This window comes from Streptomyces sp. NPDC048196 (assembly GCF_040652715.1).
Taxonomy (GTDB): domain Bacteria; phylum Actinomycetota; class Actinomycetes; order Streptomycetales; family Streptomycetaceae; genus Streptomyces; species Streptomyces siderophoricus.
The window spans coordinates 115,343-173,013 of the sequence record NZ_JBEZMM010000010.1; the positions used below are offsets into that span (position 1 = coordinate 115,343).

Sequence of the window (57,671 nt, forward strand, 5' to 3'; positions counted from 1 at the left end):
GCGCCCCCGACCGGCTCACGCCGGCGCTTGCCGCCGCGGCCCTGGGGATCAGCGACCAGCGGGCCGAGGACCTGCTGGAGGAGCTGGCGGAGAGCTACCTGTTGCGCGCGCAGCAGCCGTGCGTGAACGGCCGGTTCACCTACGAATGGGAGCCGGGGATACGCCCGTTCGTCACGCGGTCGAGCAGTGCGCCGGTCATGTGCTCCGCCTGACGGTCACCGCTCCCGTACCACCTTGCCCGAACCCGTCCCGCAGCCGATCCTTGGAGAATCGTCATGCCGCAGCGCCCGAAACTCGTCCTCGCCGGCCAGTTGTCCGTGTTCCCTTGGGTGTTCGATGCCGCCGAGCGTGCCGGTATCGACCTGATCCTCATCCCCAGGGGCGACGACTCGGTGGAGTCCGCCGGGCGGGCCAACGCGGTGGTCGAACTGCTGCCGCTGGACATCGACGGAAACCCGGACGGTGCGCTCTCCGCGCTCGCCGACCGCTACCGGCGGGAGCCCTTCGACGGCATCATGTCGGGCAACGAAAGGGCCATTCCGTTCGTGGCGCGCGCTGCTCGGGAGCTGGGTCTCACCGGGCTGACCGAGGAGGCGGCGGCCGTGGTGCGCGACAAGCGCAGCATGCGCCAACGTCTGCTGGAAGCGGGTCTGGGCGTGCCCGGTTTCGTGGTCGTCAAGGATCCGGACAGCTGGACCGACGCGCTGACCTTGCGGTTCCCCGTCGTGGTCAAACCGGCGAACGGCCACTCCAGCTTCGGTGTGATCCGTGCGGATGACCGGGACAGCCTTGAGCAGGCGGTGGCCCGTACCTGGGAGCTCGTGGAAACCCATCTGGGCGCTGCCTACGGATCGGACCCGGACACCGGTGTGCTGGTCGAGGAGTACCTGGACGGGCCGGAGATCTCCGCCGAATCCCTCGTGTACCACGGGCGGGTACGGGTCTGTGCCGTCAGCTGGAAGGGACAGCTGACGGGGCCCTACTTCGAGGAGACCACGTTGCGGGCCCCCGCCCAACTGCCGGCAGAGATACTCGCTGCGATCGAGGCGGAGGTGATCGGTGCCCACCGCGCCTTCGGCGTCACGGACGGCACCACGCACACCGAACTGCGGTTGGTCGGCGGGGTGCGGCCGGTACTGCTGGAGATGACTGCGCGCCTCGGTGGCGGGGGCAACATGCACCACCTCGCCCACGTCAGCAGCGGGATCGACCTGGCCGCCGAGGCACTGCGCATCCACCTCGGCCAGGAGCCGCTCTGCTGGCGTGCGGAGCCGGTACCGGCCGGCCACGCGGCGGCGTACCTGGTGCCGATCGGCAGCGGCGGACGGGTCAAGCGGATACGTGGCCTGGAGGCGGTGCGCACCGACCCGCAGGTGGACTACGTGGTGCAGACCGCGGGCCCCGGCGCAGTGCTGCGGCCCTACCCGGACTGGTCCGGAAACCCGGCGGTCGTGCTCTCCCACCACGCGTCGGACGCGGAGGCCGAGGCTTACCTCGCCCACCTCGCCCGCACGCTGCACGTCGAGTACGAGGAGCAGGAGTGAGCACCCGCCACGACACATCACGCCTCCGGCGGTCTGCGCCGAACCTGACTTCCCGGCACGGCCCGCTCCGAGGGCCTGGTCCGGACCCGAGCCGGCCCATTCGGTGACCGTCGTCACCGGGCGCGACCGGATCCTCGGTCGCACCCGACATCAACCGCACCCGGCCCGGCCGGAAACGCCAGCCCCTCCGGGGCACCCGCACAAAGGGGAAACACCATGACCGACAGCACCATCACCACGCCGGCCACCGGACAACAGCTCCGTGACGGCGTGCCGGCCTTCACGGAGGAGGTCCGCCGCACCGGCTTCGTCGTCATGCGCAAGCAGGAGCTCGCCGGGCTGATCAGCGACGCCGACCTCGAGGAACTCCGCGGCGCCTGGGAGAACCTGCCGGTCGACACCCAGGTCGACGGCGTCGGCGTCTACCGCGAGCGGCGCTACAGCCGGCTGCGTGTCGACGTCGACGGCGACAACGTCACCTTCGAGGTCCTGCCCCACGCCGTGTTCCGCCAGGACTCCATCCCGCTCTGGAAGGGCAAGGACCGGCTCTTCGAGCCGATCGCCGAGAACGTCCTGCTCAGCGCCGGCATGCGCACCTTGGTCAGTTTCAACGCCCGGATGGCCACCGCGGTGGGCGGCAACACCTCGTGGACGGCCGGGGTCCACCTGGTCCGCGTCGTCGCCCGCGCCGACGCCGAGGGCCTGCCCACCCCCGAGGGCCGCCACCGCGACGGCCACTCCTACGTCGGCCTGTACCTGATGCGCCGCGACGGCGTCACCGGCGGGCTCTCCACCGTCCACCCCAACGACGGCGGCGCCATCGTGCAGATCACCCTGCTCCAGCCGCTCGACTCCATGTTCATCGATGACAACATGGTCACCCACGAGGTCTCGCCGATCGTCCCCGAGGGTGCCTGGGGCGTGCGCGACATGCTCATGATCGACATGAACCCGGTGGTCTGAGCCCACGAACGGGCCGGGCGGAGGAGGCGGAGCTGCTGCTCGTCGTCGCGGGCCGGCCCGCGGTGCGGCATCAAGATCCCGTAGGAGCGCTCCACGACCCACCGCTCGGCCGGGGAACGAACCCGGTCCACGCGGGGTTGCACCCCCGCGACCGCGACCTCGACGCCCGCCTTCTCCCCGTGCCACCAGGACATCAACGGCCGGGCCGCGCTTGCGGCCCGGTACTTTTTGCCGTATCACGCCCGGTGGACCGCGGAAGACACCCCGGCCGCCGCGTGCGTGCTTCGGGCGTCGAGCACCACCGGCTCTGGCCCGGGCATAGCTTCCCGCCAGGGCGGGTCAGGTTTGCGGTCTTGGCAATTCCTCGTCCCACGACGGCAGTTGGCCTCAGCAGTACGGCTCCCAGAGCTCGTACTGCAGGGCTTCGGAAACCGCGGGCGAGGAGTCGCGCAGGCGGGCGAGCAGGGCGCGGTTGTGCTCGCGGATCTCCTCGTCGTACCCGGCCAGCGGGCTGTCCTCGGACAGGTCCAGCAGCCACAGCGGCCGGAGTTTCGCGCCGCGCAGTGCCTTGCCTTCCGCGGTCTCGGTGCCCGCGTGAATCCGGCGCACTCCCGGGAGCCGCGCCGCCATGTAGTAGGTGATGTTGAAGTACTCGGCGGCAGAGGCGAGTCGGTCGTGGTCGAGGCCGAGCCCCCGCAGGTGCACGGTGTCGCCGCAACGGTAGTACAGGCAGAAGCCGACGGGCGGTTCCCCGGGGCGCGAGCACAGCACCACTTCGGCGCGCGAACCGGCGAGTTCCCCTTGCTTGCGGAAGGACTCGGCCATCGGGGCCAGGTCGACAGTTGTGCCGTAGCGCAGCAGCGAACGGGCCAGCAGCCGGGCGACGTCCTGCCAGCACTCGGAGAGCGTCCGGTGTTCCAGCTTGTATCCGACCTTCTCGAACTTCCGTATCTCGCTGCGGATACGGCGGGCCCGGTGCGCCGACAGTGATTCCAGCCAGGCCGGGTAGCCGCCGGGCGGGATGTCGATCCAGGCGTCGGTCTTCAGCGCGACCGGGGCGGTCCGCACCCCCGCCGCGCGCAGCGCCCCCACGTCCTCGGTGGTGAGGTACATCGCCACGCGGGCGATCCTCGACTCCTCGTGCAGGGGAGAGCGCAGCGCGCGGACCGCGTCGAGCACCGCGGCCGCGGCCTCGGTCCGATCGGTTCCCTCGCCGGTCAGCAGGTGTGCCAGGTAGCCGCGGCGCTGGCCGATGAGCAGGCCGCCCGGCTCGGGCGCCGGCAGGCCGCGCGCGGCCAGCATGTCGTGCCACCGCAGGTCCGGGGTGGGCTCGTCGGTCACCGCCGCCACCGGAATCGCGGCCCGGCCGCCGCCCGGGGTCTCCACGTGCAGTCCGCCGGAGACCGATCCGGGGTCGAGGGCGCACACCCGCAGCCACAGTGCCGACGAGTAGAACCTGCCGTCGGCGAGCCGGTCCCACTCGGCGTCCCCGAGCCCGCCGATGGCGTCGGTGAAAGTGTCCGTCGTGGCGGTCATGGCGCCTCCCGTGGTTTCTGCCTGACCGTGCCGCGAGTTCGCTGCGAGGTCGGACGCTGAGTGTGCCGAACATCGTGCTTAGGTGATAACTGACCGTGTGCAGCGTGCGGTTGACCGGTGTCAGGGACGCCGCTGAACCCGCAGGCGACGGGCCTGCCGCCGTCGCGGGCCCGTTGCACGCCGAAGGTGCGCAGTCGCAGCGGCGGTGCGATGCACTCCTGTGGTACGAGGCCGGGCGGTGCCGGCTGTCATGCCGTCATGCCGTCACCGTCTCGACGTTCTCCGAGAACGGCACGTCCAGGGCGAGCAGCGGCTCGGTCTCCCGGCACACCACGTGGGCGGGACGGGCCTGGCCGGACGGTTGCGGCAGATTGGCCACGTCGTTGTAGGTGGCGATGAGCAGCCTGCGGGTGAAAGGGGACATGTTGGGCGCCGAACCGTGCACGATCTCCGGGGAGAAGAACACTATGGAGCCGGCGGGGCCCTTGGGGCTGGACATTCCGTGGCGGCCGACGAGCTGGGCGAGCTGCCGTGGGGTCAGCGAGATGTCGTCGGGGTCCAGGTGCTGGTCCGACTTGGCGGAGTCCTCCCGGCCCTCGCGGACGAGCCCATCGCGGTGGGATCCGGGCAGGAAGATGACCGGCCCGTTGAACTCGGTCACGTCGTCCAGGAAGACACCGACGTTGATCTGCCGGGGGGCGGGCAGGCCGTCCGCGAGGCGCCAGGCGAGGTAGTCCTGGTGCCAGGCCCACTTGTCGCCGCCGAAGGCGGACTTGGCGTTGATCTTGAACTGGTAGATGTAGACGTCGTCGCTGAGCAGTTGCTGGACGGGGCGCAGAATGCGCGGGTCGCGGATGAGCCCGGCGTACTCCGGTTGCCGCTGGTGTGAGGAGTACACCGCGCGGACCTCCGTCCCGCCTTCCTCGGTGATGACCTGTGGGCCGGGGATCATACTGTCACGCTCGAAGGCGGAGCGCAGTGCTTCCACTTCTCGCTGGTCCAGCAGGGATTCCAGCAGCAAGAATCCGTTGGAGCGGTATTCGTCGAATTGGATTTGGTTCAGTCGCATGCTGATGCTACTCCTGAAAGTGAGGGAGGAGTTGACGGATCATTCTTCAGCTCGTGAAGTGGCCGCCGCCGATGCGTTCGGGCATTCTAGTGTTAACACAGATCGTCCGTGCCCACAGAGGCCGTTCATCGGCAATTGAGTCGCAATTGAGTCGCGCCGAGGGCCGGGGTGAAACAATGCAGCCTGCGGGCCGAGGGGCCCAGTCACGATCGAGCAGGAGCGGAGACTTCATGTCGGCGGAGCGGGTAACAGCCCAGTACAACGAGGAGTTCCGCACACCGGGCAGCGACTTGCCCACGGTCGCCCAGCACGTGAAGAACTTCCCGACGCTCGCACCTTGGCATGGCGAGTATTTGGCCAGGCCCCTCTTCGTCGCCGAGCGTGAGGTTCGCGATTTCGGCGATGACCTGCAACACCTCCTCAACATGCTCCTCTCTTTGCCGGACCGGATGTTCGGCGGCGATCTGGAAGCATTTCGCTCGGTGCTGGGCATCAGCGACAGCCACTGGAAAGCGATACGGCTTTTCGGTGACGTACTGCCACCCCAGTATGGCCGGGCCGACATGTATCACGACGGCACCTCATTCAAACTCCTCGAGTTCAATCTGGGGAGCGAGGCCGGCGGCTGGGGCCTCGCGGGTGAAATCTCCCGGGCGACGATGGAGGTCGACGCCTTCGCCGCCTTCGCGCGCCGGAACCGGCTTGGTTACGTGCATCCCGCTCGCGCCGCGGCGGAGGCGCTGCGCCGCTTCGGCGCCAAGGTGGCGCCCGGGCGCGAGCCGGTGGTGGCCCTGCTGGAATGGCGTGGCGGTCTGGCGGACTACGGCGCCGCGTGGCTCAACGACCTGTCGGCGCTGCGCTGGGCGGGCCTCGACATCCGGATGGCCGAGGTCTCCGACGTGTGCGAACGCGGCGGGGCGCTCTACCTCGGGGACACGAAGATCGACGTGGTCTACCGCGGCTTCGTCCCGGACCAGATCGCCGAGGCACCCGACGGCTGGGACCTGGTCGCACCCCTGCTGCGTGCGCACCGAGCGGGCGGGACGCTGCTGTGGACGCCGCTGTCCAGCAACATGCTCGCCAACAAGGCATGTATGGCGCTGCTTTCGGACCCGGCGTGGCGACGCAATTTCAGCGAGGACGAGTGCCGGCTCATCGACCGGGTGCTGCCCTGGACCCGGCTGGTCAACACTGACGCGCTCAAGACCGACACCGACCTCGTCGACGAATGCCTGGAGCGGCGTGATCAGTTGATCCTGAAGGTCAACGCGCGCGGCGGTGGAGTCGGCGCCGTGGTGGGCTGGGAAGCGGACGACGCCTCTTGGCGGCGGGCTCTGGAGGACTCCGCCGCCGAAGGATGTGTCGTACAGCAGAGAGTGGTCCCCCGTCCTGAGCTTGTGGTGGACCCGGTATCCGGGGAAACCGAGGAATGGCATGCGGCCTATGGCATGTTCTACACTCCGCAAGGTTGTGCAGGAGTGTTCGGCAAGTTGGTGCCGGCCGGCTCGGGCGGCATCATCTCCGTCCTGTCGCATGCCCGGGCGCGTAGCGCGGCCGTCTTCCAGCAGAGCGAGCTGCCCGCCGGGGGCGAAGCGCCTGCCGCGGGCGAATTGCCCACCAGTGCAGCGAAGTAAAGAGAAGCCATGATGCCGCAGCATTCCCCCACGCCTTCGGCGTGGCGGCGCGTTCAGACGGCCTGGGGTCTGCCGGACCTCGCGGGAAAGGGCCGATTCGTCACGGCCAACCTGATCGACAGCCTGGGAAACGGGCTGGTGATGGCGTTCACCGTCGTTTTCTTCGTGAAGACGACGTCACTGTCACTGGTCGCCGTCGGCACCGCACTGACCATCGGCCAGCTGCTCGTCCTGCCCTTTCCGCTTTTTATCGGGCGCCTGTTGGACACATACGGTCCGCGCACCGTGGTCGCCGTGGGCAACTGGATCTCGGCGGCCGGCTTCATCGGATTCCTGTTCTCGCACGCGGCCTGGCAGATCGTGCTGTGGCAGTTCGTGGCGCAACTGGGTTCCACCGCCTTCTGGATGGGCAACAGTCCGCTCACCGTGCAGGTCGCCCAAGGCGTCGAACGGGCCCGCTGGTTCGGCTTCGTCCGTGCCCTGCGCAATGTCGGTGTCGGTTTCGGCGGCGCCGCGTCCGCGGTGGCCCTGAGCATCGGAACCGTCGGCGGGCTGCGGGCGGTCATGGTGCTCAACGTGGTCACCTTCGCCGTCGCAGGCTGGCTCGTGCTCACCTTGCGGGACGCAGACACGGGTGGGGCGGCCGGCGCCGGGTCCGCGGAGCCGAAGCCCGCCGAGCCGGAGCAGGCGGTGGTCGAAACCACCGGACAGCCCGCGGGCGGCTACCGCACCGTGCTGAAGGACACCCGGTATCTGCGGCTGGTCGCGACGAACATCTCCTTCGTCTTCGCCTCCACGGTGATCTCGGTGCTGCTCGCCGTCTACGCGGTGGACTACCTCGATGTCGGCGCCTGGCTCGTCGGCGCGGTCGTGGTGCTCAACGCGGCCATGGTCGCGCTGCTCCAGACGCTCGCCAGCCGGTGGATCGAGGCCCGCAGCCCGGTGACGGTGCTGGTGTTGGCCCTGGTGTTCAACGCGGCGGCGTTCGTCGTCTTCGGCACGCTGCTCGTGCTGCCCGGCTGGGCGGTGATCGCCGGGCTGCTGATCGCCATGGTGCTCTACACCGTGGCCGAGATCCTCGGCTCACCGCCGACCAGCGAACTGAGCGTGGTGATGGCGCCCGAGCATCTGCGGGGCCGCTATCTGGGCGTCTACCAGCTGTCCTGGTCGGTCGGCGGCGCCGTCGCCCCGGCGCTGCTCACCGCGCTGTTGGCGGGCGGTGCGGCGCTGCCCTGGGTGTTCCTCGCCGCGATCAGCGTGCTGGCCGTACCGCTCGTGCTCGGGCTCGACCGGCGGCCCGCAGCCGCCGGCGGGGCCGCACCGGCCGGGGACGCCGCCCCCGTGGAGCGGCTCGACGGTGACCCCGTCGGCTGAGCCTGCCCGCACCTGTTGAGCGCGCACCGCGCGCACCGCGTTCAACGCCGACCGCCGCCCGGCAGCACACCGGGCGGCGGTCGGCGTTCCCCGTGTTCGCCATTCGTCAGCCCGCGGGCCCGCGGACCCAAGCCGTCCCTGCCGGCACCAGCGCGCCGCCCGCGAAGCAGTCGCCCCGCGCAGCCCCGCCGCCTTGCCTTCGCCGTGCTCGGTACGCGGTCGACGGAGGCAGCCGCGGTGCAGGAACGCCTACGCCGGCCCGTGACTCAACGGACCGGCGTCGACCAGGACGACGCTGTGCTGTCCTTGCCGCTCATCGCTGTGTGTCCGCCTCCAGGGCCTCGGCGAGGCCCGCGACGGTGGGGTTTCTGAAGACCAGGGCCGGCGAGACCCGGCGCCCGAGTCGCTCGCCGAGCCGGCCCGCGACCGTGGTGATGGTCAACGAGGTGCCGCCGACGTCGAAGAAGTCGTCCTGCGGCCCGAAGTCGTCCTCGACGCCCAGGCACTCCCGCCACACTTCGGCGACGAGGAGCTGCTGCTTGGTGACGGCCCGGCGGGTGGCGGGGGCCGGTGCGGACACCGGGCGTGGGTCGGGCAGTGCGCCCCGGTCGACCTTGCCGTTCGGCGTGAGGGGGATCGCGTCGATCACGGTGTAGCTCTGCGGCAGCATGTACGGCGGCAGTTGCTCCGCCAGGTGGGCGCGCAGTTCCGCCGGGTCCGGGGCGGGCCGGTCAGGGTGCTCGGGGATCAGGTACGCCGCCAGCTGGTCCACACCGGCGCGGGTGCGGCGCACGGCCACCACGCAGTCGGCCAAGGTGGGGTGGCTGTGCAGTGCGGATTCGATCTCGCCGAGCTCGATGCGGAAGCCGCGCACCTTGACCTGGTGGTCGTTGCGGCCGAGGAAGACCAGATTTCCGTCGGGCAGCAGCCGGACCACGTCGCCCGTGGCGTACATACGGGCGCCGGGCTCCGCGGCGTACGGGTCGGGCAGGTACGCCGCGGCCGTGCGGGCCGGCCTGCCGAGATAGCCGCGGCCGACCGCGCTGCCGCCGACGTACAGCTCGCCGCGGCAGCCCGGGGCGACCGGGCGCAGCTGCGGGTCGAGCACGTAGAGGTGCGCGTTGTCGGTCGCCCGGCCGAACGGGACGCTCGGGAGATGGCCGTGCCGGTCGAGCAGCTCCTCGGTGATCGGGCAGAACGCCGAGGTGACGGTTGCTTCGGTGGGCCCGTACTCGTTGAAGACCTGGCATCCCGGCGCGGTGGAGGACAGGATGCGGCGGGCCACCTCGTGCGGCACGGCCTCGGCGCCGGTGAACACCAGGCGTACGGAGGCGAGTCGCACAGCGGGATCCGTACCGGACTCCAGCAGCACCCGCATCTGCGAGGGCGTCGCGTTGAGCGTGGTGATGCCGCGCTCGGCGACCTCTCGCAGGAACTCCTCGGGGTCGTAGGCGGCAGTGGGGCTCGCCAGGTGCAGTTCGGCGCCGGACACCAGGCACTGGAAGATCTCCCAGACCGAGTTGTCGAACGCCACCGAGTGGTTGAGCAGGGCCCGGTCCCGTCCGGTGAGCCGGCACAGCCGCTGGTTCCACTCCAGGAACCCGGTGATGTTGGCGTGGGTGATCGCGACGCCCTTGGGGTTGCCGGTCGAGCCGGACGTGTAGATCACGTAGGCGAGGTGGTGCGGTTGCACCTCCTCGGCCGGCCCGGGGTCCGGCCCGGGCTCCTGGTCCACCGCCACGAGCCGCACATCGTCGCCGAACAGGGCCGAGGTGGGGTGCCCGGGGTCGGCGACGACCAGGCGTACGCCCGAGTCGGCCAGCAGGTACTGCAGCCGGTCCGTCGGATAGCCGGGGTCGAGCGGGACGTAGGCGCCGCCCGCCTTCAGCACGCCCAGCAGGGCGACCACCAGCTCCACCGAGCGTTCCAGGCAGACGCCGACCAGGCTTTCGGGGCGCACGCCCCCGGCCCGCAGCTCCCGTGCCAGGGCCGAGGCCCGCGCGTCGATCTCGGCGAACGTCAGCGACCGGCCGTCGCCCACCACGCAGATCGCGTCCGGGGTGGTCCGCACCTGGCGGTCCCACAGGCGGACCAGGGTGGTCGGCTCGGGCAGCGACTCGGCCCGGTTGCCGAGGGAGAGGGCACGCAGCTCATCGGCCGGGACGAGCTCCAGCTCGGACAGTCGGACCGTGGCGTCGGTCACCATCTGCTCGATCACCCGCAGGAAGTGCCGGCCGAGACCCCGGACGAAGTCCGCGTCGAACAGGTCGGTGGCGTACTCGACGGAGATGCTGAAGTCACCGACCCCGACGGCGTGGTCCGTCACGTCGAAGGCGAGGTCGAAGCGGGCGGTGCCGAGCCGTCCCTCCAGCTCCTTCCGGTCGTACAGCTCGGTGAGGTGACCGGCGCTCGGCTCCTCGTGCAGCGCGAACAGCACCTGGAAGAGCGGGTTGCGGCTCAGATCGCGCTCCGGGCTCAGCTCCGCCACCAGCTTCTCGAAGGGCAGCTCCTGGTGCGCGTACGCCTGCCGCGCGACCTCGCGGACCCGGCCCAGCAGCTCGCGCCAGGTCGGATCGCCGGACAGGTCGGTGCGCAGGACGAGGGTGTTCACGAAGTAGCCGACCACCTCGTCCAGTTTGGGGTGCGGCCGGCCGCCTACCAGGGTGCCGACGGCGACATCGCTCTCGTCGGCGTACCGGCCGAGCAGCACCTGCAACGGGGCCAGCAGGCCCATGAACAGGGTGACGCCCTCGGACCGGCACAGCATGCGCAGCCGGTGTGCCAAGTCGGCCGGGACACGGAGCAGTTCGCGGCGACCGCGGTGGCTCGCGACGGCCGGCCGCGGGCGGCTGGTCGGCAGCTCCAGGACGGGCACGCCGGACAGCCGGGTGCGCCAGTGGTCGAGCAGCCGCTCCAGCGCGGCGCCGGTGAGACGCTCGCGCTGCCAGGCCGCGTAGTCGGCGTACGTCACCGGCAGCGGTGCCGGGGCGGGGCGACGGCCGGCGGCGAGCTCCGTGTAGCGCTCGCCCAGTTCCCGCACCATCAGGTCGACCGAGGCGCCGTCGCAGGCGAGGTGATGGATCGTCAGTAACGTGAGGTCGCGGCTCGGGGTGCGCAGCACGTCCGCGCGCAGCAGCGGTGCGTGGTCGAGGGCGAAGGGGGCGCGGATCCGCTCGGTCAGCAGCGCGTCCAGATCCTCCTCGGCGACCTCGGTGCGGCGCAGCGGCACCGGTCCCGGCTCGCGCAGTTCGGGGCGGCACCGGCCGGCGACGGCGACGAGGGCCGTGCGCAACGCCGGGTGCCGTCGCACCAGCGCGGACAGGCAGTCCTGCAGCAGCGTCAGGTCGACGCGCCCGCCGGGCATGCCCAGGGCGACCGGCAGGTGGTAGGCGGGCACGGAGCCGTTGAGCTGCTCGAAGAACCAGATTCGCTCCTGGCCGAAGGAGAGCTCGGCGGTCGCGGCCGCGGGGATCGGCTCGTCGTCCGAGGGCGCCACGCCGTCCAGGGCGGCGGCGAGCCTGGCGGGTGTCGGATGGGCGAAGACCGACTGGACGTCGACCGGCACGCCGAGCTCCGCACGCAGCCGGGCCACGACCCGGACCGCGGTGAGCGACTGGCCGCCCAGGCCGAAGAAGTCGTCGTACGGGGACACGTCGTCGAGCCCGAGCACCTCGGCCCAGACCCGGCGCACCGCGGCGGTGTGCGGCGGCAGCGGGGCGTCGTCGGGCAGCGGCCCGCTCGCCCGGACCGGGCTGTGCGGGATGCGCCGCACAGCGTCGCGGTCGGCCTTGCCCGCGGGGGTGCGGGGCAGGGCGTCGAGCACTGCGTAGCCCTGGGCCACCATGTGGGCGGGCAGCCGCTGCGCGAGGTGGTCACGGACCTGACGGGGCAGGTCCTCGGTTACGCTCCGCGCGTTGTGCGCGGGCACGAGGTAGGCCACCAACTGGTCGCCGCCGGCTGCCTCGCGGTCGACGAGGACCACCACGTCCGTGACGAGGGGGTGGCTGCGCACACTGGCCTCGATCTCGCCGAGCTCGATGCGGAAGCCGCGCACCTTGACCTGGTGGTCGTTACGTCCCAGCACCTCCAGCATGCCGTCGGCGGACCATCGGGCGAGGTCGCCGGTCCGGTACAGGCGCCCGGAGGCGTCCCCGAACGGGTCGGGCACGAAGCGGTCGGCGGTCAGCGCTGGCCGGTTGAGGTAGCCGCGCGCGACGCCCGCGCCGCCGATCCACAGCTCGCCGGTGACTCCTGGGCCGGCCTCCCGCCCCTCCTCGTCGACGACGTGCAGCCGGGTGTGGGACAGGGCTGTGCCGACGGTGACCCGGTCGGCCACGGCGTCGATCCGGGCGGCGGTGGCCCACACCGTCGCCTCGGTCGGCCCGTACAGGTTCCACAGGGTGCCGCCGGTGGCGAGCAGGTCGCGGGCCAGCTGCGGATCGAGCGGCTCACCGCCCGACAGCAGTACCCGGCCGTGCCCGTCCGCCCAGCCGGACGCCAGCAGCATCCGCCAGGTGGTGGGGGTCGCCTGGACGACGCTCACACCCGCCGCCGCGATGGTGGCGGCCAGCAGCTCGGGGTCGGTGTTGGCGGCGCGCGGGGCCATCACCACCGTCGCTCCCCGGGTCAGCGGCAGGAACAGCTCCAGTATCGAGATGTCGAACGACAGCGGGGTCAGCGCGAGGACCCGGTCGTCCGCCCTGAGGCCGGGGCGTTCGGCCACACTCCGCAGGAACGCGGCGACCGCCGCGTGGTCGACGGCCACACCCTTGGGCAGGCCGGTCGAACCGGAGGTGTAGATGACGTACGCCAGATGGTGCGGGTGTACCACCGGGGCCACCGGTGCGGCCGGTTCCGCGGGGAGGTCCTCGACCAGCAGGACGTCCGCCACGCCGGACGCCAGGGCCTGTGCGCGGTGGTCCGCGTCGCACAGCCACAGCCCGGCCCCGGAGTCGGTGGTCATGTGCCGCAGCCGGTCGGCCGGGTAGCTCGGGTCGAGGGGCAGGTACGCGGCCCCCGACTTCAGGATGCCGAGCAGGGCCACGACCATCTCGACCGAGCGGCCGAGGCAGACGCCGACCAGGTCCTCCGGTCCGATGCCGCGTGCCTGCAGCTCGGCGGCGAGTGCCGTGGCCCGGCGGTCCACGTCGGCGTAGGTGGCGCGATGCGCTCCCGCGACGACGGCGACCGCGTCAGGTGTCGCAGCGGCCTGCTGCTCCCACAGTGCGACCAGGGTGGTCGGCGCCATGAACGATCCTTTCTCAGCCCCGTGCGGGGAACGTGCGGGCGATCGTCTCCGCCAGCTGCCGTTCCGCGCCACGGACATACAGGTGGGGGGCGCCCGGGAACAGGTGCAGTGCGAAGTCGGCCGAGGTGTGCTTGTGCCAGTCGGCGAGTTCCGTCGCGTCGACGCTGTCGTCGTCCGAGCCGGCCAGAACGGTCAGGGGGCAGGGCAGGGGGGCCTCGGCCCGGTGCGTGTACGTCTCGCAGAGCGTCAGGTCCGCGCGCAGCAGCGGCAGCAGCAGATCCTGCAACTCAGCGTCCACGCCGCCGAATTCGGCGGTGGCGAGCAGCTTGTCGTCGGACAGCGTGTGCCGCGGGTCGCGGTCCGGCAGGCCGGGGGCGCGCATGCCCGACAGGAACAGTCGGTCAGGTAGGCACATGCCGAGTGCCCGAAGCCGCCGGGCCGTCTCGAAGGCGATCAGGGAGCCCATGCTGTGCCCGAAGAAGGCGTACGGCAGGTCCGTGTGGTCCGCGATGTGCGGCGCGAGTGCGGCCACGGCCTCGTCCAGGGACGTCAGGGGCGGTTCGGCGAACCGGGTCTCCCGGCCGGGCAACTGGACCGTACAGACTTCGACGGTGTCCGGCAGGTAGGGCGCGAACCGGTAGGCGGAGGCGCCGGCTCCGGCGTGCGGGAAGACGAACAGGCGCCGCTGCGCGGTGCGTTCACGGCTGCCGAGCCCGCGCAGCCAGACCGCTGCGAGGCCGGCGGCCGTCATCGTGACGCTCGCACGGAGCGCGGGGTCAGGTCGGTCCACACCTGCTCGATGTGGTCCAGGCACTCCTGGCGGGTGCCCTGTGCGCCGGTGGCGGTCCAGCCGGCGGGCAGGGCTCGGTCGGCGAACCAGACCGAGTACTGCTCCTCGTGGTTCACCACGACGACGTATCGGTCCCCGGTGGGGCGCGGGGCGGGTGAGGCGCTCATGCGTCAGACCCCACCCCGGTGAAGAAGTCGCTCTCGCGGCGGCCCCGGCCCGCGGCGACGACCCGGTCGTGCACCCACTTGCCGACGGCGAGGTCGAGTACGCCGAGTCCGAACGGCGAGAAGATCGCCGGGCGTCCGCGGTCCCGGCGCAGCCGCCCGCGCAGCAGGTCGCCGAGGGTGCCGTCGACGAAGTCCCGGTTGCCGGTGCGCTGTTCGGTCAGGTGCAGCGAGGTGTGCTCGCGGACGGCGTGGTCGACGTCGTCGGTAACGTTCTGAGCGGCGAGGATCATCTCGGGGGCGAGGTCGCGCAGGGACAGGTGCAGAACCACCGGGTTGTGGGCCAGCAGCCGGGGGTCGTGCAGGTGCGGTTCGCCGGCCACGGTGGTCAGCACCACCAGGTCGCAGTCGGTGAACGCGTCCTCCACCGTGTCGGCGACCACGAGCTCGGCCTCGGTGTGCTCGGCCATGACGGCGCCGAAGCGGCCCGCTGCCGCCGGGTCGAGGTCGAAGAGCCGGAAGCCGTCGATCTCCCAGTCGAGATCACGCAGGAACCGCCATACGTGCTGGGCGATCAGACCCGTGCCCACGATGCCGACCCGGCGGGCACGGCGCGCGCCGAGCAGCGTCTGCGCGCCGAGCACCGCGGAGGCCGCGGTCCGCGTCGCCGAGACGATCGAGGACTCCATGCAGGCGAACGGGTAGCCGGTGACGCAGTCGTTGAGGATCAGCGTGGCCGAGGCGCGGGGGATTCCGTGCCGCGTGTTGTCCGGAAAGCTGGCGATCCACTTGTTGCCGGCGACCTCGAACTCGCCGCCCAGATAGGCGGGCAGGGAAATGATGCGCGACCGGTTCTGGTGCGGGAAACGCAGGAACGAGCTGTGCGGGTTCGAGCTCTGTCCGGCGTCGTGCGCGAGGTAGGCGGCACGGACGACCTCGATGAGCTCGGGACGGTGACGGTCCGTCTCGGCGGCGACGTCGCCCGCGCCGATCACGGTCATCGGCGGTGGGGCCAGGGTGGACACGTGCTGGTTCTCCTTCAGTTGACGGCCAGGGCTTCGACGCCGGCGGGCGGAACCGCTTCCGCGCGCAGCTGCTGGACCCACGTGGGGTCGTAGACGGTCCGGGCGTAGGCATGGCCGCGGTCGGCGGCGATGAAGGCGACCCGGGGACGGTGTGCGCCGGGACGGTGACGGGCGAAGTAGTCCTGGACGGCGGCATAGCTGCTGCCGGTCGAACCTCCCGCGTACAAGCCGTACTTGGCGACCAGCGCGCCGCAGGCTTCGACGGCGCGCGCTTCGGAGACGATCTCGACCTGGTCGATCAGCGCCTGACCGCACAGCGGCGGCACGATGCTGGAGCCGATGCCGGGGATCCGCCGCTTCTTCGGCGAGCCTCCGAAGATCACCGAGCCTTCGGTGTCGACAGCGACGACCACGCAGCCCGGGTACGTTTCCTTGATCCGGTGGGAGAGTCCGGCGATCGTGCCGCCCGTGCCCACACCGACGAAGAGGTAGTCGAGCGGGCCAGCCTGCGCGATCAATTCGCCCGCGGTGAAGCGGTAATGCGCGTCGCGGGCATCTGGATTGGCGTACTGGTTGGGCCAATAGGCCGAGTCGAGTTCGACCAGCAGTTCCTGCACCCGGGACAGCCGGGTCTTCAGGTAGCTGCCCGCCGCATCACGGATGGATACCTTCTCCACCCGCCCGCAAAGCAGCCGGAGTTGGGCCTCGGTGGCCTCGTTGCAGTGCGGATCGATGACCGGAACGAACGAGATGCCGAGCAGGTGGCAGTAGAAAGCCAGGGCCAGCGCGAAATTGCCGGACGACGACTCGACCACCGTGGTGTCGTGCACTATCTCCCCGCGACCGATTGCCTGTTCCAGAATCCACAGTGCCGAACGGTCTTTGGTACTTCCGGCGGGATTGCAGAATTCCAGCTTGGCGACGATCTCGCACTGCTCGTCCGCCAGGGGAATCAGCGGGGTCCCCGTGAGGCCCCTGCGAATTTGCTTGGTCCGTTCGATCAGCAATTGATCAGCACGCCTGTGGAGCATGGGCCGAGTGTGGCACGGGGCCGGTCGAGGCGGCTCAACCGCGACTCAAGTGCGGTGCGGCAAAAGCCTGTCGGGATGGGGGAGGGGCTCTTCATCGTGATGGGTTCTAGCTGTCTGGCACTCTCGTCCTGGCCCATCGTGCCATGGCATAGGGGAACCAACCCGAGCAGGTGGCGCCACTACAGGAGGGTGGAGCAGGATGCCGTCGACGAAGCCGCCCACCCACCCCGAGCACCGGGCCCGGCAACTGGATACTCGCCGGTTGCGCCATGCCGCCCCTGGCCTCACCCATCGTGGTGGCCATCGCTCGTCTCCACCCCTGTTGGCGGCGTGCGGGAAGATGCCGCAGCCGCAGGTTCCCCTCCCGAGCCCACCACCCGGCCCAACCATGGCCGCATCCTGAGGTCACGCCGTGTCCTCAGCGTCCTTTCCGGACTAAGGGGTCGTCCTGACGATTCCAGGCCCACCGGGGCGGTGCTGCGCGGGGATCCTCAGCGAAGGCTGCGTGGCGCCAGTGCCGATCGGAACCGAGGGTTGATACTCGCTCAATGTGACACTTTGGGCATATTGGGACGCCTGGCGCAGGAGGAGAGTGCGGTGGAGCTGAATCTCGCGGACAAGGTCGCCGTTGTCACCGGAGGGAGCAAGGGCATCTGCCTGGCCATCACCGAGGCACTCGGCCGTGAGGGCGCGCGCGTGGTGGTTGGCAGCCGCATGGAAACATCAGAACTGTCCGCCCTGCGTGAGCAGTACGACGTTGCCTTCCACGCGGTCGATCTGGCCGACACCGACGGGGCCGACACTCTGGTCCAGGCGGCAGCAGACCGGCATGGCCGGCTGGATGTGCTGATCAACAACGTCGGTGCCACCAGCCCACGTTCCAGCTTCCTCGATGTCAGTGATGCAGCATGGCTGCATGCCCTCAACATGACATTTCTGAGCGCGGTGCGCGCCAGCCGTGCGTCGTTGCCGCACTTGCTGGCTCACGGTGAGGGAGCGATCGTCAACATCAGCTCAGTCAACGCCCGCCTGCCCTTCCCCATGGTGGTGGACTATTCAGCGGCCAAAGCCGCCCTGAGCAATCTGACCAAAGCTCTGTCGGAGGAGTTCGCCCCCCGTGGAGTGCGCGTCAACGCCGTCGCTCCCGGCCCTGTACGGACGCCGTTCTGGACTGCCCCCGGCGCCTTCGCGGACACCGTCGCGGCCGCTGCAGGCGGCACGGCACAGGAGGCCCTGGACGAGGTCGTACCCCAGCAGATGGGCATCTCCACCGGACGCATCACCGAACCCCAGGAGGTGGCCAACCTCGTTGCCTTCCTGGCTTCCCCGCGGGCCGGCAACATCACCGGTGCCGAATTCGTCATCGACGGCGGCCAGATCAAGACCACCTGACACGGGCTGGAGGAACGGGCCGGGCGCACCGGGGCCGCCGGCCCACCCGCTGAAACAACACCCATAATCCATCCGAATCCAACGCTCCCATCAATGGTCATCACGACGACCAGCCCAGTGATCAGGCCAGTTGAGACGTGCTCTCACTTGCTCCTCGTCGTGGTGTGGTCCAGTCGCTGAGTAGCGGTGTGTTCTGCAGGCGGCGGTGGACGGTCCGATGCAGACCGGCCGGTCGTGCGCCATGGGGACGTAACTGCTGGCCGTCTTACCCTCGCCCGGTGCGGGTGAGGCCTTCCATATGTCGCACACTCCAGGGCATCGTGCGAATGATCCGTGTCGCGACCGGCCGGACCGGGCCGTATTTCAAGAGTCGGTCGCGAAGGGCTGCATGCGGGCGATGAGCACGGCGACATCGTCCGGGTCGGCGGGGAGCCGGAGTTCGTGAAGGAGCCGGTCGCAGGTCTCTTCCAGGGTGGGGTCGGGCGTGTCAAGCAGGCGCAGGAGGGTGTTGAGGCGTTCGTCGATGGGGTGATGACGGACTTCGACGAGGCCGTCGGTGTACAGGACCAGCCGATCACCAGGGCCGACGGGGAAGGTTGTGGTCACGAAGGGGACGCCGCCGACTCCGAGGGGGGTGCCGGTCGGCAGGTCGAGCAGTTCCGGGTGCTGCCCGCTGCGGACCAGGACGGGGGGCAGGTGGCCGGCGGTGGCGAGGTGGCACTCCGCGCGGTGGGGATCGTAGACGGCGTAGACGCAGGTGGCTATGTACTGCTCGAGTCCTGAGGTGATCTTGTCGAGGTGTTGGAGGACCTTGGCCGGGTCGAGATCGAGGTCGGCGAAGTCGCTGGTGCCGGTGCGCAGGCGGCCCATGGTGACGGCGGCGTCGATGCCGCTGCCCATGACGTCGCCCACGACCAGTGCGGTCTTGTCGCCGTCGAGCGGGAGGACGTCGTACCAGTCGCCGCCGACCTCGTAGGCGGCTTGTGCGGGCCGGTAGCGGGAGGCGACGTCCAAGCCGGGGAGGTGGGGCGGGTGGTCCGGGAGCAGGCTGCGCTGAAGGGTCTCGGAGGCGTTGCGCACCGTCTGGTGCGAGCGGGCGTTGTCGATGCACACAGCGGCGCGGGAGGCCAGCTCACCGGCGAGGGCGAGGTCGTCCTCGCTGAACGGCTGCGGGTTGCGGGCGCGGCTCAGCCCCAGGAAGCCGAGGATCTGACCGCGGGCGGTGAGTGGGAGCAGCATGTAGGAGTGCACGCCGGCGCGGGCCAGCAGCGTGGCGGCGCGGTCGTCGCGGGCGATGCGGGCCAGGGCGGCGTCGTCGATGTGGGAGATCAGGATCGGTCGGCCGGTGCGTACGCATTCGGTGGGGAGCCGGTCGGCGTCGTAGGAAGCGATCTGGCCAGGCGGGTCGGTGGCCTGGACGGCTTCGGTGACGTAGGCGGCGTGCACCGCGAGGGCGCGGAAGACCGCGGGGCCCTCGCCCAGGGGCGGGCGATGCTCATCGAGGACGGAGTCGAGGACGTCGACCGTGGCCATGTCGGCGAGCTCGGGAACGGTGACACCGGCCAGCTCGCGGGCGGTCTGTTCCACCTCCAGGGTGGTGCCGATGCGCGCGGAGCCGTCGGCGATGAGCGCCAGACGCCGGCGGGCCTCGGCGGCCTCCGTGGCCGCCTGATAGCGGTCGGTGACATCCACCACCAGGTCGGCCACGCCGAGAACCCGTCCCTGGGGATCGTCCAGCCGGTACAGCGAGATCGACCAGGCGTGCACGTGTGGGTCAGCGGGAGTGTGGCCGACGATGGTGTACTCGTCGACCAGGGGAGCCCCGGTCTTGAGGACCTGCCGCATCCCGGCCTCCGGCCCCTCGAACTTCGCCGAGGTCATGATCTCGCGGTAGTGCCGGCCCAGATGATCTTCCGCGGGAATCCCGTGCATCCGCTCCAGAGCGGGGTTGACGGCCACGTACCGCAGATCGGCGTCGAGGATCGCCAGTCCGATGGGGGACTGGGAGATCAGCCGGGTGGACAGGGCGAGGTCCCGTTCGACCTCCCGAAGCCTTGACCTGTCGGTGGCCAGGCCAAGGGCGTAGAAGTCGCCGAGGTCGTCCAGCAACCGCATGTTGCGGAACTCCACCAAGCGAGTGCTGCCGTCCTTGTGCCGGACGGGGAACGCCCCCGCCCACCGCTCCCCGGTACCCATGACCTCGTCGAACACCTTGATCATCAGATCCCAGTGCTGCTCGTGAACGAGCAGCGGCGCAGCGTACTGCCCGAGCGCCTCCTCAGCGGTATAGCCGAACAATTCCTCGGCTTCCGGACTCCACAAGACGATCCGCCCCTCGGCATCCAGCAGCACCGCAGCTACGCCGAGAAGGTCCATCAGCCCACTCGGCAGCGAGGATCGCCCCTCCGGCTGACCGGTGCCAGCCGGACGCCCATCGGCTGTGCTCACACGGGCACTCCTTCCATACGCCGGACCACAAGGGCCTCTGCTCCCGCCGGCCCGCGGCCCTGCTCCGTACCTATGGAGTGCGTTGGCTTCCATGGTCCACCTTGGAGCGGCCGCGCGCTCACGCACTGGAGCAGGGTGGCCCCACCTCTTTCCCAACTTGATCATTCGTGTGAGCACTGCCTGGAGTCAGCGCCACCTGGTAGGTCGCGGTTTGGCTTTGGGAGTCCTTATGCGCGGATGGCGGCGTTGTCGCCCGTTGCGTCGGCATGCGGCGGAGATGTGGTCGACGCGGCAGCGCTCGGGCCCCGGCTTACGGAGCCCGCACGACACGCGGTGATCAGTACGAGAAAGACAGCGGGGGGCCACGGCGGACGACCACGTACCGGACCACCGCCAGGTGCAGTGGTCCGCACGCCACGGGCCGCCGGCAACGCCGGGGCCCGCCAGCCGGCACGGGCACCGTGACACCCATGACGAGGAGGCGCCGTGCCCTGCGCGGCGCACGCGGCTTCCCGGAGAGCGCCTCGCGCGCCTGCCCGCTGGGCGGTCGCGCTTGTCCCCACGGCCCTCCGGATTCCTCCTGCCCTCACGTGCGGTCGGCGCTGACCGGCCGCGCGGTACGACGAAAGACGCACCGCAATGACGCACGCCCCGAGCCTGTCCGAAGGCAGCTCCGAAGACAGCTCCGAGGACAGACCGGACCGCACGCCGGAGCCCGAGCCGGACGGCGGCAGCGACCGCGTACGGCCCTCCCGCAATCAGCTGTACAAGACCCTGTGGCGCTGGCACTTCTACGCCGGTCTACTGGCACCCCGCTGCTGGTGCTGCTCGCCGTCACCGGCGGTATCTACCTGTTCAAGCCCGCCTACGAAAACTGGGTCTACAAGGACCTGCGCACCGTCCACGCCGTGCAGAGCGCCAAGCCGGTGCCCCTGGCCGAGCAGGTGGACGCCGTACGCAAGGCCAAGCCCGAGGCGACCATCCAGTCCGTGACGCCGCCGAGCGACCGCGAACACAGCACGATGGTCACCCTCGCCGCCGGTGGCGGCGGCCCCTGGGCGCCGACCGTGTCGGTGTACGTGAACCCGTACGACGGCAAGGTGCTGGGATCGGTCGACAACGCCAAGACCTTCATGCGGAACGTCCGCGAGCTCCACGGCAACCTGCTCAGCGGAGACGTCGGCGACCGCCTCATGGAGCTGACCGCTTCCTGGGCGGCGATCCTGACCTTCACCGGGCTGTACCTGTGGTGGCGGGCCCGCGCCCGCCGCGGCCGGACCGGACGGCGCGAGACCTGCCCGCTGGCACGCCACCGTCGGCGCCGCCGTCTCCGTCCTCCTGCTCCTGCTCATCGCCACCGGCCTGCCGTGGACCGGCATCTGGGGCCAGCAGCTGCAGAAGGTCATCACCGCCACGAAGCAGGGAACGCCGAGCGCGGAGGACTACAAGGTCTCCTCGAAGGTCCCTACCACCGCCGACCACCTCACCTCCAACCCCGACACCTCCGTGCCCTGGGCGGCGGAAAAGGTCCAGGTCCCCACCTCGAACACCGGTCACGGACATGAGGGGCATGAGGGGCACGCTGGTCACATGGGTGGCATGGGTGGCATGGGTGGAAGCGGCGCCGCGCCCGCCGGCCTGTCCATCGAGCGGGCCGTCGCCCTCGCCCACCAGGCGCGCGTGCCCGGCACCTTCACCGTCACCCTGCCGCAGGGCCCGAAGGGCGTCTACACGATCTCCGGCAAGTCCGAGGCGGACCCCGCCCAGCAGCGCCCGTTCTTCCTCGACCAGTACTCCGGCAAGGTGCTCGCCTCCTACGGCTGGCCGCAGTACGGCCTGCTGTCCAAGCTCGTTGAGGAAGGCATCGCACTCCACCAGGGCGAGCGCTTCGGCCTGCCCAACCTCCTGGTCGCTCTCGGCACGTGCCTGGCCGTCATCGGCATGGCCATCAGCGGCGTGGTGATGTGGTGGCGGCGCCGCCCGACCGGCAAGGGCCTGGGCGCACCCCGCCGCGCCCAGGACGCCCGCGTGACCCGCGGCGTCGCGCTGATCATGCTGGTCCTCGGGGTGGCCATGCCCCTCGCCGGGATTTCCATGCTGCTGATCCTGATGCTGGACCGGCTGGTGATCCGCCGGCTCGCTCCGCTGCGCCGCTTCTTCGGCTGAGCAACCGAGACGGGGTGGGGAGCACGCGCCGACCGAGCGGCGCGTGCTCCCCGCCCCGAGCGGAGGCGAACGCAGGTTGTGCGCACGAGGCAAAGCCATGAGCGGCGCCTCTCGCAGTGACGCGAAGGTCCTCGTTGTGTCAGGCCGGCGATGCCGATCCGGCGACCCGTGGGCTGATCTTCTGGTACGGGACGGCGACCGGCATCTCGCACTGTGCCTCGGCGAGGAGCCGTTGCGCCCGGCCTGGGAATGGACCAGGGAGGGCCGGTGGGCAGGCTGTCGGCAACCGGTGCCGGGCTGGAGCCGGGGCCGGGCGTGGTTGTTGCTGGCTCTCGCTGACGACGCGGGCCGTGGAGGAGCGGCTGGATGACTGTGTCACCGTCCAGATGGACGCGCTGGGCTAAGCCAAGGCGTTCCGGGGCCCGGCTCCCGGCCTCATCGTTCACCCGCTCCACCAAGTGGGAAGTCGAGCAGACCCTGGGGAATTTCGGGAGTTCGGGATTCTGGCGGCGGTTGCGTGATGGCTACGGTCCCCTGTGGATCTGTCACGCAGCTGTACTGGCGGCACCTCTTTGGATCATGTCCGGGCCGGCACGTGGGAAGGGCGACCGGCAGGTGGGCTCAGATGGACGTCGACTTGGCCCGTGGGGGAGTGCGTGAGGTCCCCCACGGGGCCGTGGGCGGTACCTTTCAGTAGCCGATGGTGAAGCGCCGCTGCACGAAGCGCGGCAGCTCCGCCTCATCGATCAAGGCGATGGCCGCGTCCTCCACCGAGATGCGGCTGCGGCCTTCAGCGTCCAGGACCGGCTGGTCGCCGCCGATCCGGAAGCGGCCGGTGCGCTCGCCGGGGCCGATCTCCTCTGCGGGGCTGAAGTAGGTCCACAGCCGGTTCGAGGTCCGCAGGACGGCCAGGGCATCGCGGTGACCGCGTACCGCTGCGGCGTATTCGCGGGGCAGCCCCAGCTGGTCGAGTGCGGCGTGCAGCAGCTCGTCGGAGTCTGCTCGCACCACCCCCGGTTCGATTTCGAGGCTGCCGGCGCCGCCGATCACGATGAGCCGGGTCTGTGGGCGGCTCTCCAGGGCCTTCAGCAGGGCTCGCGCCGCTGTCGCGTAGACGGTGGGGTCGGCGATCGAGCGCCGGACGGTGTCCGCGAAGTCCTTTGCGGCATTGCCCGGCTGGAAGCCGCTGATCAGGACGTCGAGTCCGGAAAGGGCGCCGGCGACGCTCTTCGCGTCCAAGACGTCGACGCTCGCCCAAGTGATGTCGTCCCGACGCTCCTCGCGCTGCGCCTGAGCGGCGTCCCGGCTGAACGCCTTGACGGTGTGGCCGCGGTGGAGGGCCTCGGTGACGACGCGGCTGCCGATTGTGCCCGTGGCACCGATAACTCCGATGTGCATGGTTCTCCCCTGTGCATGCAGAAGTGGGACGCCCCTAACGGTGACGCCGTGCACAAACTATACGCCGTGAAGTATCTGCACGAAACGAAGTAAGTCGACGCTGTAGAGTGCCTGTTATGGCAGTCACGGGAAGCAGCGGAAGGCGCGAGCGGCTACGGGCCGAAACCACCGCCGAAATCAAAAAGGTGGCACTGGCGTTGATGGCCTCGGGCGGGCCGGACGCCATCACCCTGCGAGCCATCGCCCGCGAGATGGGCATGACCGCCAACGCCATCTACGGGTACTTCCCGACCAGGGACGACCTTGTCACCACGTTGATCAACGACGTGTACACCGCCTTGGCCGACGCTGTGGACACGGCCTGGGAAGCCACGCCCTCCGCCGAACCCGCCGTCCGGATCGAGGCGTGGGCCAACGCCTTCCGGACCTGGGCCCTGGTCAACCCCCAGGGATTCCGCCTCATCTACGGTGACCCCGTGCCCGGCTACCAGGCCCCCGAGGGAGGCCCCGCCCCCGATGCCGCACATCGGGTCTGTACCGGGCTCACCGCCCTCGCGGCAGCCGCCTGGCCCCACGCCCAGCACCTCTACCAGGGCAGCGCCTTCGACTGGTCCGACTTCGACTCCGGGCTCCTAGCGAAGGTGCGTCCCGCCTTCCCCGACTTGCCGCCCGCAGCCGTCGCCCTCGCCCTACGCATTTGGGGGCACCTGCATGGACTGGTGTCACTGGAGGTCTACGGCCACATGCGCAACCAGACCACCAGCCCGGAGAAGCTCTTCAGGGAGGAACTCGCCCACCTCATACAGACGTTGGGCATCCCGCGTCGGCGCTGAGCATCCCAAGCGTCGACAGGCTCTTTCAACTGTGGAACTGCGCATGCCCACAGCGTGAGGACGGAGACGTTCGAGGCTCTGTCCGCAGTTTCCATCCGTCGCGGCTTCGGCCTTCCTTCCCGCCTAGGACTTGTCCGACCGATCATGTGACGATTCCCAATCGTGTCGTTGATGTGGGCATGGGCGGGTGATCTGACGGATGCCGAGTGGGAACGGCTGCAGCCGTTCCTGCCGGTCAGCAACAGGCGTTGTGGCCGGTGGCGGGATCACCGGCAGGTGATCGAGGGGATTCTGCACCGGATGCGGACCGGCGTTCAGTGGCGTGACCTGCCTGAATGGTTCGGCCCATGGAAGACCGTCTATGAACGCCATCGCCCGTGGTCGGCCGACGGAACTTGGGAACGCCTGCTCCAGCAGGTTCAAGCCGAGGCGGACGCGGACGGGGAGGCCGACTGGGACACCTCGGTCGCCTCCACCATCGTGCGGGCACATCAGCACGCGGCCGGCGCCCGCACCGAACCACCGCCGGCGCCCACCTCAAAGGGGGGCCGCAGCGGCAGAACACCAGGACGAAACGCCGTGGCAGAGCCTGCTCACCCCTGGTGGAGGTGGTGCAGGAGACGACGTCGAGGACGACACTCAGGCGGCCGACCGCACGGCCATCGGCAAGCGCGTCTTGGACGACACGATGCACAAGGTGGCCGATAAACCAGCCCGCCCTTGCAGCGTCACCCAAGGATGGCTCGGCCGCGGCACCATGCACAGTCTTGCCGGCCGGGCAGACCAGACGGCGGAAGCCGATGAGTCCGTGGGCCGACACCCCGAGTACACCGATGTGCGCCAGGACCGCCACGAGACACGAGAGCGAGCGGTGATCATGGCCACCGTCCGCCGCGTGCCTGAAGCGAGAGCGAGCACTTAACCACCCGAGAGTCTCCTGCGGGCCGTTACCCGGGGATGTACTGATCGGCCCAGGCGCTGATGATGCGGGCGGCTCGCTGTGCCTGTCCCCGGGCGGTCAGGAGGTGGTCTGCTCCTTCGAGCGAGACGAAGCTTCGCGGGTGTCGTGCCTCGCGGAAGATCTCGCCGGCGTTGTCGATGTCGACGGTGTTGTCGGTCGGCGAATGCAGGACGAGTAGCGGCAGGTCCAACTCGCCGATCCGGTCCCGCAGATGAGCACGGCGGACGTCTTCGACGAAGGCACGCTTGAGGACCAGGGTCCTCCCGCCGACGAACCACTCGTGCGACCCATCACTGAGCACGCGATCCACGACCGCGTCGTACTGTCGCTCGACGTGGCTGGGATCGACCGGCGCCCCGATCGTGGCGACCGCGCGGACGCCGGTCGCCTCGGCCGCCGCGGCGAGGACGGCGGCGCCTCCCCATGAGTGCCCCACGAGCAGGTCCGCCGGGGTCCCTCGCTCCGCCATCATGGCTGCGGCACGGACCGTGTCCTGGACCTTGACGGTGAAGGAACCGTCCCCCCAGTCGCCGTCGGAGTCCCCGATCCCGAGGTTGTCGAAGCGCAGCATGCCGATCCCCTCGCGTGCCAGCTGCTTGCTGACACGCGACGCGGCCGGCGAGTCCTTGCCGAGCGTGAATCCGTGCACGAAGATCCCCCAGCCGCGGATCTCGCCGTCCGGCAGGTCGATCACTCCGGCCAGTTCAGGGCCGACGACGCTCGGGAATCGCACTTTTTCGCTCATGTTGTGATCACCTAGGCAGGGGCTGTTCGTGGAGCAGGGAAGACAAGGGTGCCACCGGCCGGCGCCACGTGCGCGCTCAGGGCAGGGGAGCAGCGGGCGCGGTGCCTGCCGTGATCGGCACGTCAGGTGGTCGGCTTCTGGTCGGAGGACTGCCCGGCGGTGAGCAGTGCGGTGATCTCCTCGGCGAGGTGCGGGCCGAGCTCGCCCCAGCCGTCCTTGTAGCCGTAGACGCCGGCCAGGGTGCGCGCCTCGTAGTCGCCGTTCATGATCTCGATGTCCGTGGCCGTGATGAGCGCCGGATGGGCGACGCCGACGGCCGCCGAGACCTTCAGCAGCTCCTTGCGGAGGGTGCGCAGGTAGACGGCGGCCCGGGTGGCTTTCGAGGCCGGGTCGAGGCCGCGGGCCAGCCACGGGCTCTGGGTGGCGATGCCGGTGGGGCACTTGTCGGTGTGGCACTTCTGGGCCTGGATGCAGCCGATCGACAGCATGGCCTCACGGGCCACGTTGATCATGTCGGCACCCAGAGCGAAGGCGACCGCGGCGTTCTCGGGCAGGCCGAGCTTGCCGGAGGCGATGAAGGTCAGGTCGTCGGTCAGCCCCCGCTCGGCGAAGACGCCGTAGACCCGGGAGAAGCCCATCCGGAAGGGCAGCGACACCGAGTCGGAGAAGGTGAGCGGCGCCGCCCCGGTGCCGCCCTCGCCGCCGTCGATGGTCACGAAGTCGACACCACGGTCACCACGCGCCATCAGCGTGGCCAGCTCCTGCCAGAACTCCATCTCTCCGACCGCGCTCTTGATCCCGACCGGCAGGCCGGTCTCGGCGGCGAGCAGCTCGACGAAGTCGAGCATCGAGTCGACGTCGCCGAACGCGGTGTGCCGCGACGGGGAAGCGCAGTCCTCGCCGAGCGGGATGCCGCGGATCTCGGCGATTTCCGGGGTCACCTTCGCGCCCGGCAGCATTCCCCCCAGCCCGGGCTTGGCACCCTGGGAGAGCTTGATCTCTATCGCCTTGACCGGGGCGCCGGCGACCACATCCTTGAGCTTGCCGATGCTGAAGCTGCCGTCCTCGTTGCGGCAGCCGAAGTAGGACGTACCGATCTGAAGGACGAGATCGCCGCCGTTGCGGTGGTACGGCGAGAGACCGCCCTCGCCCGTGTTGTGCAGGGTGCCCGCCAGCGCCGCCCCCTTGTTGAGCGCCGTGATCGCCGCGCCGGAGAGCGATCCGAAGCTCATCGCCGAGATGTTCACCACGCTCGCCGGTCGGAACGCCTTGGCGCGCCCGCGCGGCCCGCCCAGCACCTTGGCCGACGGCAGTGGGGCCTGCGGGTCGTGCACGTCGGGCAGCGTGCCGGCAAACGTGCGCTGCTTCAGGTAGGCGTGCCCCTGCGTGTGCTCGACGTCGTTGTCGGTTCCGAACCCGAAGTAATTGTTCTCCCCCTTCGCCGACGCGTAGATCCAGGTGCGCTGGTCACGACTGAACGGGCGCTCCTCGTCGTTGGAGGTCACTATGTACTGCCGCAGCTCCGGCCCGATCGTCTCCAACAAGTACCGGGCGTGCCCGAGCACGGGGAAGTTCCGGAGCAATGCGTGCTTCTTCTGGACAAGGTCACGAACAGCCACCAGCGCCAATGCTGTTGCGGTGGCCGTGGCGATGCTCCGGACGCGCATGAACTTTCCTCTCCTCGATGCTCGACTCCATGCCATGCGGTGGAGTCGTCGTGCCGGGCGTTGGGCGGCGGGCACGATCCAGCGGGCGTCAGCGTCCGTCGGAGAACGCCCGATGGTATTAGGGCTCGCCCGGACAGGTACGGGGGTCAGGGTCGCGGGTGGGGTGGTTTTCCCAGTGGTGGGTCCGGATTCCCGGTGACCGAGCCGTTGCCCGTCACATTCCGTGGCGGGAAAACGCGCGCCGCCGACGCCGAAATCCCGCCGCACCGGGTGAGGTGGAGGAGGCACTGGCCCGCGGTGCCGACTTCGAGCAGTGGCGCCGCTCCGAGCTCTTCCAGGTGCTCGTTGACTTCCAGGTCACCTGTCTCCCGCCAGACCGCTTGGTTGAGCGCGCGTCCGTAGGCGCGGGCGGGGTTCTCCAAGGCCGCGTCATAGAGCAGGGCGACGCCGCGATCCGCCGTCCAGAGTTTGGTCATGACGGTCTGCGCCGTGGTCATCCAGCCGTCCTCGTCGGCGCCCCGGGGTTCCGGGCGGGTGCAGGCGACTCGCTCAGCGTCTCGGACACACGCAAGGAAGTCCTTGATCGCTTGCACCTGCTCGGCCCGGCGCAACTCGGTGGTCGCTATCGACTGGCGCCGCTCCTCGGCTCGATCCGCCGACCGCTGGGCAGCATGCTGGGTGAACCCCGTCAGAACACCGCCGAGCACCACACCCGCGAGCGAGAAGGCCGATGCATAGTTTCCCTGCCACGCCAACTCTCCCTCTTTGACGAATCCTTGTGCATCAGCATCAGCATCGTCTCGTACCGGTCGATCGAGCTGGCCACGCCCAGGCATGCCTCCCACAACCCGGTCGCGTCGTCGGCCCCAAGTCCTGGGGCCGCCACGGCCACTGGGGTCACGGTCACTGGCCATGCTGCCGGGCAAGCCGGGGAGCCTGGTAGCTCTCGCCTGCCTCCCACGCTGCGCGGCGGGCTTCTGCCCACGGCCCATCACGGTGTTGAGATCTCCGAGCTCCCGGACTGCCTGTGGTGGGGTGGTCCGGGCCGAGTACCCGCTGCATCTTCTCCAGCAGGTCGGTAAACGATTCGGTCACTGTGGCGGTATCAACTGTGTGGGCTTGCCAGCGGGTAAGGGCGCTGTAGCTGAGCAGCGTACTGGGGTGTTCCGCGCCCAGGCCCTGCGTCCGGTCCGCCAACAGTGCGGTCAAAGTGGTCACGGCGCCAGTCACATCTCCCGCTTCGCCTGGAGGTTGGGGAGGTTACTGCGGGTGATCTGTGTGTGGTGGTGTTCGCGGCCGAGTGCTCGCTGCATGTCGGGCAGCAGCTGGGCGAGTGCTCTGACGGCACCAGCGATGTCTCCGCTCGCCTTTCTCTGCTGAGGGCCATAATGTCGCCTCTGGGCGCACGCTACGGCTCCTGCTTCCAATTCGGTGGCGGCTTTCTCGTCCTTTTCCTCCCGGTCGGCGTCGGCGCTTGGCTCCAGTTCGGTGGAGGCTGGGACCCGGACTGCTTCGCTGCTTCGTCGAGGGCGACGCACCAGGTACGAAAGAAGACGGCCGATGCGCCGAAAAAGAGGAAGATTGTGAGAAAACTGGCAGCGGTGAAGGCGCTGTCCGGTGCTTTCCTCTCAGTGGCGATCTGAATTCCGAGCCGGATGATCAGGTAGTTTCCGAGCACGAGCGCTCCCCAGAACAGTACGCGGGTGAGGTGCGCTCCGATCGAGTGCAGTGGTCTGAGCAGCAGTAGCCGTCGTAGCGTCACGGCCTTCCGCTCCTGGCGGATTGCGGCTGCTTCCTGCGCCGACGTGAAGGAGCGCTCCAGGTACTCCCGGACCTTTTGGCCGGCTTCCTCCTCCAGCGAGCCGAGCAGTTGCCTGGCCGTCACCCAGTCATGGAGGAACTGCACCTGCAAGTGGGCCTTCTCCATCACTTGCCTGGTTCGGTGGTCGACACTTCGGCGCACCCGATAGTCCTTGATGACCAGTCCGGCGCCACCGACGATTCCCGTGATGACCGGAACCAGCAGTGCGGGGAGGTACGGCACGATGTCGGTGCGGGCCATGTTTCCAGGTCACCTACCTTCCGCAGATTCTCGCAGGGAGCCTAGGAGCTGCTGTCCTATCCGGTGGCGTACGGCTTCGCGTGGTCACACCAATGGCGCACGTCCGGTCATGCCGTGGACATCCACAGCGGCAGGCGGCGCCACCCGACCCGGTGCGCCCTCGTGCACGGTGCGGTCGGTTCGCGGTGTGATCGTCAGCACCTGGCCCACCCGGCGTCGCGGTGTGCGGGGGTCATGCGGGCCGTATCCCAGGCGGAGGAGTATGTGCACGTAATTCCGCGAACCCTGGCGGTGTCCGTTCGATCCGTCCTACCGGCTCTGACACGACCCGTGGGGAACACCCTTCCGTGCGGCGCTCGTACGCAGGTCAGCGTGCAGGTGGTGGGGGAGTTGGGCGAGCAGGTCTGTCCGCCCGCCCATAGCCAGGGGTGGGGAATTCAGCCAGCCGCCCCGGGGGCACTGTGCCGGTTGGTTATGCAGGGTGCGGCAGTTGTGGGCAGGCTGCCGGCAAGGGGCATCCGCAGCAGTCTGTGAGGAGCTGGTGGTGATGTGGCAGCGCGAGGCGATCGGGGTGTCGGCTCCGAGGTACATCGCTGCGCTCAGTCCTCTTGGTCCGTCAATTCGCCGTAGCTTCGGGAGGACAGGGCCGGTTCGGGGGCATCCGTCGTGCACCGGGTGGCCGCCCTGATCGGCCAGCCGGCGCTGTGCCGCATCTGAACGAAGTGGCCTGCGGCCGCGGGCCGAAGGCTGGGAGGCGGATGTGGCTGGCGGCCGGGTTCTCGCCCGCCGAGCCGCGCTTTAGACTGCGACCGCTCCGAAATCTGGCGATCTTCTGGAGGGTGTGCAGGATGAGCCGAGCTCTCATGACCGCATTGGCTGCAGCGGCGCTGGTCGTGTCCGGGGGCAGCACCACCGCCTCCGCTTCCGATGACCCGCCGCGAACCACGCACGGTCCTTGCCAGTACACCCAGACCCCGGACGAGCCGGCGGCGCGGTGGGTTCCCCTGCCGCCCGATCCGCGGCACACCCCCAGTCACGGCACGGTCGGTATGGCTGTTCGGACCAGCCAGGGCTCGCTCCCGCTGCGTCTGGACCGGGCGAAGGCGCCGTGCACGGTCCAGAGCTTCGTGCACCTGGCGCGGCACCGGTTCTACGACCGTACGGTGTGCCATCGGCTGACGGCGTATCCAACGCTGAAGGTCTTGCAGTGTGGCGACCCGACCAGCACTGGTGAGGGTGGGCCGGGGTACAAGTACAAAGACGAGCTGCCAGTGGACCTGCCGCCGGCACCGAGCGATCCGACCGGCGTCCGTCGCCTTTACGGGCGCGGCTTGCTGGCGATGGCCAACGCCGGGCCGAACACGAACGGTTCGCAATTCTTCGTCGTCTACGGCGACTCCGCGCTGCGACCGAACTACACGGTGTTCGGCACGGTCGGTGCCACCGGCCTGGAGACTCTCGACAAGATCGCTGCTGGCGGTATCGAACCAACTGCGCAGGATCCGGCGCCTGTCGACGGCACGCCCGTGCTGCGGACTGAGCTGCTCAGCGTCCGGCCGTCCTGCCGATCCTGACGAATTGTGGCACGGTCAGCGCGGTCAGCTACACGACTGGCCGCGCCATGATGATGCCAGTCACGGCGATGACGGTGTCGTCGGCGTAGGGCAACGGGCCGCGCTGGATGAAGCGAGCGCGAGGTGCCCCTACGTTTTTGGTCTAGGGAAACGGGGGCTTTGGGTCGGGGTGGGCCGAGCAGCATGGCGGGGTGGCTTCGCGCCCTGTCCTGTCCGTGACGGCGGTCTATCTCGCCTCCGCGCACATGGTCCCCGCCCCGCTCGCCCTGGACGTGGTCACCACCGCCCCGTCGACGAGCAGACCAGGGCCGCAGTGCGACTGCGGGCCCCTGGTCGCTCATCACGCACGATGCCGTCCCTCTGCGCGCGGCGGAAGCCGATGGCGACCAACTCGCCGCACTCGTCGAGGCCGGGGGGTGTATCGGACCGGAACCCGTCATGCTCGGCGGCCTCCTCGCTGCTCAGCCCAATGGCCGGCTCGACCCGACGTCCGGTTTCCTGCTCAGATCCGCCCTCGACGCCGCGGGCAAGCGGTACTGGATGCTGCAGCCAGCCAGCCAGCCAGCCAGCCAGCCAGCCAGCCAGCCAGCCACGTACGGCGACGACCACGCCGGCGGACGCGTGCTCCAGGGATATGCCGCAGCTGGCGTTCGCCTGGTGGACGCCCCCGCCTGTGCTCCCGGCCTCGGGGCCGCGGCCCAACTCGCGCAGCGCACTGGAAGGATCGCCACGAGCGAGGCCGGCCGGTCCGGTGGGTTCCATGGAGTCTGTGTCCTGGATTTCACCCCTCCGCCGGAAGAGCCGCCCGAGGAGCGCACAGCGCCGGCAGGGGCACGCAGGCCGCTCGAGTTCGGCACGTGGCGGCGGGCGCACCGGAAGCCCGGCGTGCGGATCGGGATCCGCGACAGCGACGGACGACTTGTCGGTCCGGTCTCCAAGGACGGCGCCGTGGAGGGCACGACATTCACTCGTGAGCGCCGGTTCTTCCCTCGCACCCGGATCCACCGCGACCCCCCCGCTGGCCCCGACCGGCCCCGACCACAGCCGTGTACGAACCCTCGAACTCGGCTGCACCGCGTGGTTGTTAGGTCCCATCCGGTGCAGGCCGTCCGCGCGCTGCCTCGGTGGGGACGAGCCCGTCTCCACGACGATGTCCTGGATGTTGGGCCATGCCCACTTCCGCACCCCGGGTGGCCTACTTGGCGGCCCAGCGGCCCAAGTTGTTCCGGTTCTCCTCTGCCGCCCGGCGTGGCGCGTCCGGCGATCCCAGCAGACCGTACGGCAGATACCCCGACCGGACACCGAGTTCCCACCCATGGACCTGGACGGCGAGGCAGGCCAGGGCAAGGATGCCGAGGGGGAGGAGGGACCGGGGCGCAGGATCACCGGCATCGGCCTCGACGCTCTTCCGGTACGCGACCAGCCGGGCGACGAGGGCGTCCTCGAAGGCGTGCTGGTCGTCGTCGAGGAGTACGCGGAGCAGCCGCTGGTCCGCGCTCAGCGCGTCGCCCACCTCGTCGAGCCGCCGGGCGGCCTCCGCGCGCTCCCCGGCGTCCGGCTTGCGCAGCGGAACCGTAGGCCAGTCGCGGGGCAGATGCCCGGACGCCTCGGTGAGATAGGGGCACAGGGCGTCCATGGCGGCGAGGTCGGCGGGGTCGGAGACGGAGGTGTACCGGTTGTAGGGCACGCCGTCACGGATGGCGGGCGCGTAGTCGCCGCGCAGCAGCAGCCCGGTGACCCGCTCCCAGTCCCACACATGGCCGCTGACGACACATATCTCGAACATGTCGAGCCAGGTCCGCGCGGTGGGCGCCTCGTTGACGACGTTCCCGAAGGTGAGGGGACCGTCCCCGAACTCGTCGTCGTCCGGGTCGGTGCTGATCCGCTCCCCGACGAGGGGGAACCGGAGTTCCTGGTCCCCGTCCGGGAAGCACATGATGCTCAGCACTCCGTGCACACACTCCGCGGCGGTGACGGCGACCGTGCCGGCCGCAGCGTCGAGCCCCGGCTCCGTCACTGTTCGCGCGGCGACATGGTCGAGCAGTTCGTCCGCCATGGCCCGGATCAGCGTCGGCGAGATGTTGCCGTACCGCAGCGAGTGCCACCGCGTGTAGGCCCGCCCGTCGATGTTGTCGAGCGCCTCTGCCAACCGCTGCTCGCTGACATGATGGCATGCCACATTCCCCACGTACCCGTCCCTTCATGAACTCCACGACTGGACGAAGCACGTTATCAACGGGCACTGACAGCACTGGTGCTCCAGTCAGGAATCGTTGCCTGAGCTGGTACTTCTTCGGTAGTGGCAGTGCCGGGCGGTGGCTTGGTGGTGTCTGCGCCAGTGGGACCAGTTCGGTGCGTGGGCGATGGGTCATCGTGGGGTCATCGTCGGGTCTGGGGCGGGGAAGGAGAACGTCCAGGAGTCGCCGGACCTCTGCCTGTGCTGGGGACCGGCCCCCGCCGCCCTCAGGCACTCGTGGCCGTGCCGCTCACGCAACTCCGCCTGGCGGTTGCGCGACCCGACGAACCGTCCCCGGTGTCCGTGCAGGGCACCGCAGGCTTTCGGCGTGGTTGCCCCGCTCGCACCCCGTCGCGGCCGCTTTCCACCAGGTCTCTTGGACCGAGGCGTCACGCCGGACCCCGTCGAGAGAACGCCCTGAGCGCCTGGCCGGCCGCCGCAGACGTCGCCCTGCGGCACCACCACGGCACCGCCACTCAGCCAGTCGCCGCATCAGCCTCCTGGTTCGGCGATGAGCTCAGCGTCCCGCCCAGTTCCCCGGCCCGGCGCACGAATGTCTCCCGCAGGTCACGCGCCGCCCGCGGCACGGACTGGGCTCTGCGTCCTTGCAGCATCAGCAGCACCCGGGGCGCGGCGCCTGCCAGTGGCCGGTAGGTGATGGCGCCGAGTCGTTCCAGCGGATCCCCGATGATGCTGAAGTCCGGCAGTACAGTGGCCCCGAGCCCCTCCGCGACCATCAGCTTGCCCATTTCCGCTCCGTCGGTGGAGTACGCCAGGGACGGGGTGCGGCCGTTCAGGAGCCGGTGCACATAGCGGTTCATGACGTAACCGGAGCGCATGGCGATCAGGGGCTGGGTCAGCAGGTCGTCCACGCTCACCGCGGCCCGGGGTGCGAGCGGGCTGTCGGGCCGCAGGCACACCACCGGCTGCCCGTGCAGCAGTTGTGTCGACTCCAGGGCGGGCGGCACGTCGTCGCCCTCCAGGTGGTTCACCAGGCCGAGGTCGAAACCGCCCTCGGTCAGGGCCCGGTGTATGTCCGTCTGCTGCGCGGCGACCACCTCCACCTGGGTGACGGGGTGCGCGGCACGGAAGGCGCGCACCACCGGGATGAGCAGCGGCACGGTGGCCGCGTTGACCGTACCCACCCGCACCATGCGGCTGATGCGGTGCTGCTCGCCCGCCGCGGCCCGCAGCCGGTCCACCGCCTCCAGTACGCCGGCGATGTGCGGCAGCAGCTCCCGGCCCTCCGCGCTCATCGTCGCCCCGGTGCGTTTGCGTTCCAGCAGATCGACTCCCAGTTCGCGTTCCAGGTTTCTGACGGTTTCGCTCAATGCCGGCTGGGACAGGCGGAGTTCCTCCGCGGCCCGGCGCAGCGAGCCGAGACGCGTCACTGCGGCGATGTATTCCAGTTGTTCTGTCCGCACGGCAGCAGAATTCCTACGCCCCGGGACCGGTTCAAGGGTTTCCCTGTCACAGCTTCGTGAAATCCGGTGGTCCGCGATATGGAACCGGTCGGATTTCCCTTGACTGTCCCGAGCGGCCACTGCCACGATCGACGGCATGAAGATGCGACTGGACCTCACGCGGCGACGCCATGTCGACCTCGCGCGCGTCTTCAGCGCCTCCTGTTGCTCAGCGGCCTGATCCTCGCGATCTGCCGCCCCTTGGTCATGCCACGGCTGTCGCCGCACATACCGCTGCCGCGTTTTCACCGCGCCATTTGAACTGTGCGCTGCCGCGCGCCCGCCCCTTTCCCGGGATTTGGCGTCCCTGAACGACCATGCATTCCGCAACAGGAGTTCCGCATGCCCGCGCCCATCAAATTCGCCTATTGGGTCCCTAACGTCAGCGGGGGACTGGTCACCAGCACGATCGAGCAGCGCACCGACTGGGGGTACGACTACAACCGCGAACTCGCCGTCCTCGCTGAGAACAACGGCTTCGAGTACGCGCTCAGCCAGGTCCGTTACATGGCCAGCTACGGTGCCGAGTTCCAGCACGAGTCGACCAGCTTCAGCCTTGCCCTGCTGCTGGCCACCGAGCGCCTGAAGGTCATCGCCGCCGTCCACCCCGGACTGTGGCACCCGGGGGTCCTGGCCAAACTCGGCGCCACCGCAGATCACCTGTCCGGCGGCCGTTTCGCCGTCAACGTCGTCAGCGGCTGGTTCAAGGACGAGTTCACCGCCCTCGGCGAGCCCTGGCTGGAGCACGACGAGCGCTACCGCCGCTCGGAGGAGTTCATCCGCGCCCTGCGCCAGATCTGGACCGAGGACCACACCGAACTCGCCGGTGACTTCTACCGGCTGCGTGACTTCTCCCTCAAGCCCAAGCCGCTTAGCGCCCCTGGGCGCCCCCACCCGGAGATCTTCCAGGGCGGCAACTCCACCGCCGCCCAGCGGATGGCCGGCCGGGTCTCCGACTGGTACTTCTCCAACGGCAAGGACTTCGACGGAGTCGTCGAGCAGATCAACGACGTACGCGCCGCGGCGGGCCGAGCAGGCCGCACGCCACCCAGGTTCGGCCTCAACGGCTTCCTCATCGCCCGCGACACCGAGGCCGAGGCCCGCGACACCCTCCGGGAGATCGTCGCCAAGGCCGACTCCGACGCCGTCGCGGGCTTCGGTGCGGCCGTGAAGCAGGCGGGCCGGTCCACCGCCGACGGCAAGGGCATGTGGCAGGACTCGAACTTCGAGGACCTGGTCCAGTACAACGACGGCTTCCGCACGCAACTGATCGGCACTCCCGAGCAGATCGCCGAGCGCATCGTCGCCTACCGCAGGCTCGGCGTCGACCTCCTTCTCCTCGGCTTTCTGCACTACCACGAGGAGGTCGCGTACTTCGGCAAGCGCGTGCTGCCTCTTGTACGGGAACTGGAAGCGCAGCTTTCCGACGACGAGCCCTACCCCGCCCCCGCGCCTGTCTGACCGCACCCGCCTCTCCCACACTGCTCCGCCCTGCGAAGGAGGTCACCCGTATGAGCACCACCACGGCCACCGAATGGCAGACCCGCCCCGCCCCGGCGACCGCTCAGGACTGGATCGCACGCGCCGCCGAGGTCGCGGCGGTCCTGGCCACCGACGCCGCCGCACGCGACCGCGCCGGCAGCACCCCGTACGCCGAGGTCCAGCTCCTGAAGGACTCCGGCCTGGTCACCCTGCTCGGCCCCGTCGAGCACGGTGGCGCCGGCCAGGACTGGACCACCGCCTACCGCGTCGTACGCGAGGTCGCCAAGGCCGATGGCTCCATCGGCCAGCTCCTCGGCTACCACTACCTGTGGAACTGGGCCGCCCGCCTGGTCGGCACCCGCGAACAGTGGGAGCACATCGAGGCCGAGGCCGCGCGCAACCGCTGGTTCTTCGGCGGGGCCGTCAACCCGCGCGACAAGGACGTCGTCGTCACCGAGGAAGGCGACGACCTGGTCTTCACCGGCCGCAAGACCTTCTCCACCGGCAGCAAGGTCTCCGACGTCACCGTCCTCGAAGGCGTCCTGCACGGCACCGACCATCATGTCTTCGCGATCGTGCCCTCCGACAGCGAGGGCCTGACCTTCCACGACGACTGGGACAACATCGGCCAGCGGCTCACCGAGAGCGGAAGCGTCACCATCGACGGCGTTCGCACACCGTGGTCCTCGGCGGCCGGCTATGTCGACAAGGAGTTCCAGCCGCGCACCTACAACACCCTCAACGTGCCCACCATCCAGCTCGTCTTCGTCAGCTTCTACCTCGGCATCGCCGGCGGCGCGCTGGAGACGGCGGCCACCTACACCCGCAGCAAGACCAGGCCTTGGCTGCACGGCGGCCACGAGCGCGCGGTCGACGAGCCCCACGTCATCGACACCTACGGTGACCTCACCGCGAAGCTCTGGGCAGCCGAGGCGCTCGCCGACGCCGTCGCCGCCGAGGGACAGAAGCTGCACGACGACCCCAGCGCGGTCACCGACCAGATCCGCGGCGAGTTCGAGGTGCGCGTGGCGGCCGTCAAAGCCCGCGCCACCGAGGTCGCCCTGGAGATCACCAGCCGCATCTTCGAGGTGACCGGCGCCCGATCCACCACCACCGCCGAGGGCCTGGACCGCTTCTGGCGCAACGTCCGCACCCACACCCTGCACGACCCCGTCGCCTACAAGCGCCGTGAGGTCGGCCGCTGGGTCCTCGAAGGCGCACTGCCCGAACCCACCTGGTACTCCTGACCCTCCCCGGGGGCGCCCGTCATGCGCGGGCGCCCCCGCTCCCCGAAAGAGGACCCATGACCACCGTCCTGTCCGTCTCCGGCAGCCCTTCCGCCTCCTCCCGCACCAACCGGCTGCTGCGCCACCTCGACGACCGGCTCGTCGCACAGGGTCACGAGGTGATCCCGCTGGACGTCCGCACCATCCCGGCCCAGGCCCTGCTCGGCGCCGACTTCCGACACCCCGCCATCGTGGAGGTCACCGAACTGTTCGCCCGCGCGGACGGCGTCGTCATCGCCACCCCCGTCTACAAGGCCTCGTACTCCGGCGTCCTCAAGGCACTCCTCGACCTGCTCCCGCAGTACGCCCTCACAGACAAAACCGTGCTGCCGCTGGCCACCGGCGGGTCGACGGCCCATGTCCTGGCCATCGACTACGCGCTCCGCCCGGTCCTCAGCTCCATGGGCGCGGCCCACATCGTGCAGGGCTGGTTCACCCTCGACAAGGACATCACCGTGCGCGACGACGGCTCTGTGGCCGTCGCGGCGAGTGCTGCCCAGGCACTCACCCAGGTGATCGACCAGTTTTCGACAGCGCTGGGTCGCAGCCCGGTCCTGGCCGCGGCCGGCTGAGCACCATGTCCGCGCACGTGATCGCCGACGACGCCGAGGCCCTCGCCGTCACCGCCGCCCTGGCCGAGGAATTCCGCGCTGGAGCCAGTGCACGCGACGCCGAACGCAACCTCCCCCGGGCCGAGGTGGAGAAACTGTCCGCCTCGGGGCTCCTCGCCGTCACTGTCCCCGCCGAGCACGGCGGTGCAGACGTCAGCATGCTCACCCTCGCCGAGATCTTCCGGCTGCTGGCCTCGGCCGACGCAAGCCTCGCCCAGATCCCGCAGAGCCATTTCGTCTACGTCAACGTGGTACGCCGTCAGGGCGGCCAGAAGCAGCAGAGGTTCTTCTTCGCCGAGGTGCTCGCCGGACGCCGCTTCGGCAACGCCCAGTCCGAGGCGGGCACCGAACACGTCCAGGACATCCGTACCCGCCTCGAACCACGCTCCGACCACTCCTACGTCCTGACGGGCGTCAAGCACTACGCCACCGGTGCGCTGTTCGCCGACTGGATCCCGGTCCTCGCCCGCGCCGAGGACGAGAACCTGCACGTGGCCTACGTCCCCCGAAACGCCCCCGGCCTCAGCGTGATCGACGATTGGGACGGAATGGGTCAGCGCACCACGGCCAGCGGCACCGTGCGGCTCGACGCCGTGCCCGTTCCGGCCGACCGTGTCCTGCCCCATCACCTCACCTTCCAGCAACCCCAACTCCACGGTGCGCTCGCACAGCTGCTGCACGCGGCCATCGACGCGGGAATCGCCGGGGGTGCCCTGGCCGAAGCCGCCGAGTTCGTCCGCACCAAGAGCCGCCCCTGGTTCGAAAGCGGGGCCGAGACGGCTGCCGAGGACCCGCTGCTGATCCAGCGGTTCGGGGAACTCACCGTCGAGCTGCGGGCGTCCGAGGCGCTGCTGCGCGAGGCGGCCCGCACGGTGGACGCGGCGCGCGCCGACCTCACCGACGACTCGGCGGCCGAGGCGTCGATCGCCGTGGCCGCCGCCAAGGCACACGCGGCACACGTCGCGGTCGAGGTGACCGGCGCCCTGTTCGAGGTGGCCGGCACCCGTTCCGCGCTCAACTCCCTCAACCTGCATCGTCACTGGCGTGACGCCCGCACCCACACCCTGCACGACCCGGCCCGCTGGAAGATCCAGCACATCGGCAGATACGTGCTCAGCGGCACACGGCCACCGCGCCACGGACTGCTGTGACGGGCAGTGGGCAGCGGATATTCAGATCGGAGACCTCACATGTCCCTCACCTTCCACTGGTTCCTTCCGACCAACGGCGACAGCCGCCATGTCGTCGGCGGCGGCCACGGCACCCCGGCCACCGCGTTCGGACGGGAGCGGCCGCCGACCGTGGCCTACCTGAGCCAGATCGCCCGCGCCGCCGAGGACCTGGGGTTCGTCGGTGCGCTCACCCCCACCGGCGCCTGGTGCGAGGACGCGTGGCTGACCACGGCCATGGTCTCCCAGCACAGCGAGCGCCTGAAGTTCCTGGTCGCCTTCCGCCCCGGCTTCGTCTCGCCCACGCTGGCCGCGCAGATGGCCTCCACCTTCCAGCGGCAGACCGGAGGTCGGCTCCTGCTCAACGTCGTCACGGGCGGCGAGGGCCACGAGCAGCGCGCCTACGGCGACTTCCTCGACAAGGACGCCCGCTACCGCCGTACCGGCGAATTCCTCCACGCTGTACGCGAGTTGTGGGACGGAAAGACCGTCGACCTGGCGGGGGAGCACCTCCAACTCGAGGAGGCGAAGCTCGCCCGGGTACCCGACCCGGTCCCCGAGGTGTACTTCGGCGGCTCGTCCCCCGTGGCCGGGGAGGTCGCCGCACGGCACGCCGACGTGTACCTCACCTGGGGTGAGCCGCCCGCCCAGGTCGCAGAGAAGATCGCCTGGATCCGGGCGTTGGCCGCGCAGGAGGGGCGCACCGTCCGCTTCGGTATCCGCCTGCACGTCATCACCCGCGACACCTCCGAACAGGCGTGGGCCGAAGCGGACCGCCTGCTGGCGGGCTTCGACCCGCAGACGGTGCAATCTGTACAGGCCGGACTGGCCCGCAGCGAGTCGGAGGGACAGCGGCGCATGCTCGCCTTGCACGGGGGGAGCCGGGAGAGCCTGGAGATCCACCCGAACCTCTGGGCCGGCATCGGCCTCGTGCGCGGTGGCGCGGGCACCGCGCTGGTCGGCAGCCACGACGAGATCGTCGAACGAATCCGCGAGTACCACGCCCTTGGCATCGACGAGTTCGTGCTGTCCGGCTATCCGCACCTGGAGGAGGCGTACTGGTTCGGTGAGGGAGTGCTGCCACGGTTGGCCGCACAGGGCCTGTGGCACCACCCGCACGACCCCCGGCCGGAGCAGACGGCGCAGGTACCGTTCGCCAGCTGAAACAATGTCAGACACCTACGCACTGAGCACCAGATTGGAGTGTGGCCGACCACTGCCTGCTGCGGCGGACGACCACACGCCGACAAGCGCTACACCCACGCCATGCCCAACTCGCGCAGCTGCGTGACGAGTCCTGCCTGACGGGCACCGTCCAGGCGACGGTCAGCCCCTCCGGCCACGGCCCCATCGTAGTACGGCGATGTTCACGGCTTCAGGTCCGTCCACTGTGCCAGCGGACGGCGACGGCACCCGCGAAGTCGCCCGCGTGGGCGAACCCTCCGAGGACCACCAGGTCGCCGTCCTCGACCTGTCGGAAGCTGATCGCGCGGTCCAGGGTGATCGGGATCGCCGCGCCGAAGAGGTTTCCGTACTCGTCGAAGGTGTGCAGGTGGCGTTCGGCCGGCAGTTGCAGCGCTTCCCGCCAGTTCCGTAGAAAGGTGCGGTTGGGCTGGTTGGTGATGAGGGCGTCGATGTCGGCGGTCGCCACGCCGAGCCGCCGGCACAGGTCCTCGACCACCTCGGGGACGAGGCGGTTCCCGCGCGCCAGGACCTTGGCGACGCCGGCGTCGGTGAACCCGATCCGCAGCTGGGACTCTCCCGGTTCCCAGTACTTGCGGCCGTCGTCGAGGACTACGGTCATGTCCCCGGCGTACTCGGCGATGTGCCGGGTCGCCACGTCGAGGACCGGTGCGTCGGACGACGTCGTCACGTACCCCACACCGCATCCGTCGCCCGGGATCGCGGCCTGGGCGAGCCGGCGCACCTGGGACTGGGTGAACCACTGACCCGCGGCGCTTTGGGCATTGCAGATCAGGGCGCTTCTCGCGTCGGTGGTGGCGAGGATCTGCCGGGCCAGTTTCAGCATGTACACGAAGGAGGCGCAGCCCGCGTTGGCCACGTCGACGAGCCACTCCGGGTTCAGGCCCAGTCGGCGCGCCACTTCGGTGCCTGCGCCCACGAACGGCAGGTCCGGCAACTGGCTGTGCACCAACAGCACGTCGACGCCCCGGATCTCGTCCCTGCCGTGTCGTTCGATCAGAGGCTGTACGGCGCGTTCGACCATGTCCGCGTTCGTCTCGTCGGCAGCCACGTGGTGTCGTAATGGCGGGACCCTGAACATCGGGTGGTCGCGCAGTTTGTCCTCGGCCCCGGGATGCTCGGTGTAGAACTCCGCGGGAACCGGCTCGCCGGGAAGGTAGCTCGCGACGTCGATGAGGCTGACCGTCGTCACCGCGCCACCGCCCTCGACGGCGCCGCGCTGACCGGCAGGCCGTTGCGGTGGCGGTGTTCCAGGATCGCCTTGAGGTTGTGCATCTCCACGGTGTGCCCCGCGTAGAAGAGGTCCCAGTAGTCGCCCACCCAGGGCCGGTCCGGGCGGGGCGCCCTCTCGGGATGGGGGTTGGCGTCGTAGTAGGGGTGCCGGCAATTGGTCCATGTGATCACCGAACCCGGCCTGTCCAGCACCAGCTGCGCCGGGACGACGCGCATCAGGTAGATCATCCACAGCTTCTCGCCCTGGTCCCAGGAGCAGTGGTAGTCCACGGTCATGGCGTCGGGGTTGGCGACCACCTCGCAGTAGATCCTGGTGTCGTCCTCCAGCCGGTCGTGGCCGACCCACAGCCCCGGTGTGCCGGAGGGCGCGAAGTCCCGCAGGCTGCAGGTCCATTCCTCCAGGTGGTGTCCCTGGCGCAGGTAGTCGTAGGCCGCCTCCGGGGGGCAGTCGACGTACTCGTGGAGGGTGCAGTACTGCCCGTAGACCTGATGGTGGGGGTAGACGGCGTGGGTGAGCTCCATGCAGTGGGCGGTCAGTTCCTCCTTGCCGGCGTTCTCGATCCGGAGCAGGCCGGGGATGTCAGCCAACCTGGACGCCTCCTCGTTCATCCGAAGTCTCCTTTTTCGTTGTGTCGTTGGGGTGCGTGGTGACGCCGGAGCTGTCGGTACGGGCCCGGAAGGGGAGGAACGGCGGGATCTCCCGTGGGTCGCAGTCCACCGCGACGAACGCGGGGCCGCTGCCCGCATTGCCGCGCAGGAGTGCCGCGCGCAGCTGTGCCACGTCGCCGGCCCCCGTGGCGTCGAGGGAGGGGAAGGCGGCGGCCACTCCGGCGGCGAGGTCGGTCCGGGCGAACGAGTCGTCGGTGCGGACACCGCCCTGGAAGAACTCCTCGCGCAGCGCGCACATGGCGTGGGCGTTGTTGTTGAAGATCACGAAGGTCACTGGTGCCGCGTACTCCACGGCGGTGTGCACTTCCATCCCGTGCATGAAGAAGGCCCCGTCCCCGGCGAGGACGTAGGTGCGTCGGCCGGTGGCGAGCGCGGCACCGATGCCGGCACCGAAGGTGTAGCCCATGCCGCCCATGCCGACGGCCACCACGAAGCGGCCGCGGCGCGGTGCCGGCAGCAGGTGGACGGCGCTGGCCCCCGCGTTGCCGGCGTCCACGAAGACGTGTGCGTCCTGAGGGAGAGCCGCCTCCACCGCGCCCACCGCCTGACGGTGGGGGAGGGTCCGCCCGAGGGCATGGGGAGGCGGGCTCGGCGCGGGGGTGGGACGAGGGCCGGCGTGCCGGGGAAAGGGGCGGGGGAGGGTCGGCAGGCGGGCGGTCACCGCGAGCAGCGCCTCCCGCAGGTCCCCGCCCAGCGCGGTGCCTGCCACGAAGGGCGGTTCCGGACCGATGCAGAGGACATCGGTCGCGGCCAGGGCCCGGTCGAGGCTGCCGCGTGCCAGCAGCGGCAGCCGGGTACCGACCAGCAGGCACACGTCGGCCCGTCGCAGGCAGTCTTCGACGTTGTCGTGGCCCATCACCCCGGCCACGCCTGCGAAGCGGGGATCGCGGTTGTCGAAGACGTCCTTGGCATCCGGGGTGACCGCCACCCAGGCCCCGAGGCGACCCGCCAGTTCGGCCAGCTCGGTGCGCGCGTCGGCGGCGGCGACGTCCTCACCGGCGATGACGAGGACGTGGCCGGCCGCACGAAGGGTCTTCGACACGGTGGTGAGGGTGGCGTCGTCGAGCCGCGCCTCCGATGCCGTCGGCGCAGGCACGCGCGGGGGCGGGGCCGCGCCGCGGCCGGGCACCCGGATCCGTGCCTGCTGCACGTCCTTGGGCAGCAAGAGTACGGCCGGCCCGCGTGGATTGGCCCGAGCCGCCGCCACTGCCTGGGGCAGCAACTCCATGAGCGAGTCCGCGTCGTCCACCCGGGCGCAGAACCGGGAGATGGGGGCGAAAACCTCCCGGGCGTCGAAGGAGCCCGCCTTGCCGCTGGAGTCCTGGAACGCCCCGTGGCCTTCCTGGCCGGTCGGCGGCTGCCCCACCAGGGCCAGCACCGGCACCCGCGAGGCATGGGCCTCCGCCAGGCCCGGTACGAGGTTCATCGCCCCACCGCCCGAGGTGGCGGCGACAACGCCGAGGCGCCCGGTGGTGCGTGCGTACCCGTCGGCCATGGTGACGGCGGAGAACTCGTGCTTGGCGACGATGCCGCGGACGGCGCCGCTGCGGTGCACGGCGTCGTACAGGTCCTCGATGTTCGCGCCGCCGACGCCGAATACGTGGGAGACGCCGGCCCCGGCGAGTTCCGCGACCAGATGGTCGACCAGGCGTGCCGTTTCCGCGTCGCGCAGGTGGGAGGTCGTGCCGGTCATAAGGGGTTCCTGTCCCTCTCGTGGTGCCGGTCGACGAGGCCGGCCGGCGAGATGACCTGAAAGCGGTGTCGGTATTCCTTGGGGGTGAGCCCCAGGGTTCGTGCGAAGGAGCGGAAGAAGGTCTCGGGGGTGGCGAATCCGCAACGGCCGGCTATCTGACTGATCGCCAGCTCGGTGGTCTCCAGCAGTTCGCGCGCCCGGGCGATGCGGGTCCGCTCGACGTAGTGGCCGGGTGTCGTGCCCACCTCGCGCCGGAAGACGCGGGCGAAGTTGCGCTCACTCATGTTGGCGTGCCGGGCGATCTCGGCCACGGGCAGCGGGTTGTGCAGGTTGCCCAGAATCCACTCTTGCGCTGCCCTGATCGGCGGGTGATCGGCCAACTGGGCGTCGAGGACGGCGCTGTACTGGGACTGCCCTCCGTGCCGCTTGAGGAACAGCACCAGAAACCGTGCCGTCTCCAGGGCGAGGGCCGCCCCGTGATCGGCCTCCACCAGAGCCAGCGCCATGTCGATGCCCGTCGACACGCCCGCGGAGGTCACGAAGGGGCCGTCCCAGACGAAGATCGGCTCGGCGTCCACCGTCACCTCCGGATAGCGGCACGCCATCGCTTCGCTGTACGCCCAGTGGGTGGTGGCGCGCCTGCCGTCGAGGAGCCCCGCCTCCGCCAGCAGAAAGGATCCGCCGCATACGGAGGCGACTCTGCGCGAACGTCCTGCCGCCCCACGGATCCAGGAGACCAGCACCCGGTTCCGCAGTGCGTTCTGGAGACTCCAGCCGCCCGGCACGAGGAGCGTGTCGATCGGTCCCTGCCCCGCCTCCAGGGGCGCGGCTTCCACCACCACTCCTGAACTCGTGCGCACCAGCGGTGCGTCGGCGGAGACGAAGTCAACGCGGTAGCGGGCGCCCGACGGGTCGAGGAGCCGGTTGGCGGTATCGAACACTTCAATCGGTCCGGTGATGTCCAGGGCCATCGCCCCCGCGTACACCACCACAACAACACGTCGCTCCAACACAGTCGCAGTCTGTATTGGCCATCGCACTGGCTGCAATGACAGATTACTGACGTATCCGGCCAGAAGGCGGCCGTCGGATCGGGGATAGGGGGACTGGCCAGGCAGTTCGTGTGCCTGGGCGGACGGCGCTGGGTGGGGCGGCTCACAGGGCGTTGGCGCAGTGGTAGGGGGCGGCGACTCATTGCCGTGCCACCGGAATTTCCGGCTCGAAGTGGTGTGCCGCACGGGCGAGTTCCCCCTGACGGTCCCGCATTGGGCGCACCAGTGGCCGTGGTGCTCGGCCGCCTCGACCGGGCGGGTGCGATTGATGTCATCCACGACCTCGCGCACCGTTGCCGACCCGCCCCACCGCCGGAGCCGGTCCGTGATCTCGGCTTCCGAATCCCCCAGCCGACGCACCGTTTCCCCCTTCTGCGGCACGACCTCGCGCGGTACGCCCGATCAGGACCGACAGGCTCGTACTCCGTGAGCCCGAGGTCCGGGACCGTGCGGCGTTCATCGAACTGCTGGCGTCGCCAGAGGTGCACACCTACCTCGGCGGCCCCCGCCCGCGTGAAGAGCTTGAGCGCGAGCCGCCCGGGGTGCCTGAGCGGTGGCCCGGGAGTGAGCGTGGGGATTCGGGTATGCCACCGAGGCGTGCGCGGCGGCACTCGACCGGTTCGAGGGCGTCCTTCCCGGCGAGCCGGTAGTGCTCCACACCCAGACTGCCAACGTCGGCTCGATGCGCCTCGCGGCGACCCGATCCGTTTGCACCCCCACGGGATGCCCTTCCCTCAGGTGAGATGACCGTGGTCATGGACGAGTCCGGGGGTGTCCGCATGACGAAGAGGGCCTGGGACCTGCTGGATCCCAAGCGTTCAGCGTCCTGGTGAACCGAATGGTTGACAGGCTGTAACAGTACTGGTTCCAGCAGTGCCCTGATGGGCCGTGCTTCGACCGAAGGCTTCCTACTGCGGTCCAACAGGTGATGGCCCGTCCGCTGACGTATCGCTCACGCAGGCCGGCGAGGGGCCGGACCCCGCTCGGCGCCTCCTGAGCAGACGCAAGAGCAGGATGACGCCGAGGGCCTGGAGGAGGAACTGGGTGGCCAGGGCGAGACGGAAGTCTGCAACGCCCGGATCCGCAGAGGTGGCGTGCGCGCGATCGAGGGTGACGCCGATGAGCATCATGGCCAGCAGGGCGGCCGTGTAACCGCCGATGTTTGCGATGCCCGTTGCTGCGCCGACGCGGTGCATCGGGCTGCCGGATCGCGCGATATCCAGGCCGAACACCGCCGCCGGGTTTCCTAGGCCGAGCACGATCGCCAGCAGAAACAGGACGGGCAATGGTGTGTGCGCACCAGGCCAGAGCAGCACGAGTCCCCACATCACCGAAGTGGCACCGACAATGACGAGCACCAGAGGGATGCGCCAGTGGGGGCGGCGGCCGGAGATCACACCGAACACCGGCCCCAGCGCCATGGTCACTACCAAGGGCACGGCCGTCACATAGCTGGCCGTCGTTGCGGACAGCCCTTGGCCCTGCGTCAGGAAGGGGAATCCCCAGAGCAGTACGAAGACTTGGACGGGGAAGTGGACGGTGAACATCAGCCACAGGCCCACCCGCGTCGCGGGCTGCCGCCACGCCTCGGCCAGCGCAGCACGCAAGGTCTCGCCCGGGGAGCCGCTTCTCCCGGACCGCAGAGCATCAGGAGGTGCGTCCCGCACGCCCAGCCATACGGCGACGATCAAGCATGAGGTGGCCAGCGCGACGGAGAAGAAGACGGGCTCCCAGCCGAAGGCCCGCAGTGCGGCGGACAGCGGAGGGGCTGCCGCCAGGCCACCCGCCGTGCCCACCACGACGGTGACCTGCGCGAGGACGGGGGCGCGGGCAGCGGGGAACCATGCGGCGATCAAGCGCAGTACGCTGAGCATCACCATGGCGTCCCCGCAGCCCAGCAGGGCACGGCCCGCGAGCACCGCGGCGAAGGATGTGCCACCCGCCACCATCGCCTGCCCGCCCGCCATGACCGTCAGGCTCAGGGTGAGCAGCTTCCGCGGCCCGTACCGGTCGACCAGCAGGCCGACCGGTACCTGGGTGGCGGCGAAGACGCCGAGCTGGACCGCGCTGAACAAGGACAGTAGCGTCGCGTCGATGCCGAGACGGTCCGCCGCCATGGTGCCTGCAACGCCGAGGCTGCCCCTGTGGAATATGGCCACGACGTACGTCAACGCGCCGGCCGCCCAGGCCACCCACGCCCGGGTGGGGACTCCCGCCACGGCCCCCCGGCCGCCTGACGAGTCCAGTGCCCGGGACCCGGTCTCCGGGTTACCGGGAGGTGCCCCATGCCCCACTTCGAGCTGGCCGCGCTGAGGTTCGCCCGTCGGCGGCATCAGCCCTCGTCCCACGCGCGAACTCCCTGGGAGGCGAGGAGAGCCGCGTGCCCGTGGTCCATCATCACTGCGGTCGCCCCGTGAAGGCCGATCTGCTGCCTTTGGCGAGCCATGTCGCTCGCGCGAAGTTTCTCGTGCGCTGTGTGTCCCGACCGAAGGTGACGAAGGCCGAAATCCTCTCGTGCAGCGCGTCGGCATCCGAAGAATCGCGCCCCGGAACCATCGCGCCTGCGTGAGTGATCCGGACGTCGAACACCACGAGATCACCTGCATCCATCAGTGCCTCGGTGGGATGCACGGGTTCGAGTTCGGGCCGCAGATGCGAACCGGGGTCCACACGCAGGCAGTTGATGCTCGTCGACTCCTGGAGGTAGATGCCGACCTTGACGACCTCGGGTGGCCCCTGAAAGAGGGATTCAGGCGACTCACCGAAGTAGCCGGAGAGCGGATCCCCCTGCGCCTGGCTACCGCTGTCCTTGTGCCAGCCCTGGGTGAAACCGTGGTGAGCGTCGCTGTGCCCGGTGAAGATGACTTCGCGAACGCCGAGAGCCGATCGAGCGAGGTCGACCACCTGGGGATGTGCATAGAGCCAGGACAGGCCGGGCACGAAGTGCGCCGCAGCCGGCTGCACTTTCGCCCCCTGCAGTGACACGCCATGACCCGCCTGGAAGTGCGTGGCGATCAAGATCCGAGCCGTGTGGACTTCATCCGCATCGAGGCGCTGCCGAGCGATGGCCCAGCCCTCTGTGGCGACGCGGGCTGCTAACTCCGCAGGGTGTACACCGGTTGTAGTCAACGAGAACTCCCGTGATGAGACGGACGTGTTCGGACCGCTCCGGTGGAAGCGGAAGAGATATCCTTCGCCGCACATGCCAATCGCGGACGCACGGTGGGCAAACAGGTGACGACGAATCCACGATGAGGCAGCAATCCCATGCATCGGCTGGGAGAGTGCGGCCATGTCTTCCTTCGTTGTGTTCGACCTTGAGTTCACGTCCTGGCCCGGTGCGCTGGAGCAGGACTGGGGGGCGCCCGGGCAGTTGCGTGAGGTCGTGCAGATCGGCGCCCTGCGCTTGAGTGAGGACTGCTCGGTCCTCGAGGAGTACGAGACGCTGGTGAGGCCCGTGGTCAACCCGCAACTATCTCCGTACTTCACCGAACTCACGGGGATCACCCAGGAGTCCGTGGACCAGGACCGGGTTCCACCCGCACAAGCACTGGGCGAATTCCTGGGGTTCTGTCAGGGGCAGACTGTGCTCTCCTACGGCAACGACATGGTCGTCCTCGGAGAGAACATCGGCTGGGCGCGCGCACGAGGAGAAGAGCTCAAGCACAGCATGCTCGACGCTGCGTTCGTCAACATCCGACCCTGGGTGAACACCGTGGCCCCAACGACAACAACAGCCAACGTCGGCCGCCTGTGGGACGTGCTCGGCCTGCCCAAACCCGTAGCCGGGCAGGAGCATTCAGCGCTCTTCGACTGCTATTCCTTCGCCACCGCCCTCGCGCACCTGTCCGACCACGGGGCCACCTTGCCGGAGGGGTGCAGGTAGCGTTCAATAGCCCGTGATGATGGACGTCCCACGCCGGCCCGTCGAGTGAACCGCCCCGAGCTCACATCGCTCTCCAGCACGGGCTGCTGCCGGCGAACCCGGCGTGAGTGAGGTGAGGGGGGCGACGGGCCTCCGACCCGCCGAGTCAGGGGCGTGTGCTCGAACTGTCTACAGCGATGTCACCGGAGCTTCGCGCCGCGCACGAGGCCGCAATGAAGCTGGTGGCTGAGCTCGGGAGCCCCTGTCTCAGCTGGCCGGATGTGTGGCGATCTCGGTTGGTCCGACTGGCGACGACGCCATCAGGCCAGGTCCCGGGCCTGCCACTACGAACGGTAGGCAACCCTCAACCGGAGTTCGTGATGCCGGATGCGGCGTTGGTAGTGACAGCGTTTGGCGGCGGCCATGGCGGTGAGGAAGGCGTGAGCGAGCATCGCGAGGGTGATGTGTCGGTACCAGCCCGGGGAGCGGCGGACTTTGTACTGGTCGAGGCCGCATTTGTTCTTCGTGTTCTGGAAGCAGCACTCGATTGCTCAGCGGCTGCCGGCGACGGTGACCACATGGTTCACGGTGACCCCCGTGGCTGCGTATGCCAGGTAGTAGGCGAACTCGTCCGGGCAGGCGATGCTGCGGCGGGCCAGTACCCACCTGCGGTGGGAGGGCCCGTCCCCCTCGAAGGACGGGACGGCCGGCAGCATCGCGGCGGCCCAGTCGTAGACGCGTGGGCCCTTGGCGCCGTCGCCGCAGGAGAGCCGTTGCCAGGAGTCGTCAGGTGCGTCGGAGATGAGCTGGTCGATGCGCCAGGACCCGGCCAGGGACTTGACCTGCTGCGATTTCGGCACGGCGACGACGTAGCCGAGTCCGGCTTCCTCGAGCATGCGTCGGAAGTGCCAGTCCTGGCCGCAGAGCGCATCCGCGGTGACCCACGCGATGGGCAGCGGTGAGGGCATGCGCTCCTTCTGGGACATCTACGCCGTGGACGAACGGGACCGGCTGTGGATCATCCGGCAGGACCGGCAGAACCCGTGGGCCTGCGACATGGACCATCCGCAGTTCTGCCCGCCGGTCCCGGTCGACCAGGGTGTCGGCAGGGCTTGATCAAGTTCCGTAGGTATCCGGGTTGTTGGCGATGCCCAGGATGGGGAGTGCTCGTTCGGGTTCATCGCGGATCGCCCGGGTGGTCTTGGCGATGTTGTCGGCTCCGAGGGTTTCCAGCACGCCGATGGCGAGGTTCCGGAGGGTCGCCATGGCCCGTGGTGCGGTCCTGGTGTGAACGGTGGAGGCGTCCTCGGCGAAGGTGACGTCCCTGATGTGGTGCGAGGAGTTCTCCACTCCCCAGTGCCCGCGAACCGCGGAGGCCAGCTCGGCCGGGCCGGTCTGGTGGGCGTCGAGGCTGGTGACGGCGTAGACGCTCTCGCGGGTCTCGCGAAGGGCCGCCACCTGATGGCCGTCGACGGCTCGGACACACAGACGCTGCCTGCCCCTGGTTTCGAGGCTCACCCCCCGGCCAAAAGGCAGAATACCGATCAGTTTCGGCCCCATATCGGGGACGTTGGGGTGGCCAGGAATCAATGCAATCTGCAGTTCGATGACTTCGTGAAGCGGCCCCTCCGAGCTGGTCGTTGCAGGTCGCAGGCGGGGCATTTCAGAGTATCGTTCAATGGAATAACAACTGGGGGAGCAGTTCCAGCCGTCGTGGGGCCGGATAAGAACGTCGCAGTCAGCCTGCGACCACGTGATGGGCGAGAAGTCGCAGGGCCGCGCCGCGTAGGTTGATCAACGAGGGGGTAGGCAGCAGCACGAAGGTCCTGGTGCGCACGGAGAATGACGCAGCGGCAGAAAGGTACGGACAGCAAGAGCGACGTGTGCACAGCCTGCGTCGGCGAAATGTGCCACTGTCTTTGTGGGCCCATTAGTCAGCGGCCCCCCGTCGGGGTGTGCGAGATCTTGCCTCTTGAATATCAAGGTTTTGATCCCGGCACCGCGGCATCGCGGCGAGGGGAAACGGCCTCTTCGCAAGGGTTGGTTCGTGTCCATCGAGGGAATCCGGAGGAAAGTCACGTGACTTTTAGGAACATCTTCGACAGTGGCGGAAGTGAAGCCAAGTCCGCCGAAGAGTCCGCTCGGAAGGTCCATGAAAAGATTCCCGGGGCTCGGCCCGAAAGGGAAGGGGTCGATCCCGAGCTCTACGACGGCATTCCTGACGCTGTGCGCGACCCGAAGATTGTGCGCGACACGTCGCCTGAGGCGCTCAGCATCATGGAAAACTTCATCACCCCCCTGTTCAAGAACACCCAGACGGCAGCGGCAAAGCAGAAAGAAGCCAGTGAGAACCCCGAGTCCACATTTGGTATGGCGTCTTCGGTCAATAATGAGGCATTCAAGGAGGTGAAAGTAGAGATCAAGGAAGAAGACCGGCCGAAGATCAGGGAGGAAGACCGTCCAAAGATCAGCGACGAGCAGCTGGAAGAATCGAGGAAGGATAACCGCCAATCAGCCAAAGACATTAAAAGGACCGACGACGGGTCAACCAAGGGGTGAGGTTGAGCTCGGAGCCGACTCGAGGGGTGCGAGGGCTGATCGAAGGCCCCAGCTTTATGAGTCCGCCGCCCTTGAGCAGCAGCAACGGCCCCGCTCGGCAGCCTGACGACTCCTCACTGGGGCGTGCCGGGCCGTCAGTAGCTCGCAAGTAATCCCTGACAAATCGTTCAGTTCTGGTGTGCAAGGAGGCTGAAGGCCATGGGCGGCCCCACCAAGAACAATGTGAGTGCGACTCATCTCGGCGAACGATTTGTGCGCCACCCGCTGACAAAGCGAAACCTGGAGGAACTCGGCATCGCCGGAAGGGCCGCTGCCATCCTGGAGCGGGACAAGGAAAAGCTGAAGCGGAAGGCCGAGAAGAAGGCGAAGGATGGGAGCGGCCGGTATGTCTCCCCTACCGGATTTTCTTTGAACAAGGGGCGATTCGACTTTCCCGAGGAGGACACTGCGCACGACCTCGGGTGGATCGCCTACATGACGGTGGGTGTGCCGCTCGTCGAAGAGCGAGGCGACATTGCGCAGCCCCCTCCCGACGTGATTGCCAAGCAGACGTACGTCAATCGGACCGACCCCATCCCCACCGACTGGTCGCACACGGTCGAATTCTCGATCTCGAACACGATCAGCTGGTCGCTCCAGGGCCAGGTGCAGCTCACGTTCGGGGCAAAAGTCACTGCGTCACTGCAGCAGCAGCTGCAGAAGAGCATGGCTTTGAACCAATCTCAGAAGACCACCCTGAAGAACAGCAAAGACAATCAAGGCGTTGACACGGAGTCTCAGTCGCAGACGACGAGCACGTCAACGGCCACGAGCACCGCCACGGGTACTGGCGAATTGTCGGCACAGCTGATGCTCGGCATCACGGGTTCTGTCAGTGGTTCACTGACCACTTCGTTCAAGACTTCGTCCACGCTGAGCGGCAAAGTCGGCAGCCGCGTGGACGTCCTGGCCACGCAGCGACGTCAGGTGCGGAGGTTCGACTACGAATACCCCATCTCCTTCGGTGGGTGGGTCGCTCTGTATTACCCCGAGCCGGTGGAGGTCAAAGAGACCCGCCCGAGCGGCCCACAGGCCAAGGAGCCGAAATATTCCAGGGTGCTTGCATGGAAACTCGGCGAGACCGGCACGGCCGCGGAGGCTTTCGACTTGACCGATGAAGGCAAGCCGTTCCTGCAAAAAGGGGAGGCTGAGGTCGTTTCCACCCTTGCCGGGGTGCACGAGATCTTCGAGCTTGAAAAACTCGATTTCGATGTGGAGAAGCACCCTCTTCACAAGGGAAAGGGCAAGGAGCAGGAGCGCCCGAAAAAGGCTCCCTCGGTGCGCGCCACCGGGCTGGGCAGGTCGTACGGCCTCGCGCTGGACGAGCCGAACAACAAGGCGTACGTCGCCGACCGGAACGGCAGGCTGTACGAGGTGGATCTCACCTCGGATCTCCGCTCCGGTAACTGGCGTGAGGTCGCGAGCGGCCTGGGCGACATCGTGGATGTGGCGTTGGACCTGTCGAAGAAGGTCGCGTACGTCACCGACTACTCAGGTGGCCGCCTGTGCAAGGTGAAGAACCTGTTCGATGACTCCAAGGCCGTCGAAGTCGTCGAGGTCGCCAAGGTCCCCTACGTGTACGGCCTCGCGCTGGACGGGTCGGACAGGGCCTATGTCACCGACTACAACAACGGGCAGTTGATCGCGGTCAATCTGAAGGACGAACTGGAGAGCGGAGAGGCAAGGACGAAGCCGGTCATCGGGGGCATGGCGTATGCCTCCGGAGTAGCGCTGGACAGGGACGGCAGGAGGGCGTACGTCGGCCGATACGGCAGCGGCCCTCTGTACGAGGTCGACCTCAACCCCCCTTCCGGCGCCACCAAGAGCGAAGCCGCCACCTTCTCTGCAAGCACCCGCATCGCGCTGGACGGCAAGGGTCGCGCATACGTCTCCGACCATGCGGGCGATTGCCTGCACGAGGTCGACCTGAATGAGAAGACCAAGGGCCTGCAGCGCGTGGTCGCCACCGGGCTTGGCGATGCTTGCGGCGTCGGGCTGCACAGCCGCACCGGCAAGATCTACGTCAGCAATATGTCCGGCCAGCTGTGGGAGATCCCCGACGTGCTGCCCGAGGCTCCGGAAACGTCGTAGCGTAGGGCGTGGAGTCCTGATGTTGACCAGTGGTTCCGGCCGACGGCGACGCAACACGACAAGCTGAGCTGAACGGCTCCAGCCGCTGCCAGCCGTCTGTCGGGCGGAGGCCGCGAACCAGGGGCGGCGCCGCGGGAGGCATGTCTCAACGCCACGTTGTTCCGGGCTGGTTACCTCTTCCAACGTCGAAGTCTCTGTCCTGAGCACCATGGCGCCGTCTCCCGCGACCGGTCACGGCGCCGGCTCCACCCACACCCGGACCAGAGGCGGTTTTCGCAGTCAGGCCTCAGCGGAAGCATCCGGCCGCCATCACCGATAGGCGGGGCTCGTGGAAGCCGGTGGCTGACTGAAGTTCTGCCGCGGCAAGTCGCGCCGGCGCTTATATGCCGATGAGCCGGTGCCCGCGCATTCGGGGAACGGGTCGTTGGTGAGTCGTTCCCCGTCGGCCAGGAGGCAGTCGGTGAGGGCCGCTTGCAGTGCCTCTGTGCGCAACCGGTGCCGATGAAGACCAGTTCCTGGCCCTGGCGGTCGTCGGCATCACAAGCCCCGGAAGGCTCGAAGCGTGCGGCGGCCCCCGCTTGGGACCACCATCCCGTGACATTCGGACGGCTGGCCAGCCAGAAGGAGCCCTTGGAACGGGTCGCTCCGTCGTCCTGGGGGAAGGAGAAGGTGGCGGGTCGCGTCGATGTTGATCTCGCTCATGTCAATTGACGATGACAGCGACGCGCAGGCCATCCCGGTTGCTCAGGATGTGCTGGAGCAGGGTGGTCTTGGAGTGGCCGTTGCGTTGCACACCAGCACGGCGACCCGCGGCGGCGGCCCAGGGGCCGGGGTGTGCCCGGCCCCTGGCGGTCTCTGTCGACCGGCCGTCACAGACGTTTGGCCTCGCGCAGGCTGTTGGCGTAGATGCCGGCGCCGTCGATGCGTGAGCTGCCGCCGGCGTCGCCGAACGTGGGGCCGTTGTTCCTCTCCCGACTGGATCCCGGCGACGAGCAGCCCGAGCGAGCAGACCAGGAAGACGCTGTAGAGGAAGACCATGTCTTTCGCTTGTCAGTTGTGGGGGAGCGGAGTGGGGCTTTCGGCGGGGGTCAGGAGCGCGGCGACGTGCGAGGCGCCGGCGTCCGCCTTTGCTGCCGCCACGCGCTGCCGGATCAGCTCCAGGCTGCGGACGATTGATCCGACCTCGTCGTGGTGGCGGGGGTAGAGCACGGTGGAGGTGTCGCCGGCGGCGAGGGCCGCGGCCGTGCGTTCCAGGGCCTGCAACGGCCGCAGCACCGTCAGGTGCAGCCAGCCCAGGCACAGCACCGCCACGCTGAAGGCGAGCAGCGCGGCCAGTTCTGTCTGCCGCCGCGTCTCGTAGGAGGCGAGCGGCAGCCGGGACATCGGCTTGCGGGTGACGACGCGCCATCCGGGGCCCTTGACGGCGTGGGTGCCGCGCACCTGGGCCGCGGCGGTGAGTGCCGGTCCGTCGCCGGAGTCCTCGCCGGGCAGCGAGTCGAAGGCGAAGAAGCTCTCGTTGGATCCGATGATCTTGCTGTCGGCGTCGACAAGCCAGGCGCGGCCGATGCCGGGGCGGGTAAGTACGGCGCTGAGCGCCTCGGGCCGGAATTCGGCGACCAGCGCCTGGCCGCCTCCCGCGTCCAGCGGGACCACGGCCGCGGACAACGGGACCTTGCCGTCGTGGTTGAGCTGCACGATCGCCGGTGTGCCGTTCTTCACCTTCGCCAGAAGGGGTTTGCGGTCCATGCCGTACGGGGCGTCGCCGGCATACTCGGGAACCTGCCCGTCATGGTCGACGAGGTACAGGGAGCGCCATGTGTTGTGCCGGTGCAGTTCCGGGTCCAGGGCCTTGACGATCTGCTGCGGCGTACCGTTCGTCAGGCGAGCCACCGAGGACAGGCCGGCGACACCCTCGCCGAGGATGCGCCGCACGCGGTCGGAGGCGTCGGCGGTATGTTCCTGCTGATTGTGTACGACAGGCACGGGCACCGGCACCCGGCCTTCGCCCAGGGTGATCAGCGGCAACGCACACGACCACGCCGTGATCAGCGCGGCGCAACACAGGGTCGCGTTGCGCATCGTACGGCGGCGGGTCGGTGCTCTCAGCATGTCGTCGCACCCGCTCGCGCCCGTCAACTGCAGTCTCAGGGACTCCAGGGAGCGGCTGATACGGGTCTCAGTTCCCAACTGAACTGAAGATCGTTGGTCATCCCGTCCCTCCGGTGATCGTCTCCGAAGACGGTACAGCGCAGAGACAGGGGGAACCCTCGCCTTCCACACAACCAACCGCCGCGGCCCACCAGTCAGGAGATCCACTCGATCGCTTGGCGGGTGCGGCTGGCGCACCCTTTATCTTCATCGTGTTAGCCGCTCGGTCCCGCGCTTGCCCTGCGGCCCCGCAGGCGGTTCGGCAAGGGCCTGTTGCGACCAGCGTCAGCCTCGATCGTTCATGAGCCGTCGTCGGGTCGCTGACGGTGACTCCGTCCTTGTGTGGTGCGGATGTTCCGAGGCCGGGGCAGGCTGAGGGCTTCGGCGGCCGTGTACTCCTCGACCGCGATGACCCTCATGCCCGCCGTCCGCCGTCGACCGACAGCGCGATCCCGGTGATGTAGGACGCGGCGTCTGAGCAGAGCCAGACTGCGGCTGCGGCGGCCTCTTCCGATGTGGCCATCCGGCCGAGTGGGGTGATCGCCTCCTGCATCGCGATCAAGTCGGTGCCGGCCGCCACCCTTTCGAAGCCGGGTGTACGGGTCGGGCCGGGGCAGACGGCGTTGACGCGGATGTTGTGCGGCGCGTAGTCAACGGCGGCGACCTTGGTGAGCCCGACGATGCCGTGCTTGGCTGCCACGTAGGCAGGGGCGGTCGGGATTGCGTACAGGCCGCCGTTGGAGGCGACGTTGACGATCGCGCCGCCGCCGCGGCTCTGCAGGGCGGGTAGCTCGTACTTCATGCAGAGGAAGGTCCCGCCCAGGTTGACGTGGGTCACGCGCTCGAACTCCTCCAGGGGCATCTGGTCGAGCTGCCGGTGGTGTGAGTCCAGGCCGGCGTTGTTCACAGCGAAGTCGAGGCCGCCGTACGTCTCGACCGTGCGCTCGATGGCCGTCCGCACCGCGTCCTCGTCGGCGATGTCGACGCCGAGTGCCAGTGCCTCTCCGCCGTCCTTCCTGATCATTTTGGTGGTCTCGGCCGCTGTGGCCTCGTTGATGTCGGTGACGGTGACGGTGGCGCCCTGCCGGGCCAGCTCGATCGCCGTCGCGCGGCCGATTCCGCTGCCAGCGCCCGTCACGAGTCCGATTTTTCCTGAGAAGTTGCTCATGATGACCTTCCGATGCAGTTACTCGCACCAGGCGATGCCTGATGCGCCCAGGTGACCTTGTTCGGGGTACGCGACGGCTG

Annotated in this window: 44 protein-coding genes and 3 pseudogenes (1 of these 47 cut by a window edge); 20 read left to right on the forward strand and 27 right to left on the reverse strand. The window is 69.2% G+C overall.

Going from position 1 to position 57,671, the window contains the following annotated elements; all coding sequences use genetic code 11:
* The 3 genes from AB0E02_RS13965 to AB0E02_RS13975 form a co-directional block, all read left to right on the forward strand.
* A protein-coding gene (locus AB0E02_RS13965; RefSeq protein ID WP_362138632.1) for a BTAD domain-containing putative transcriptional regulator crosses the window boundary here: on the forward strand, window positions 1-212 show its end. 1,621 nt of this gene lie to the left of the window's left edge; 212 of the gene's 1,833 nt are visible here — the last part of the coding sequence; the start codon falls outside the window, past its left edge; it ends in the stop codon at window positions 210-212.
* A gap of 63 nt (window positions 213-275) precedes the next feature.
* Window positions 276-1,544, forward strand: a complete 1,269-nt coding sequence (locus AB0E02_RS13970) for an ATP-grasp domain-containing protein (RefSeq protein ID WP_362138634.1) — start codon at window positions 276-278, stop codon at window positions 1,542-1,544.
* Between the two features lie 216 nt (window positions 1,545-1,760).
* Complete coding sequence (locus AB0E02_RS13975; protein WP_362138636.1) at window positions 1,761-2,507, forward strand: 2OG-Fe dioxygenase family protein; 747 nt, start codon at window positions 1,761-1,763, stop codon at window positions 2,505-2,507.
* A gap of 387 nt (window positions 2,508-2,894) precedes the next feature.
* Here AB0E02_RS13975 and AB0E02_RS13980 read toward each other — a convergent pair whose 3' ends face one another.
* Window positions 2,895-4,043, reverse strand: coding sequence for a GNAT family N-acetyltransferase (locus tag AB0E02_RS13980; RefSeq protein ID WP_362138638.1), 1,149 nt, complete (start codon window positions 4,041-4,043; stop codon window positions 2,895-2,897).
* Between the two features lie 256 nt (window positions 4,044-4,299).
* Window positions 4,300-5,112, reverse strand: coding sequence for a phytanoyl-CoA dioxygenase family protein (locus AB0E02_RS13985; RefSeq protein ID WP_362138640.1), 813 nt, complete (start codon window positions 5,110-5,112; stop codon window positions 4,300-4,302).
* A 230-nt stretch (window positions 5,113-5,342) separates the two neighbouring features.
* On the opposite strand from AB0E02_RS13985, the gene AB0E02_RS13990 reads away from it, so the two are divergent.
* Complete coding sequence (locus AB0E02_RS13990) at window positions 5,343-6,746, forward strand: hypothetical protein (protein ID WP_362138643.1); 1,404 nt, start codon at window positions 5,343-5,345, stop codon at window positions 6,744-6,746.
* A 9-nt stretch (window positions 6,747-6,755) separates the two neighbouring features.
* The gene (locus AB0E02_RS13995; protein ID WP_362138645.1) at window positions 6,756-8,120 is read left to right on the forward strand and encodes an MFS transporter; all 1,365 of its coding nucleotides are present in this window, start codon (window positions 6,756-6,758) and stop codon (window positions 8,118-8,120) included.
* Between the two features lie 313 nt (window positions 8,121-8,433).
* Here the strand turns inward: AB0E02_RS13995 and AB0E02_RS14000 are convergent, their stop codons facing one another.
* Genes AB0E02_RS14000 through sbnA form a run of 5 tightly spaced genes read right to left on the reverse strand, consistent with a single transcriptional unit; the run spans window position 8,434 to window position 16,378 of the window.
* Window positions 8,434-13,368: an amino acid adenylation domain-containing protein gene (locus tag AB0E02_RS14000; protein ID WP_362138648.1), complete on the reverse strand. Its 4,935-nt coding sequence runs from the start codon at window positions 13,366-13,368 to the stop codon at window positions 8,434-8,436.
* Between the two features lie 13 nt (window positions 13,369-13,381).
* Window positions 13,382-14,119, reverse strand: a complete 738-nt coding sequence (locus AB0E02_RS14005) for an alpha/beta fold hydrolase (protein ID WP_362138650.1) — start codon at window positions 14,117-14,119, stop codon at window positions 13,382-13,384.
* Entirely contained in the window at window positions 14,116-14,325 is a 210-nt protein-coding gene (locus AB0E02_RS14010) for an MbtH family protein (RefSeq protein ID WP_362138652.1), read from the reverse strand. The genes AB0E02_RS14005 and AB0E02_RS14010 overlap by 4 nt, the downstream gene beginning before the upstream one ends.
* Entirely contained in the window at window positions 14,322-15,347 is a 1,026-nt protein-coding gene (gene sbnB / locus AB0E02_RS14015; protein WP_362138654.1) for a 2,3-diaminopropionate biosynthesis protein SbnB, read from the reverse strand. Before sbnB ends, AB0E02_RS14010 begins: the two co-directional genes overlap by 4 nt.
* A gap of 14 nt (window positions 15,348-15,361) precedes the next feature.
* Complete coding sequence (gene sbnA / locus AB0E02_RS14020) at window positions 15,362-16,378, reverse strand: 2,3-diaminopropionate biosynthesis protein SbnA (RefSeq protein WP_362138656.1); 1,017 nt, start codon at window positions 16,376-16,378, stop codon at window positions 15,362-15,364.
* 597 nt (window positions 16,379-16,975) lie between these two features.
* Between sbnA and AB0E02_RS14025 the strand changes: the two genes are divergently transcribed.
* Entirely contained in the window at window positions 16,976-17,770 is a 795-nt protein-coding gene (locus tag AB0E02_RS14025) for an oxidoreductase (protein ID WP_362138658.1), read from the forward strand.
* A gap of 363 nt (window positions 17,771-18,133) precedes the next feature.
* On the opposite strand, the gene AB0E02_RS14030 is transcribed toward AB0E02_RS14025, so the two are convergent.
* The gene (locus AB0E02_RS14030; RefSeq protein ID WP_362138752.1) at window positions 18,134-20,146 is read right to left on the reverse strand and encodes a SpoIIE family protein phosphatase; all 2,013 of its coding nucleotides are present in this window, start codon (window positions 20,144-20,146) and stop codon (window positions 18,134-18,136) included.
* A 542-nt stretch (window positions 20,147-20,688) separates the two neighbouring features.
* Between AB0E02_RS14030 and AB0E02_RS14035 the strand changes: the two are divergent.
* Window positions 20,689-22,384: pseudogene (locus tag AB0E02_RS14035) on the forward strand (PepSY domain-containing protein).
* A gap of 690 nt (window positions 22,385-23,074) precedes the next feature.
* Here the strand turns inward: AB0E02_RS14035 and AB0E02_RS14040 are convergent.
* A complete protein-coding gene (locus AB0E02_RS14040) occupies window positions 23,075-23,782 on the reverse strand; it encodes an NAD(P)H-binding protein (RefSeq protein WP_362138660.1) in 708 nt (235 codons plus the stop codon).
* 116 nt (window positions 23,783-23,898) lie between these two features.
* Between AB0E02_RS14040 and AB0E02_RS14045 the strand changes: the two genes are divergently transcribed.
* Window positions 23,899-24,615 carry a TetR/AcrR family transcriptional regulator gene (locus AB0E02_RS14045; protein WP_362138662.1) on the forward strand — a complete coding sequence of 239 codons (717 nt, stop codon included), beginning with the start codon at window positions 23,899-23,901 and terminating at the stop codon, window positions 24,613-24,615.
* A gap of 171 nt (window positions 24,616-24,786) precedes the next feature.
* Complete coding sequence (locus tag AB0E02_RS14050; protein ID WP_362138755.1) at window positions 24,787-25,323, forward strand: IS5 family transposase; 537 nt, start codon at window positions 24,787-24,789, stop codon at window positions 25,321-25,323.
* Between the two features lie 239 nt (window positions 25,324-25,562).
* Here the strand turns inward: AB0E02_RS14050 and AB0E02_RS14055 are convergent, their stop codons facing one another.
* The 4 genes from AB0E02_RS14055 to AB0E02_RS14070 form a co-directional block, all read right to left on the reverse strand.
* Window positions 25,563-26,321 carry an alpha/beta fold hydrolase gene (locus tag AB0E02_RS14055; RefSeq protein WP_362138664.1) on the reverse strand — a complete coding sequence of 253 codons (759 nt, stop codon included), beginning with the start codon at window positions 26,319-26,321 and terminating at the stop codon, window positions 25,563-25,565.
* A 122-nt stretch (window positions 26,322-26,443) separates the two neighbouring features.
* The gene (locus AB0E02_RS14060) at window positions 26,444-27,988 is read right to left on the reverse strand and encodes an FMN-binding glutamate synthase family protein (protein WP_362138666.1); all 1,545 of its coding nucleotides are present in this window, start codon (window positions 27,986-27,988) and stop codon (window positions 26,444-26,446) included.
* A 146-nt stretch (window positions 27,989-28,134) separates the two neighbouring features.
* Entirely contained in the window at window positions 28,135-28,743 is a 609-nt protein-coding gene (locus tag AB0E02_RS14065) for a hypothetical protein (RefSeq protein ID WP_362138668.1), read from the reverse strand.
* Window positions 28,744-29,396: 653 nt separating this feature from the next.
* The gene (locus tag AB0E02_RS14070) at window positions 29,397-30,050 is read right to left on the reverse strand and encodes a hypothetical protein (protein WP_362138670.1); all 654 of its coding nucleotides are present in this window, start codon (window positions 30,048-30,050) and stop codon (window positions 29,397-29,399) included.
* Between the two features lie 863 nt (window positions 30,051-30,913).
* Between AB0E02_RS14070 and AB0E02_RS14075 the strand changes: the two genes are divergently transcribed.
* Complete coding sequence (locus AB0E02_RS14075) at window positions 30,914-31,624, forward strand: peptidylprolyl isomerase (protein WP_362138672.1); 711 nt, start codon at window positions 30,914-30,916, stop codon at window positions 31,622-31,624.
* 276 nt (window positions 31,625-31,900) lie between these two features.
* On the opposite strand, the gene AB0E02_RS14080 is transcribed toward AB0E02_RS14075, so the two are convergent.
* The 3 genes from AB0E02_RS14080 to AB0E02_RS14090 form a co-directional block, all read right to left on the reverse strand.
* Window positions 31,901-32,386, reverse strand: coding sequence for a hypothetical protein (locus tag AB0E02_RS14080; RefSeq protein WP_362138674.1), 486 nt, complete (start codon window positions 32,384-32,386; stop codon window positions 31,901-31,903).
* A 433-nt stretch (window positions 32,387-32,819) separates the two neighbouring features.
* Window positions 32,820-33,812 carry an immunity 49 family protein gene (locus tag AB0E02_RS14085; RefSeq protein ID WP_362138676.1) on the reverse strand — a complete coding sequence of 331 codons (993 nt, stop codon included), beginning with the start codon at window positions 33,810-33,812 and terminating at the stop codon, window positions 32,820-32,822.
* A gap of 524 nt (window positions 33,813-34,336) precedes the next feature.
* Window positions 34,337-35,284: a LysR family transcriptional regulator gene (locus AB0E02_RS14090; RefSeq protein WP_362138677.1), complete on the reverse strand. Its 948-nt coding sequence runs from the start codon at window positions 35,282-35,284 to the stop codon at window positions 34,337-34,339.
* 381 nt (window positions 35,285-35,665) lie between these two features.
* Here AB0E02_RS14090 and sfnG point away from each other — a divergent pair, with 381 nt between their 5' ends.
* From sfnG to AB0E02_RS14115, 5 genes are read left to right on the forward strand one after another with little or no spacing between them, the layout of a single operon-like run.
* Window positions 35,666-36,784 carry a dimethylsulfone monooxygenase SfnG gene (gene sfnG, locus AB0E02_RS14095; protein ID WP_362138679.1) on the forward strand — a complete coding sequence of 373 codons (1,119 nt, stop codon included), beginning with the start codon at window positions 35,666-35,668 and terminating at the stop codon, window positions 36,782-36,784.
* Between the two features lie 50 nt (window positions 36,785-36,834).
* Window positions 36,835-38,052 carry an acyl-CoA dehydrogenase family protein gene (locus tag AB0E02_RS14100; protein ID WP_362138681.1) on the forward strand — a complete coding sequence of 406 codons (1,218 nt, stop codon included), beginning with the start codon at window positions 36,835-36,837 and terminating at the stop codon, window positions 38,050-38,052.
* 56 nt (window positions 38,053-38,108) lie between these two features.
* Window positions 38,109-38,663 carry an NADPH-dependent FMN reductase gene (ssuE, locus tag AB0E02_RS14105; protein WP_362138683.1) on the forward strand — a complete coding sequence of 185 codons (555 nt, stop codon included), beginning with the start codon at window positions 38,109-38,111 and terminating at the stop codon, window positions 38,661-38,663.
* Between the two features lie 5 nt (window positions 38,664-38,668).
* Complete coding sequence (locus AB0E02_RS14110) at window positions 38,669-39,853, forward strand: SfnB family sulfur acquisition oxidoreductase (RefSeq protein WP_362138685.1); 1,185 nt, start codon at window positions 38,669-38,671, stop codon at window positions 39,851-39,853.
* A 39-nt stretch (window positions 39,854-39,892) separates the two neighbouring features.
* A complete protein-coding gene (locus tag AB0E02_RS14115; RefSeq protein ID WP_362138687.1) occupies window positions 39,893-41,035 on the forward strand; it encodes an LLM class flavin-dependent oxidoreductase in 1,143 nt (380 codons plus the stop codon).
* Between the two features lie 211 nt (window positions 41,036-41,246).
* Here AB0E02_RS14115 and AB0E02_RS14120 read toward each other — a convergent pair whose 3' ends face one another.
* Genes AB0E02_RS14120 through AB0E02_RS14135 form a run of 4 tightly spaced genes read right to left on the reverse strand, consistent with a single transcriptional unit; the run spans window position 41,247 to window position 45,661 of the window.
* Window positions 41,247-42,266, reverse strand: coding sequence for a 3-oxoacyl-[acyl-carrier-protein] synthase III C-terminal domain-containing protein (locus AB0E02_RS14120; protein WP_362138689.1), 1,020 nt, complete (start codon window positions 42,264-42,266; stop codon window positions 41,247-41,249).
* The gene (locus tag AB0E02_RS14125) at window positions 42,263-42,895 is read right to left on the reverse strand and encodes an SRPBCC family protein (protein ID WP_310727973.1); all 633 of its coding nucleotides are present in this window, start codon (window positions 42,893-42,895) and stop codon (window positions 42,263-42,265) included. Before AB0E02_RS14125 ends, AB0E02_RS14120 begins: the two co-directional genes overlap by 4 nt.
* Window positions 42,888-44,669, reverse strand: coding sequence for a thiamine pyrophosphate-binding protein (locus AB0E02_RS14130; RefSeq protein WP_362138691.1), 1,782 nt, complete (start codon window positions 44,667-44,669; stop codon window positions 42,888-42,890). The genes AB0E02_RS14125 and AB0E02_RS14130 overlap by 8 nt, the downstream gene beginning before the upstream one ends.
* Complete coding sequence (locus AB0E02_RS14135) at window positions 44,666-45,661, reverse strand: GlxA family transcriptional regulator (protein ID WP_362138757.1); 996 nt, start codon at window positions 45,659-45,661, stop codon at window positions 44,666-44,668. The genes AB0E02_RS14130 and AB0E02_RS14135 overlap by 4 nt, the downstream gene beginning before the upstream one ends.
* Window positions 45,662-46,122: 461 nt before the next feature.
* Here AB0E02_RS14135 and AB0E02_RS14140 point away from each other — a divergent pair.
* A pseudogene (locus AB0E02_RS14140) lies at window positions 46,123-46,418 on the forward strand (GNAT family N-acetyltransferase); the annotation flags it as partial.
* A gap of 211 nt (window positions 46,419-46,629) precedes the next feature.
* Here AB0E02_RS14140 and AB0E02_RS14145 read toward each other — a convergent pair.
* Both AB0E02_RS14145 and AB0E02_RS14150 read right to left on the reverse strand, forming a co-directional pair.
* The gene (locus tag AB0E02_RS14145; RefSeq protein ID WP_362138693.1) at window positions 46,630-47,913 is read right to left on the reverse strand and encodes an MFS transporter; all 1,284 of its coding nucleotides are present in this window, start codon (window positions 47,911-47,913) and stop codon (window positions 46,630-46,632) included.
* Between the two features lie 205 nt (window positions 47,914-48,118).
* Window positions 48,119-49,015, reverse strand: coding sequence for a phytanoyl-CoA dioxygenase family protein (locus tag AB0E02_RS14150; RefSeq protein ID WP_362138695.1), 897 nt, complete (start codon window positions 49,013-49,015; stop codon window positions 48,119-48,121).
* Between AB0E02_RS14150 and AB0E02_RS14155 the strand changes: the two genes are divergently transcribed.
* Window positions 49,014-49,607 carry a 3'-5' exonuclease gene (locus tag AB0E02_RS14155; RefSeq protein ID WP_362138697.1) on the forward strand — a complete coding sequence of 198 codons (594 nt, stop codon included), beginning with the start codon at window positions 49,014-49,016 and terminating at the stop codon, window positions 49,605-49,607. The genes AB0E02_RS14150 and AB0E02_RS14155 overlap by 2 nt on opposite strands.
* A 530-nt stretch (window positions 49,608-50,137) precedes the next feature.
* On the opposite strand, the gene AB0E02_RS14160 is transcribed toward AB0E02_RS14155, so the two are convergent.
* On the reverse strand, window positions 50,138-50,554 hold the full coding sequence (locus tag AB0E02_RS14160) for a hypothetical protein (protein ID WP_362138699.1): 417 nt from the start codon (window positions 50,552-50,554) through the stop codon (window positions 50,138-50,140).
* Here AB0E02_RS14160 and AB0E02_RS14165 point away from each other — a divergent pair.
* Window positions 50,553-50,702 (forward strand): hypothetical protein, encoded by a 150-nt coding sequence (locus tag AB0E02_RS14165; protein ID WP_362138701.1) that lies wholly within the window; start codon window positions 50,553-50,555, stop codon window positions 50,700-50,702. The genes AB0E02_RS14160 and AB0E02_RS14165 overlap by 2 nt on opposite strands.
* Here AB0E02_RS14165 and AB0E02_RS14170 read toward each other — a convergent pair whose 3' ends face one another.
* Window positions 50,703-51,044, reverse strand: a complete 342-nt coding sequence (locus tag AB0E02_RS14170) for a hypothetical protein (RefSeq protein WP_362138703.1) — start codon at window positions 51,042-51,044, stop codon at window positions 50,703-50,705.
* 507 nt (window positions 51,045-51,551) lie between these two features.
* On the opposite strand from AB0E02_RS14170, the gene AB0E02_RS14175 reads away from it, so the two are divergent.
* A complete protein-coding gene (locus AB0E02_RS14175) occupies window positions 51,552-52,145 on the forward strand; it encodes a hypothetical protein (RefSeq protein ID WP_362138705.1) in 594 nt (197 codons plus the stop codon).
* A 198-nt stretch (window positions 52,146-52,343) separates the two neighbouring features.
* Window positions 52,344-54,275: a hypothetical protein gene (locus AB0E02_RS14180; RefSeq protein WP_362138707.1), complete on the forward strand. Its 1,932-nt coding sequence runs from the start codon at window positions 52,344-52,346 to the stop codon at window positions 54,273-54,275.
* Window positions 54,276-54,584: 309 nt separating this feature from the next.
* Here the strand turns inward: AB0E02_RS14180 and AB0E02_RS14185 are convergent.
* The 3 genes and pseudogenes from AB0E02_RS14185 to AB0E02_RS14195 all read right to left on the reverse strand — a co-directional run.
* Window positions 54,585-54,913 (reverse strand): annotated as a pseudogene (locus AB0E02_RS14185) (GTP-binding protein); the annotation flags it as partial.
* A 412-nt stretch (window positions 54,914-55,325) separates the two neighbouring features.
* Window positions 55,326-56,384, reverse strand: a complete 1,059-nt coding sequence (locus AB0E02_RS14190; RefSeq protein WP_362138710.1) for a HAMP domain-containing protein — start codon at window positions 56,382-56,384, stop codon at window positions 55,326-55,328.
* A gap of 454 nt (window positions 56,385-56,838) precedes the next feature.
* Window positions 56,839-57,591 carry an SDR family oxidoreductase gene (locus AB0E02_RS14195; RefSeq protein WP_362138711.1) on the reverse strand — a complete coding sequence of 251 codons (753 nt, stop codon included), beginning with the start codon at window positions 57,589-57,591 and terminating at the stop codon, window positions 56,839-56,841.
* Window positions 57,592-57,671: the final 80 nt, after the last annotated feature.

Bases quoted from the DNA above. Each gene is read 5' to 3' on its own strand.
- AB0E02_RS13970 (WP_362138634.1), top strand. From the start codon at position 276: ATGCCGCAGCGCCCGAAACTCGTCCTCGCCGGCCAGTTGTCCGTGTTC.
- AB0E02_RS13975 (WP_362138636.1), top strand. From the start codon at position 1,761: ATGACCGACAGCACCATCACCACGCCGGCCACCGGACAACAGCTCCGT.
- AB0E02_RS13980 (WP_362138638.1), bottom strand. From the start codon at position 4,043: ATGACCGCCACGACGGACACTTTCACCGACGCCATCGGCGGGCTCGGG.
- AB0E02_RS13985 (WP_362138640.1), bottom strand. From the start codon at position 5,112: ATGCGACTGAACCAAATCCAATTCGACGAATACCGCTCCAACGGATTC.
- AB0E02_RS13990 (WP_362138643.1), top strand. From the start codon at position 5,343: ATGTCGGCGGAGCGGGTAACAGCCCAGTACAACGAGGAGTTCCGCACA.
- AB0E02_RS13995 (WP_362138645.1), top strand. From the start codon at position 6,756: ATGATGCCGCAGCATTCCCCCACGCCTTCGGCGTGGCGGCGCGTTCAG.
- AB0E02_RS14000 (WP_362138648.1), bottom strand. From the start codon at position 13,368: ATGGCGCCGACCACCCTGGTCGCACTGTGGGAGCAGCAGGCCGCTGCG.
- AB0E02_RS14005 (WP_362138650.1), bottom strand. From the start codon at position 14,119: ATGACGGCCGCCGGCCTCGCAGCGGTCTGGCTGCGCGGGCTCGGCAGC.
- AB0E02_RS14010 (WP_362138652.1), bottom strand. From the start codon at position 14,325: ATGAGCGCCTCACCCGCCCCGCGCCCCACCGGGGACCGATACGTCGTC.
- sbnA (WP_362138656.1), bottom strand. From the start codon at position 16,378: ATGCTCCACAGGCGTGCTGATCAATTGCTGATCGAACGGACCAAGCAA.
- AB0E02_RS14030 (WP_362138752.1), bottom strand. From the start codon at position 20,146: ATGGACCTTCTCGGCGTAGCTGCGGTGCTGCTGGATGCCGAGGGGCGG.
- AB0E02_RS14040 (WP_362138660.1), bottom strand. From the start codon at position 23,782: ATGCACATCGGAGTTATCGGTGCCACGGGCACAATCGGCAGCCGCGTC.
- AB0E02_RS14045 (WP_362138662.1), top strand. From the start codon at position 23,899: ATGGCAGTCACGGGAAGCAGCGGAAGGCGCGAGCGGCTACGGGCCGAA.
- AB0E02_RS14050 (WP_362138755.1), top strand. From the start codon at position 24,787: ATGTGGGCATGGGCGGGTGATCTGACGGATGCCGAGTGGGAACGGCTG.
- AB0E02_RS14055 (WP_362138664.1), bottom strand. From the start codon at position 26,321: ATGAGCGAAAAAGTGCGATTCCCGAGCGTCGTCGGCCCTGAACTGGCC.
- AB0E02_RS14060 (WP_362138666.1), bottom strand. From the start codon at position 27,988: ATGCGCGTCCGGAGCATCGCCACGGCCACCGCAACAGCATTGGCGCTG.
- AB0E02_RS14070 (WP_362138670.1), bottom strand. From the start codon at position 30,050: ATGGCCCGCACCGACATCGTGCCGTACCTCCCCGCACTGCTGGTTCCG.
- AB0E02_RS14075 (WP_362138672.1), top strand. From the start codon at position 30,914: ATGACCGCATTGGCTGCAGCGGCGCTGGTCGTGTCCGGGGGCAGCACC.
- AB0E02_RS14080 (WP_362138674.1), bottom strand. From the start codon at position 32,386: ATGGAACCCACCGGACCGGCCGGCCTCGCTCGTGGCGATCCTTCCAGT.
- sfnG (WP_362138679.1), top strand. From the start codon at position 35,666: ATGCCCGCGCCCATCAAATTCGCCTATTGGGTCCCTAACGTCAGCGGG.
- AB0E02_RS14100 (WP_362138681.1), top strand. From the start codon at position 36,835: ATGAGCACCACCACGGCCACCGAATGGCAGACCCGCCCCGCCCCGGCG.
- ssuE (WP_362138683.1), top strand. From the start codon at position 38,109: ATGACCACCGTCCTGTCCGTCTCCGGCAGCCCTTCCGCCTCCTCCCGC.
- AB0E02_RS14110 (WP_362138685.1), top strand. From the start codon at position 38,669: ATGTCCGCGCACGTGATCGCCGACGACGCCGAGGCCCTCGCCGTCACC.
- AB0E02_RS14115 (WP_362138687.1), top strand. From the start codon at position 39,893: ATGTCCCTCACCTTCCACTGGTTCCTTCCGACCAACGGCGACAGCCGC.
- AB0E02_RS14130 (WP_362138691.1), bottom strand. From the start codon at position 44,669: ATGACCGGCACGACCTCCCACCTGCGCGACGCGGAAACGGCACGCCTG.
- AB0E02_RS14155 (WP_362138697.1), top strand. From the start codon at position 49,014: ATGTCTTCCTTCGTTGTGTTCGACCTTGAGTTCACGTCCTGGCCCGGT.
- AB0E02_RS14150 (WP_362138695.1), bottom strand. From the start codon at position 49,015: ATGGCCGCACTCTCCCAGCCGATGCATGGGATTGCTGCCTCATCGTGG.
- AB0E02_RS14165 (WP_362138701.1), top strand. From the start codon at position 50,553: ATGCGCTCCTTCTGGGACATCTACGCCGTGGACGAACGGGACCGGCTG.
- AB0E02_RS14160 (WP_362138699.1), bottom strand. From the start codon at position 50,554: ATGCCCTCACCGCTGCCCATCGCGTGGGTCACCGCGGATGCGCTCTGC.
- AB0E02_RS14180 (WP_362138707.1), top strand. From the start codon at position 52,344: ATGGGCGGCCCCACCAAGAACAATGTGAGTGCGACTCATCTCGGCGAA.
- AB0E02_RS14190 (WP_362138710.1), bottom strand. From the start codon at position 56,384: ATGCTGAGAGCACCGACCCGCCGCCGTACGATGCGCAACGCGACCCTG.
- AB0E02_RS14195 (WP_362138711.1), bottom strand. From the start codon at position 57,591: ATGAGCAACTTCTCAGGAAAAATCGGACTCGTGACGGGCGCTGGCAGC.